The organism is Clostridium tagluense, assembly GCF_003865095.1.
Classification (GTDB): Bacteria; Bacillota; Clostridia; order Clostridiales; family Clostridiaceae; genus Clostridium_AD; species Clostridium_AD tagluense.
This window is the reverse complement of record NZ_BHYK01000036.1, coordinates 1-40,488: the sequence shown is the minus strand read 5'-3', so window position 1 is coordinate 40,488 and position 40,488 is coordinate 1. Positions and strand designations below refer to the sequence as shown.

Below are 40,488 nucleotides of genomic sequence, written 5' to 3'. Positions count from 1 at the left end.
TCGTTCTCCTTTTCAGTTTCGTCACTAAAAAGGATAGTATATTTTGAGGGTGCTGGCAATGGATTTTTCCATTTTATGCTTGGTTTTTTAAAGGCCGGTCTGCATTGATTTTAGTATACCAGAAACATTTTTTCATACAGTTTATGAAAAATGCAAATACAAGTTGCGGATTTGCAAATGTAGATTGGTGTTATTTTAGTGTAAAACATATTATAATTTACACATAATAACAAAGAAAAGAGGTAGAAAGTCATGGGTTTTGCAGATAACTTAAAATCAATTAGGAAAGAAAGAAATATTTCACAGGAAGGGTTAGCAGAAATAATCGGAGTAAGTCGTCAAGCAGTTTCTAAATGGGAACAGGGGAGCGGCTATCCAGAAATGGAAAAATTGCTTGTGTTATCTAAAGAACTTAATGTATCTTTAGATTATTTGATGCTAGGGGAGATAAAGTCCACTGAAAACAACAAAACTTTACCCAATACTATAATTGTACCAACAGGGAAAATTACTATTAAATCATATGATGGAAAATCAATTGTTAATTGCTATAAAGTTTTAGCGTCACATGTAATGTACAAAGCAAAAAACGATGAGCCTAAATATTGGCTGATTGGTCTTAATAGCGGATCGTTTTGGGGAGAAAAATCAATTGTACTTGGTTGGTATGTTGATGAAGAAAAGATAAAAAAGGAAATGGATGAAATTGCAGAAGCAATTAATAATGGTGTACCAGCCTATGAATTAAAATATGCAGTAAAAGTTAAGAATAAAATGTTAAGAGTAAAAATAGATGAAGAGTAACTTAAGTGAAAGTAACACAATACTAATTCAGTTATGATGAAATTTAAGAAGCATGTCACTTAATCTATAAATTATTCTTATAGCACAATCAACAAAAAGTAAAAACATATTTACATTTTGTTAGGGTTAGTGTTAAAATGATAATGTAAAATACTTTTTACATTATGGAGGTTGTTATTATGAGAAAAATGGATGAAATGGAACTAAGTATTAGTTTAAAAGCAATGAAATGGACTTTGGTTTATACAACCATATTTTTAGTGATTTGGGATATCTATGATTACACTCAGACAGGAATATTGGGATTAGGATTTATTCTTTTAATATCGCAAAATCTTGTTCTTATGGTAATTCAATCTTTTTTGAAATGGAAACTTGGAAAAGATGAAAAATAATATAAAAGAATTAAGAAAACAACTTGGATATAGACAGGAAGATATAGCGACTACGCTTGGCGTTACAAGGCAAACCATAAATGCAATTGAAAATGAAAAGTATAATCCTACTCTGGACTTAGCTATGAACCTTGCTAAACTATTAAACACTACGGTAGAAAAATTATTTATACTTGAAAGTTAAAAAGAAAAAAACGTAATTTTCTAGACAAAAATTATGTGCAACAAAGATTATTTATATCTTTTAAATGGAGGAATTCGGGTGTGAAAAAATGCATTGGGGAACATTATATCATTTATAGTCTCCTATTTAATGATAACCTGTTCAACAGGTGAAAAGTGGAGTTATTATTTTAAGCCTTTTACATCTGTTGGATTGCTCGCAATCAAAAAAAAGTGGATAGGCACTAAATTTCTATCCACTATAATACATATTGGAGGTTATTTATATTCCCTATAGCTTTTTAAATATAACATAAGAATATATTATTGGAACGATGGAAATTACAGATACTATTACCATTAAAGCTATGAAAGAAGAAGTTGCACCTCCAAATATTGCAAAGACTGCAGATATAATACCTCCAACTACCCATAATGGTGCAGCCATTCGGTGAGTTTTAACCCACACTTCTTCGTTTGCAAGAGTCCATGGAGTTTTTATTCCAACAAAATAATTATGCTTGAATTTTCCCATGACATTTCCTATCGCAACAAATAATAAAGATGTACCTAAGCCTACAAACATACCTACATTTATATGATATCCAAGTGCAACTAGCAACACTGTAGCCTGAATACCTGCAAAGAGCATATGGAAAGAATACCTTATTAATTTATATGCAGATGGAAATTTTGCATAATTTGCTTTTTTAGGGTCTACATAGGGTAGAAATATAAATAGAAAATAAAAAGCTAAATTCATTAAAGGAATTCCAAAGGCTCCAAAAAATCTACCCGAATAACCATCAATTTGTCCTTTAATATTCCAGTGGCTTGGAATCTTGTTTGGAAGGCTTGGATAAAAGTATAAACTAACAATAAAAGTTAAGGCAATTATAGCGATAATAAACCAATCCTTTTTTATAAACTTAAGAATCTTTTTCATTATTAAGATCATCTCCTTCGTTATAATGAGTTACATCAAAAAACCAGCCAATAACTTCTTGGAATACAGTGGTATTTAATGAATAATAAATGTTCTGCCCTTTTCTTTCATCACTTACAAGGTCAGCTTGTTTTAACATATTCAAATGATGAGAAATACTCGGTTTTGTCATATCAAAATGCTCCGCTATTTCACCAGGAGTAAGGGATTCTTTCTTAAGAAGCATTATGATTTTCCGCCTAGTTGGATCGGCTAAAGCTTTAAATGGCAAATTCAAAGCAGACATACAATCTCTCCTTTATTTAGTTATTAGATAATTAGATAGTTGTCTAATTATCTAATAACAGTATATTATATTTACTTAAAAAGAGCAACTGATATAAAAAAAACATCTGGAATTCAGATGGTTTTTTACTGTACATAATTTTACTTACTTTTTGGCTTAGTAGTATCAATATTGCCTGTAGTAATCTATGTATTTCATGTATAATAACTGTTTAAGTTAACGTCCTAAACGTGCTTTCTCCAAAGCATTTAAATCAAACTTTTTCATTTTTAGAAAAGCCTCTGTTACTCTTTTAATTTCATCATTTGTACCATGCATTAAGATTTCTTCCATATTTGATGGCACAATCTGCCATGATACACCAAATTGGTCCTTTACCCATCCACATTGCTCTGCCTCAGGAACAGCAGAAAGTTTATCCCAATAATAATCAATTTCCTTTTGGTCCTCGCAATTTATAATGAGTGAAAATGCCTCATTGAAATTGAAATCTACATCATATCCATTATCCATGGCCGAAAAATCAAGACCGCAAAGCTTAAAAGCAGCATAATTTACTTGAGCTTTTGATGACTCCGCTTCATCCTTGCCATATCTACTTATTAAGCCTATTTCTGAATTTTCGAAAACCTCAGCATAATACTTCACTGCTTCTTCTGTTTTTCCACATGAAGAATTTGAGAAAAGCAAATTTGGTGTAATCTTTTGAACCCTTTGCCCAATATCAACAAGCATCAATTGCCAAGACAGCCCATAACGATCTTGTATCCAGCCGTACCACTTGCTAAATGGATATTCCGCGAGTGGCATCAATTCCGTCCCACCTTCTGATAATGCTTTCCATTTAGTATTCACTTCCTCAATAGAGTCACAAGCTACCATAAGGGAAATCGATGGGTTAAATTTGAAATAAGGACCTGCACTTATTGCAGCGAATTCTTGCCTTGCTAATTCAAAACTTATACTTTCCGCATTTCCTGAAGGAGTATCTCCGATAACTGTCTCGTTTAAAATCTTAGAGTTTTCAAATAAACTGATATAGAAGGTTGCCGCTTCTTTGGCTTCTTTGTCATACCATAAATGAGGAACTATTTTTTTCATATTTTTCTCCTTCCTAAATCATAATTTCACAAAATTCTTTTAGTCTTTTAATACAAACTATATAATAACATTGTACCAATTAATTTCATTTAATAACCATAAATAATTCATTCTGCTTATATTGCTATAGTTTTTTCATATTTTCTTTTATATTTCCTGTAAAAAGATATGTATCTTGAAGAACTATAACTATAAAACGGTAATATCCCAACAATACTAAACCTCATCACACTCCCCTAAAATCCAAAAAAGCTATCAAAATGCTTAGTACATTTTAATAGCTTTTATAATGATCTTTTAGGTTTCACCCACATGGCACGTGGCAAAAATATATTTTCAACTTAATTTCCTTCTAACAATGCCTGTTCTAATTCACCTTGAATTTCAAATTTTATTAAATCTACTATATCTAATGGTGCTTTACAATACATGCCTGTATTTTCATCTTCACGAAGTTTATACATTTTTGAATTATATACTATTTCTAATGATTGTTCAAAAGTAATATCTAATTGTTTTCCGAGTTCTGTGACTATTTCAAACCATGTAGATGCATCAATTACTGTTGCCTTCATACACATTCTCCCTTTATAAACCTTAGTCTTTGAATTGCTTCTTGGTTTACAATACAAACCTGCTGATTACGTTTCTGCATTTTAATACGTCTCAATAATTCTTCTTTGGGTATATACTCTCTGATATATAGATTTATAGCTGGAGTATGTATTTCCTTAATTGAACCATGATAAAGCATCATAATAGTACACCTCTATTTTTATTGATGTCTCCATATGTATTTGTAAACTCAACACCCATTTCAACATAATAAAGCATTAAATCAATTACAAGTTTTTCATCTGAGCACAACTTTTTAAAATAATTCACTATTTTTTTGCTTCTCCTATTTTAAAATTTTCCTTATAAAATTTAAAAATAGTAAAAGCTATGAAACTGTATATTACATTTTCATAGCTTACATGAACATCTTCTAATTTTTTTATGAATTTCCCTTTAACCTTAGCCTTCCATGTAGAACCTTATTAAACTTGGAAAGTTATGACCATCATCTAAAAAGCATTATAGTTTTTAATATATTTTCAATGGTATATCCCGTGAGTATATTAAACATATCACTATTTACATCAAAGTGTTTTCTCCCAAAATCAGTTGAGGATTTGCACTCAGTTCTATACAAGCCTTCCTTACAAGACCAGTCTTATTCTGGTTTTCTATGCTTAAATAAATAATCCACATGCAGTTTTATTTTTATGCAAAAAAAGCAGTAAAATACTGCTTTTTTATTTAAATGTCATCGTCTTCATTATACTCAAACAAATCTATGTTTTTTATATCTATCTTCAAGTCTTCAAATCTACTTGATTTTATGTCTTCTTCTAAAAATTTATATTCTCTTTCCAATTTATATCTACCATTTTCTAAATTATATACATATACTTTCTTAGACATAGGTGAAGCTATCCAATATTCTGGAACATGAAATTTCTCATAAATATCTTTCTTTTTTATTGTATCATCCTCTGAATTGCCAGGACTTAAAACCTCTACTACTAATTGTGGTACTCCTAAAAATCCTCTTTTGAATATCTGTTCTTTATCGCAATATACTGCTACATCCGGAACGAGTTCCGCACATTTGCCAGTTACTAAATTTTTTAATTTAACTATATCATTTTTAAGTTCACTAGGATTTTCTTTTGTTAGAAACAGAGCATTTTCTAATGCTACTTTACACTTCCCATTAAAATAGCTTTCTAATCTAAATCCTATCATTTTTTCAATTTCCATATGATTATACTGTGGCCTTGGGGACATCATAACATTTCCGTCAATCCATTCTTCTTTTACTAGATTATTTTCCATGTTTCACACCTCCCTATTATTTCAATTGTATCTTATAATTTTACCTTAAATTTTGAACATTATCAACTGAATCTTTAAGCTACTTCCCCATTAAGCAATATTCTAGCAACCTGATATAATTCTATGAAACTCAACCATTGCCTCTTTCACGTAAACAATGCACACTATTCACCGATAAATAGTGTGCATTAATGGCGAATTGAGTTTTACTGTATTGAAAGAAGGCCTAATTCCAATGTTGTACACGGATATAAGGAATCCAGATTCAAATACGTTGTATATGTTTTAAGTTCTTCTTAAATCTATTCTATCACAGTAGTTTAGCTAAATTAAGATAAATTTATCAAATTGTAACTTAATAATCACATTTATATAGTATCATTCAGCAAAGTCAGAATTTGCCTTCTAAAATTTCAAAACAATAAAAGCTATGAAAATGCGTATTACATTTTCATAGCTTAATACCTTAATATTTCTACTAAGAAGGCTGGAAAGTATTGCAAGCAGAAGTGCACAGTGGTACTATTACAGTACACTTGCAAATTCTGGTGTGGGTAACAAAATCATATCACTAAGTCACGCAAAAACAGCAGTTCAAATTTTTGTTTTGCAAAAATATTCTGTGGTTGCTAATGACTATCGTATTAATGAGGAGTGAGTAAAATGGGAAATTTAAAAAATAAATTAGCACAGTTTATGTATGGCAGATATGGTACAGATCAACTGTATAATGCTTTGATTGTGGTATATTTTGTTTTAATAGTTGCTAATGCTTTTATCAGTTCTGCTATTATTAGGATTTTGATGTCCGCTGTTCTGATTTGGACTATTTTCAGGGCATTATCTCGAAATGTTTACAAAAGACGTATGGAAAATGAAAAGTTTATGAAGATTTGGAAACCTGTTAAAGGTTCAGGTTCTTTGATGCTTCGCAGAATTAAAGAAATTAAAACACATCGTTTTCGCAAATGTCCACATTGCAAGAAGGTACTTCGATTGCCACGAACTAGAGGAAAGCATATAGTTAAATGTCCTTGTTGCAATAAGGAATTTGAACTGCAAATTCTACTGTAAGTAACTTTAAAAACCCTAGTATTAAATGAAAATGTTGAAAAAGGATAGGCACTAACTGCCTACCCTTTTTCACTTGCTAATTATCTGTTTTTACTTTTAATTTAGAAAAATCAATAAGCTTCATCCCTCTTATTTCCGGATGTATTTTTAGAAATATGATAAACCAACTTGTTAATATTAAGCCTTTTAGGATACTGCTAATGCTGATGCTCCACCATACGCCACTAAGTCCCAAAAACATTGACAATAGAAGTGCTCCTGGTATTCTAAGCATATTTAGCACAATACCTACTATTGAAGGAGGCATTGTCCTTCCAAGACCATTAAAGGCTCCTGCTGTTGTCATTTCTATACACATGAAAAGCTGTGAAATTCCAAGTATTCTCAAATACACTATGCCATCCTTTATTACCGCTTTTTCCGAAATAAAAATAGAAAAAATAGGACTAGGAAAAAATATTAAAAGACAGGATGTAATTGTTCCAATAATTGAAATAATAGCTAAAGCTATAAAATACCCCTTATAAATTCTGTCCCATTTTTTCGCTCCAAAATTTTGCCCTACAAAGGCACTTAATGCAGTTTGAAACCCTCCAGCTGTCATCCATGTTATTGATTCTATTTGTGACCCAACGCTTTGCACCGCAATAGGCAATCCAAACTTAACAATTTTTCTCATATGAAGCCAATCAGGTTTTTGTAGAAAATTAACTCCGTCAAAATAATCAGTTTTTTTTGTTATGACATAAATAAATATTGCTGTTACAACAAACTGGGCAAATATTGTTGCAATAGCTGCCCCTTGAACTCCCATTCTCGGGAATGGTCCTAGTCCAAATATTAAAATAGGATCAAGTATGATGTTAACAATAAGCCCTACCACGTTTATTCTAAAAGGCGTCCGACTGTCTCCATGACCATTGAATATTGCTGTAAGTACAGGAGGTAAAAAGAAAAATATCATCCCAGCAGAAACTATAACAATATAACTTATTGCCCTACTAACAATATCCTCACCATTAATGTTAAAAAAACCTATAAGCTGTTTTCTAAATATTATCAATGTAGCCCCATACAAAATAGCAAAAACTATATTCATTTGCACTGAATGCCTTATATAGCTTTTGGTCTCTTTTATAGCTTTTGGTCTCTTTTATATCTTTTCTCCCTACAGATTGGGATACTCCAACCGCTGCTCCTATTTGAGGGATTGTAATAAAAGCGAAAGCAAACCAAGTAAAAAATCCCGCCGCGCCTACTGCAGTAACAGCCCTAGATCCTAATCTACCAACCCATATCATATCTGTCATGCTATAGGCTGCTTGTATCAGCGATGTTCCCATGATAGGTATTGCTAGAATTATAAGTTTCTTATAAATATTTCCCTTAGTTAAATCAATTCTCATTAAGTGATCCCCCCGCTTAAATCTCATAAAATATTTATAACTTCACATTCTATTACTCCTGTTCCAATAACTGAAAACCTATAAATTTGCCTGAGTTATAAATTAAATTGTTCCATAAATAATTATTTTTTAAAAGGATTAACTATTTTTTCTTTGATTTTCTTAATAGTAGATTCAGTTATTGATTCCAGTATATTTTTAGGTTCCATACTTGTTATCTCCCATGAATTAGTTTTACATAAATTCATTATTTCATATATTATGTCTCTATTTTCACTGCTTTCAGCTCCCCAGCTCACCATAAATACTCCATTTTTACCCCCACTAATAACTATCTCTATTTCCACCTTATTATCATCAATAAATTTCATAATAATAACTGACATAAGGGTTGATGCAATTCTATCATAGTAAGACTCTCTCATTAGTATTGATATATCTCCGTCTTTATAAATATGTGGTTCATCTTTACTGGATTCAGCTTGGTTCTTATATAAAACATCACTTATTCTTCTGATATTTTCCCCTTCTACGACTAAATTAGCTACTTTCATATGTACCCCCCTTGTATTTTACGCCTCAAAAAACTTGCCATCCACATGGCAAGTGGCAATCTCCTGCAAACTACAAAAACATCCTTTACAACGAATTAGGTAGAAAGCCACTATCCCTTTAGGGTAGTGGATGAATAACGTTCTATCCTTGATTTTGTAGGTGGATATTGAACCAATATATGAATATGGTCTTTATCAACTTCCATTTCTATTATATTTAAATCTTTTTCTTCTGCAATGTCACATAATATTTTCTTAATTTCTTTTCCATATCTTATTAAAAGTTTCTTTCTATACTTACAAGAAAATATTAAATGTTTTGAATGATTCTGACTTATATAATCCATTAAATCCACACTATCCCTTTGTTAAATTTATAAGGTATTAATAAATCTACTCTAGGAACTTTTTTTATTTCATTTAATCTTATATACGCCCCACCATTCTGAGTTCCTCTAACACTATATACTTTTCCTTCATATTTAACTAAATCATTATGTTGATAAAAGTATCTAACTTTTCGTATTCTTCTTTGTCCTTTTGACAATTCCTGTCCTCTATATTGATGAAGATTTTCAGAATTTAAATTCTCATCCCTTGTTCTTCTTCCATTATTTAAATCTCCACCACTAACCTTTTCACCAGTTCTTATATCAATATATTTTGCATCATAAAACATTTCTAAACTTCTATTATTTCTTCTTGACTGCTTAACTGCAAATATTTCTGTATTTCTTATTTGATTAACACCTTTAGTTATTGCAAAAGCATCATTATAATGAGTTTTTTCTATCTTATTTTCTATCCTGTGATTTTTAGTTATATAGCCATAAGTTGAATGAATATTATCATGATTTTCTTTCAAATTATTGATTAAATACCATATAATAATTCTTTATTATTTGTTACGGCACTAAAACCAACATTGTTGTAACCTGAATCTATACCTAAAATGATTTCTTGAGTATATTCGGTTTCAGTTTTATAGTTTAATTGAATAGTGAAAGGTTTTAATTCTTTAACTATTGCTTTATTTTCTCTTAATAATATTCTTGATTTCGCATTTGATGTTGGCATTAATGGTTTCCCATCAATACTTATTACATATACCATTAATTACACATCCTTTCAGATAATTTAAACTCCTAATATATTACTATATTAAGGTAAGTTCTCTTCGCCAATGTTATATAAGGTTTTATATCTTTAATACACTTCTCCTACCCTCAGAGATGTTTAATATTAAAGCTTAGAGCCACAGACTCGAGAAGTATCCATGGGTAACTATATATTCTCATATAACGTAGTAATTTGATACTTAGGCTATTCAACTTGGCTTAATGATTGATATTATCTCCTACAAGCCACTATGCCTTTAGGCTAGTGGTAGTTGACAGTTAATCATTTTAATGCTTATAGCAGTAACCATAGTATATATGATTTTTATTATTTTCTCAAATTTTAAACATTTCCAAGTACTGAATATTTGTTACATATCTCAGAAATAAAATATCCCAGTGTGTATGTAATACTTGTAGCTACAGATAAATAAAAATGCAAACTCCCTATCAAAAGATATGTAGTTTGCATTTTTTTATATGGATCCGGTTTTTTCTTGCAATCTTTCAATTTCTTTATTATGAAGTTCCATACTAAAAAAATTTCTCTATTTCTTTCACTTCTTTCATGTCAAATAATTCAAGCCCTATTATCTCTATAGTTTCATCTGGTAATTCCATTATCTTATTTTTATATTCACTTGGTATTTTATTGAATCTCTTAGTTAATTGCTTTAATAAAAGCTGTGCTTTTCCTTATTTCCTACCTTTTTCTATTCCCTTTTCTATTCCCTTAGCAATTCCATCTGCTAATATCATTTTCCCTATTTCTGTAATATTAAATACCTCCTTAAATTTTTTCTTGCTTTCAGCGTCTCCAAATTTTTCTAATAATGCATACAACATTGTAAGACACTTTAATTTACTATCACTTATATTTATCTTATCTGCTAATTCTATACTTCTTATAGTTCTTTCTCATCTGGTTAGTTTCCCCTTCATTAAGGGTATAAATGTTAAACCTAATACCTCTTCATCTGTAAGTTCTTCATTACTATCAATTTTATTTTTTAAATAATTATATTTTTCATCACCATCTATATTACTCATATAATAGGCCTCTATATTATATTTGATACTTCCTGCATCTATATAACTTTCAGCCTTTTTAATATCTGAAGAATATACTATTACTGTTCTTATTTTTCTATTCCCTTTATAATGCAAAGATGCATCATAAAACATAAATCTTCTTATATCCTCTTGCCTATTTGTTGTTTGGAATTCTTTTATTATATCATAATATTACCTGTTTATAGTATTAGTATAATTTCAAATCATATGCGAACATTTGCTCTTGTAATTACTGATAAGTAGAGGGCCTTTCTTCTGAAATATCATTAAAAGCTCTGTTTCCTAACTATATCACCGCCCACTAAGAGAAATGAATTATATAAGTAAAATTCACAAAAGGTCCAAACTAAACCTATATCTGCTTAATATGGGTTTTGTTGTGACGACATATGAGAATTAGACGACTCATCAAAAAATTCTTATTTTACAAGATCACACTTAATAGTAATATAATTGGATTTTTTTGGTTGCATAGCGTGGAAACTGAATCTTATGAATTAGAAGATTTATGTATTCACCCTGAATACCACAATAAGGGTTATGGATTCAACACAATGAAATTAATGGAAGAGTTACATCCACAGATAAAAAAATGGGTACTGGGAACGCCTTATTATAGTGTGAAAAATCAATATTTATATGAAAAAATTGGCTATAAAAAAACTGGGCAAACTGAAGATGGTTTCTTATTCTTTTATGAAAAATTAATTGGTTAGAGTATTTGTTAATACGGATCTTTCATATTAAGCGTCACAACTATTAAAACCGAATAATCCCTTAAAAATGCCGTATTATTCAATTGAATTTTACGGTATTTTTACGTCGTCTTTCAAAAATATTGTTCCCAATTTCAACTACAAATTACTTACATTAAGTTCATAGCTTCATAAGTTCAATAACATTACTTTATATATTCAGTAACTAAATCAGTAAAAAGAATACCTTATTAAGCAATTGGAGCAATAAAACGCCAAATAGATTCATAAATTTTTTTCCACAAACCACGTTTTGAATAAGTTTCAATATCGAATATTGTACAGTCTTTCATATCTTTTAAAAATGTATCACGACACTTAATTGCAAAATCATTATTATAAATAAAAGCATTGATCTCATAATTAAGGCTAAAACTTCTCATGTCAATATTTGCAGTGCCTACTGTTGAAACGTGGTCATCTATAACAAGTGTTTTTGCATGAAGAAAACCTGAATGCAAATATACCTTTACACCGTCCTTTAAGAGTTTCGCTACATTTAATAGTGAAACGGCATAAATAGATTTTTTATCAGGTACCCCCGGAAGCATGATTCTAACATCTACACCACAAGCTGCAGCAAGCCTTAGAGCTTCTAATAGTGTTTTATCTGGAATAAAATATGGTGTTTGAATATATAAATATTTTTTGGCAGTGGTAATCATTTTAACATATCCATCTTTTATAGTATCATTACGAGTACTAGGTCCACTTGAGACTATTTGTACTCCTATATCCCCTTCTTCAATTGGACAATAAAGGTTTTTCAAAAACTTTTCATCGAACATCAATGTAGCTTTATTTTTCTTACTAAAGCTTTGATTTTGCAAAAAAATCAAATCAGTCCAAAATCTTGTTTGAAGTGAAAGTACACAGTTACCAGTCAACCGTATTGTTGTATCTCTCCAAGGTTTATTTATCTTTTTTAAACCAAAGTATTCGTCGCCCACATTTATTCCGCCAGTATGAGCAATTTTCCCATCAACAATAACTATTTTCCTATGTAAGCGATAATTTACATGTAAAAAACTTTTTAGCATTGATGGCAAAAATCTGTACACATGTCCACCAGCCTCTTTTAACTCCTTAAAATCTCTCATATGAGTACCTAAAGAACCAATGCCATCATATATTAGAGTTACTTCTACTCCCTGACTTGCCTTTTCTATTAATAGAGAAACAAATTCTTTACCAATATTATCTTTTGCTTTAAAAATATAATATAATACTTCAATACTTTTAGTTGAATTTTTAATATCTTCAAAAATACGAGAAAAATTTTGCTCTGCATTTATTAAAAGCTCTACATTATTATTTTGAGTAAAATAACTCATTGCATTTTTTGAATTCAACGTTATCAAATCTCTATAGTTTTCAGTTTTTACTTCTTTAAACTGTATTTTATCTGCTGCAATGTCATGAATTTGTTTATCAAGAGCTTTGCTGTGTTTTTCCTCAATTTCATTCATACCATATTTTTTTGACATAACACGCATTTTATGTTTACTGCCAATAAGAAAGTAAAGAATAAAACCAATATATGGTAGAAAAAAGAATACTAAGAGCCAAGTAAATATAACTCTAGTATCACTTCGTTTTACAAAAATCAATGTAAAAACAGATGCGATATTAAATACATATATAAATATCAGAAAAAAAGTTGATAAACTCATGTCGCTCCCCCATAAATACTATTATTTTAGTTGATTGCTCAAATCTTCTTTAATCATTATTATGCTTTAACTAACCATCTTAAATCCATTCTGTGAAGCTCATTATTTAAAACAGTAGAATTCGAAAATGCTTTTCCAAGCCATATATTCATTTGTAATAATAACTTCACCCACTATCCATTTTGTTAAATTTAATTAGATTTAACAGCATTCTTAACTAGGACTTAACTCCATAAAAGCCAGTGATTTCAGTGTATTCTCAGATATTGAAGTTAATTATTTAATTAAATTCTTGTTAAATTTAACAAGATTCTAATTAAATTAAAATACGTTATACGTTATTTGTTTATGGATATTTTAAATGATCCACATGCAGTTTTATTTTTATTTAAATGTCATCGTCTTCATTATACTCAAACAAATCTATGTTTTTTATATCTATCCTCAAGTCTTCAAATCTACTTGATTTTATGTCTTCTTCTAAAAATTTATATTCTCCTTCTAATTTATATCTATCATTTTCTAAATTATATACATATACTTTCTTAGACATAGGTGAAGATATCCAATATTCGGGAACATGAAATTTCTCATAAATATCTTTCTTTTTTATTGTGTCATCCTCTGAATTGCCAGGACTCAAAACCTATACTACTAATTGTGGTACTCCTAAAAATCCTCTTTTGAATATCTGTTCTTTATCGCAATATACTGCTACATCCAGAACGAGTTTTATTTCAAGTGTAATTTACATATTTCACCTTAAATTTTGAACATTATCAACTGAATCTTTAAGCTAACTTCCCCATTAAGCATCTTCCTATTAAAAATCAATTATATCTGCATCAACCATCATACTCCAACAACGCCTCTTTTAAATTTCTAACTCCGCCTCTTGGCTCAGTAACATCCCCTACATACCTAGGAATTAAATGCACATGCAAATGCTCTATGGTTTGCCCAGCATGAGCTCCTATATTTATACCTATGTTATATCCCGCTGGTTCATACTGAATATCAAACAATGACCTTCATTTACTGGGAAATGATCCAGTATAGCAAAGGTGTATTTATTTTCTACTATTATTTCTGATTTATTGTAATTGCAAAATATACATTCTGACATAGTTTTCTCTCCCTTATTACCTTTTTCACTTGCTAATTATCTATTTTTACTTTTAATTTAGAAAAATCAATAAGCTTCATCCCTCTTATTTCCGGATGTCTTTTTAGAAATATGATAAACCAACTTGTTAATATTAAACCTTTTAGGATACTGCTAATGCTGATGCTCCACCATACCCCACTAAGTCCCAAAAACATTGACAATAGAAGTGCTCCTGGTATTCTAAGCATATTTAGCACAATACCTACTATTGAAGGAGGCATTGTCCTTCCAAGACCATTAAAGGCTCCTGCTGTTGTCATTTCTATGCACATGAAAAGCTGTGAAACTCCAAGTATTCTCAAATACACTATACCATCCTTTATTACCGCTTTTTCCGAAATAAAAATAGAGAAAATAGGACTAGGAAAGAATATTAAAAGACAGGATGTAATTGTTCCAATAATTGAAATAATAGCTAAAGCTATAAAATACCCCTTATAAATTCTGTCCCACTTTTTCGCTCCAAAATTTTGCCCTACAAAGGCACCTAATGCAGTTTGAAACCCTCCAGCTGTCATCCATGTTATTGATTCTATTTGTGACCCAACGCTTTGCACCGCAATAGGAGTTGATCCCCACTGCGATAGTATCCTAGCTATAATCATTCCTATAACCGTAAATACTCCACTTTGCACCGCAACAGGCAATCCAAACTTAACAATTTTTCTCATATGAAGCCAATCAGGTTTTTGTAGAAAATTCACTCCGTCAAAATAATCAGTTTTCTTTGTTATGACATAAATAAATATTGCTGTTACAACAAACTGGGCAAATATTGTTGCTATAGCTGCCCCTGGAACTCCCATTCTCGGGAATGGTCCTAGTCCAAATATTAAAATAGGATCAAGTATGATATTAACAATAAGCCCTACTACGTTTATTCTAAAAGGCGTCCGACTGTCTCCATGACCATTGAATATTGCTGTAAGTACAGGAGGTAAAAAGAAAAATATCATCCCAGCAGAAACTATAACAATATAACTTATTGCCATACTAACAATATCCTCACCCTTAATGTTAAAAAAACCTATAAGCTGTTTTCTAAATATTATCAATGTAGCCCCATACAAAATAGCAAAAACTATATTCATTTGCACTGAATGCCTTATATAGCTCTTGGTCTCTTTTATATCTTTTCTCCCTACAGATTGGGATACTCCAACCGCTGCTCCTATTTGAGGGATTGTAATAAAAGCGAAAGCAAACCAAGTAAAAAATCCCGCCGCGCCTACTGCAGTAACAGCCCTAGATCCTAATCTACCAACCCATATCATATCTGTCATGCTATAGGCTGCTTGTATCAGCGATGTTCCCATGATAGGTATTGCTAGAATTATAAGTTTCTTATAAATATTTCCCTTAGTTAAATCAATTCTCATTAAGTGATCCCCCCGCTTAAATCTCATAAAATATTTATAACTTCACAATCTATTAGTCTTGTTCCAATAACTGAAAACCTATAGATTTTCCTAATGCCGATTCATCGTACTCCATCAAATTTTCTTTTAAATTTCTCACCTTACCCTTAGATTACTCACATACCCTATATACCCAGGAATAAAATACACATGCTCTATAGTTTGCCTAGCATAAATTCCTACAGTTATTAGGATGAAAGGATTTATTAGGAATATTATAGAACTACTCCACCAGTGCCTCTTTCAAATCCCTAACTCCACCTCTAGGATTACCCACATCCCCCACATATCTAGGAATCAAATGTACATGCATATGCTCTATAGTTTGCCCAGCATAAGCGCCTATATTTACGCCTATGTTATAGCCATCTGGTTCATATTGAATATCAAAAATTTCTTTTACCTCGTGCAATAAGCCATATATTGCTTTAATTTCTTCTTCTGTGGCTTCAAAAAAATTTGAAAAATGTCTCTTAGGTATAATTAAAGAATGACCTTCATTTACTGGAGAATGATCCAGTATTGCAAAGGTGTATTTATTTTCTGCTATTATTTCTGATTTATTGTAATTACAAAATATACATTCTGACATTGTTTTTGTCTCCTTTTAATATTTCGTGCAAATTAATTTACACTATATTTCTTTATTTATATTATGCTATGACTCTAATGTATCATAGTATATACTTCTAGTCTATCAGTCACATCACCTATATATCTGACTTCGAGCCAGTAGCTCCTGCTTGAAATAGTCTTGAATTGGCTCTATTTCAGTTTCTTCAAAAGTTATTGAAGAAACTTTGCAACAATAATCTCTTCTACACTATTTACAGTATATGTTATCACCAAACATTTCAAAATTATCTGCATAAGTAAATTAACAAGTATTCTTACTATTTTACCACTTTCACCTACAAACGAGCAATAGGTATAGCTTCATCAATGGAATTTTAGGTGCCACCCACGTGGCAGGTGGGATGTTGCAAAAAAACAATGCATAGGAACTATCTTTCTATCCATAATATCCCTGATATTTTTTTAAAAAAATCTCCATAGTGCGAATATATGTTCGTGTATTGGTAATAATATTATTATAGCATATGTTATTTAAGCATAAAATTTGATATAATTAGGAGTGTTAATATGAGTTTTAAAAAAGATTTAAACAATATTCATGATAAGAGTTATAAAGATTTATTTTCTACTAAGGATGCTTTTTTATCCTTTGTTAACACCTTTGTTCAAGGAGAGTGGGCCGGTCAATTAGAAAAGGACAAATTAATACTCAGTGATAAGTCTTACATTTTGTCTGATTATGAGGAATTAGAATCCGATATAGTATACACCGCAACTATTGGAAAAGATGACCTAATATTTTATGTTCTTCTAGAACTTCAATCCAGTGTAGATCATAGCATGCCCATAAGGTTGTTAATGTATATGGTAGAACTCTGGAGGGATATATTAAGAAATAGTGAAAAAAAAGAAATTAAAAGAAAGAGCTTTAGACTTCCTGCAGTCATTCCCATCGTTCTTTATAATGGTACTAACAAATGGACATCTGCTAGAAATTTTAAGGATATTATAACTGGTAGTCAATTGTTTGGAGATAATATTTTGGACTTTAAATATATTCTAGTAGATATTAACAGATACTCTAAGGAGTATTTGTATGAGTTTAAAAATATTGCCTCAGCCATATTTTTATTAGATCAAGATATAAACGCTATAGAATTTTTGGAAAGATTAAAAAATATAGTAATTAATTTTAATAGTTTGACTTATGAGGAAAAACTATTATTAAAAGGATGGATTAAAAACACAACTAATAACAATGATATAGTTAACATGAATGAGTTAGTAGAAAATATATTTAATAATGAAATGGAGGTTGAATCAATGGTTTCTAATGCATCAAATATATTTGATAAATTTAAAAAAGAAGCAATAAAAGAAGGTTTAGATGAGGGCAAGAAAGAAGGCATGAAAGAGGGCATGAAAGAGGGCAAATCCGAACTTCTTATAAAACAGCTAATTAAAAGATTTAATGGACTTTCTGATTTCTATATAGAAAATATTAAAAAATTACCTGAGGAGTCTATTGAGCTGATAGCAACAAATATCTTTGATTTAGAAAAAATTGAGGATATAAAAAAATTCTTGTAAAAAGAAAAAAAGTCACTAATGAAATAACACATTCATTAGTGACTTTTGTCTTCTTATTTTTATATTAGATATAAGTAACCTCTAATGGATTTCTATCAACTAAGTTCTTGTAGCTATACTTAGGATATCCAACCATAACAGCAGCTGTTATGGTTTTTCCTTCTGGAATATTAAATAATTTAAGCAGTGGAGAATCCTTAAGGGATGCACAATACTCAAAAAATCCAGCCCAACAAGTTCCAAGTCCTAGTGATGGGGCAAATAATTCTAAATAAGTCAAACAAGAAATAGAGTTAGCCCTTCCATTTGAAAAGTCTTTGTCCGCAGTAGTTATAATTAAGTTTGGCGCACCACGTAAAATTGAATCAACTCCGCCTTCCCTGTAGATACTGATTAATCCTTTTAATTTATTTTTTAGTGGAGAATTTTCTATCATCGTAATAGTAAGCTCAGTAGCTTTTTCAACTAATTGCTTGTCCTCAACTACCACAAATGATATACCTTGACCATTGCTTCCAGTAGGCGCGAGCCTTGCAATATCAACTAATTTTGTTAATTTTTCTCGTGATACTGATTTATCTTTATAATTTCTTATAGAACGACGTGACCTTAGAAAATGCTCTGCCTGCTCTGCATTTAGTTTAGGAAAATCTTTTGCATCAACTTGCTTATCTAATGGTGTTTTTTTATTATCTATAGCGTTACTCGGGCATATAGCAACACAATGTCCACAGGCAATACAATTGGTATTTGCTACTTCTTCTGGTCCCTTTTCTCCCATCTTTAGAACATATGATGGACATTCCTTAATACATTGTTCGCATTTAATACATTTTTCTTCATTTACAGTTATAAGATCCATTCTATTCATCCCCTTGTTAAAATTAAGTTTTAGCTGTATACCCTAAAATAGACTTTCCTAATTATTAGTTATCCAGTTCCTTATATTTTATATGTATATACATACATTATGCTAAAAAAATTTACTCCACTAATTTTTCAATATCCTTTAATGTTTTTAATAATTCCTCAATTCTTTCTTTTCCAATACCATCCTCAATCTTACTTTGTGCTTTCTTTAATATAGGTATAGCCACTTCAAGAGTCTTTAAGCCTTTATTAGTTATAGTTATGCACTTTTTCCTAGAATCCTGTTCTTCTTTCTTAATATCAATATACCCACCCGTTATAAGTAACTTAACATTTCTTGTTACAGTACTTTGATCCATGAGTAAGATGTTACCAAGACTCGAAACAGAAATATTTTCATTCAAAGAAATATCCAGCAATAACAAGCATTGAGTACTCTTAAGTCCAGTTGGTTTAAGCATTTTGTCATAAAATTGAGTAATTGTACGAGTTGTTTTTCTTAAGTTACCACAAGCACAACTCTGTGTATTTTTATTAATAGACGAAATTAAGCAGCACATCAATTCAACTCCAGTACAATATATGTATATACATATACTATAATAAAGTTGAATTTATGTCAAGTATGTGTTAATTGAAAGAACTTATAGATTTTCCACTTTCATTATATCCATGAATTCTTTGTATAGTTAACCTCCATCTAAATTACTTTTATTTTTTGCCTCATATCTTTAACATTATGGCTACATTGATAATATTATATAATATGGTTTTTTATTTATATTAAAAATCTAGAAATGAAGGAGGGATTATATGTATTTAGATAATATAGACACCTCAAGTTTTTCAAAGATTCAATATTTATATTCTAAACATATGGAACTAGACTATCCTGCTTTAAAAGGTATTTTTGAAAGAGGTATCGCTGAACATGGGTTAAGCAATGAAGATGATGAATTTTTAGATGTTGTTGCCCTGCTTTTAATAAAGATTCACAAGGATAAAACAATTTTACCTATTATAGTAGATATGATTTTTTTTAGAAACAGAAAAGGTCTTTTTACACATGATTTAATATGGGCTTTTTTTCAAGCAAGAGATCCATATAGCTTAATGTTAATTGCTAATTATTTAATTTCAGAAGACGCAAATGATGTTAAGCTAGCATGCAAACTTCTAGATTTCGTACCTTCCATAGATATGACCATGGAAAAAAATAGTCAAAAACAATATATAGCTTTTTTTTATTGGCTTGAAGAGAATTATCCATTTTTATATTTTACGGGGGAAAGTTTTCAGAGAACCAGTAAGCCTATACCCTATATTGTAGCTTTAGATGCAAAATATCTATGCAAACAGGTATCACCTTATACTGGAAAAACCTTCATACCATACACTGCAAAAGAAAACAACTTATTATATTATTTTAACCACTTAGATGAAAGTGACAAACTACTTCTATCAAGCTTCTCACGTGCAACCCATTATGAAAATATATATTTATGGAAATCATGGATTAACCATTCCATAATTAAGCAAATAAGCATTGCTAAAGCTAGGCTAGAAACCTAACAATTGATAATTGTTATAACTAATTAAGGAGGCTTTAAATGATCATAATTTCTAACAATATTTTTAACATCGATACTTTTATAAATAAATATAAACCAAATGATATTGAGATAGATATCATTACTAGGATGAGTTTAAGCAAATCCCTATATGAGTACGATTCATTAAATCAATTGCAGTTTGAATTAAAATTAAGAAATAATATTGTTATTGCTGCTAAAAAACTCAATGAAAGCAATATGTCCTTTAAAACCTTTCGTAAATCAATCTGTAATCTTGATTATTGGGATCGTACTTATGAAGGTGGATTTGTATTAAAAAAAGGAGTAACTCCCAGTTCAGCTATAAATGATATTTCTATAAATAGTTCAAAATATGGTACTGAATGTTCTACCGCAATTATTATTATTTATTATCAAGCATTGCTTAATACATTTGCAGAAAAAGATTTTAATGAGCTATTTCCTAAAATACAATTAATGAATTGGCATTATATAGATGATGCGCTAGAGGATGCAGGTTATTTAGAAAAACGAAGTGATTATTTCCCAGGAGATAGAAGATACTTTGCTAACCCTGATGTAAACCCACTAAAGCCTGAATGGCAAGGAGAAAATGTTATAGACCTAGGTAATGGACTTTATTTTGGGCATGGTATAGGCATAGGGAATGCTGACGAAATAATTATTGAATTAAATAAATTTAGAATAAAAGACGCAAAATTATCCGCTTATTTACTAGATTCAGCTGCACGCCTAGATTTTAAAAATTTAGCTGATATATATTTTAATTTTCTTTCATCATCCACCAATTAAATTTCGTTATTAAAATTAATGATAATAAAACTAGATATTCTAAGTAGGAAACTATTAAATCATAACAACAATCTCTTTTTTCAGACTTTGACATAATATCACTCCTTGTCCTTCGACAATATGTAATATACAGCATAATTGAAAATGACGCAGACCATTTTTTTTTGAACTTTTCTTAAAACTGGGTATGCGGGACTGTTGTAACAAAACAATAAAAACAGAATAGTATGAATGGTGAATATTATTTTGGAGGTACTTATGTACAACTACCGTAGTAAAGATTATGAAAATCTTGGACAGAATATGCCCATGATGAATATGCCTATGAAGGATATGCCTATGAAAGATATGCCTATGACGAATATGCCTATGAAAGATATGCCCATGAAGGATATGCCTATGACGAATATGCCTATGAAAGATATGCCCATGAAGGATATGCCCATGACGAATATGCCTATGATGTATATGCCTACGATGTGTATGCCTATGTATGATGAAGATGATGAATATGATGAAGATGATAAAGATTTAAAAAACATGTACCCTAAGATTTATATGAAGATAAATCCCATGGTAAAGCATCATTGTAATATGCTGGAGTCCATACATGGCACAATGTATTCCCCTAGTAAGGAAGAAATGGATCATATGTGTAAAGAAATATGTGACAAGTACGAAGAGCACCATAAAGATGAGGATGATCGAAATGATAATAATGATATGAGACAAATACTCGGACTAGGCAGGAGAGGTCCAATTGAGGATTTAACTAGAGTACTGTTTATTAGAGATTTACTTGGAAGAAGAAGAAGACGAAGAAGAATGTTTGATCATGGATTCCATCACGGATACTAGGATTAACGGCTGATAATATGATGAAATAAACCCAGTCATTCTATTGCGTATGAGTAAATTAAGCAATATAAAAACAGCCAATCTTCTGAGGAGATTGGCTGTTTTTATATTAGGGAGCTACTGGTGTAATTGGCTTACTAGCTAAAGCTTTAGTAACCTTCTATTTATTAAAATTACAATGAGTAAGAATAAAATATAAATATATGCACACACTAAATCAAAATGAGGTGTTATAAATAATGGATAAAAAGCTAAGCCTTATAATGTTTAGTGGAGAATATGACAAAGCTTTAGCTGGATTAATACTGGCAAATTCAGCTAAAGAATTAGGAATGGAAGTATCTATGTTTTTTGCCTTTTGGGGTTTACTTCTATTGCGAGACCCCAATATAAATATAAGCGAAGGCAAGTCTTCACTTGAGAAACTTATGGGAACAATGACTCCAAAAGGTCCAGAAGAATTACCCCTTTCCAATATGAATTTTAGTGGTTTGGGAAAAAAAATGCTTGAAGCTATGATGAAGGAAGATGGAACACCAAGTCTTTCAAAATTCCTGGAAGGCGCTATAAAAAAAGGCGTTAAGTTCTATGGTTGCAAGCTTTCAATTGAAGTTATGGGCTTTAAAAAAGAAGAACTCATTCCTGAACTAGAGGTAATTGAAGCTACGGATTATCTAAAGGATGCACTTCAATCAGATATACAATTATTTATATAAGACGAAAAAACAACATTATAATTATAATGCTTGTTTTTTATTTATTGTTTAAAATTAAAGGATTTTAAAATTAGGGAAGCAATTTATATTTAATTATGTTATATCCAATACAACTACGTTCTAGTTTTTATATTGAAATCACGTACACCATCCGGGCCACATACTAAAAATATTTCTCTATTTCCTCCACATTTTTCATTTCAAATAGTTCAAGCCCTATTATTTCTATAGTTTCATCTGGTAATTCCATTATCTTATTTTTATATTCATTAGGTATTTTATTAAATCTCTTAGTTAACTGTTTTAATAAAAGTTGTGCTTTTCCTTCTTTCCTACCTTTTTCTATTCCCTTTTCCATTCCTTTTTCCATTCCTTTAGCAATTCCATCCTCTAATATCATCTTTCCTATTTCTGTCATATTAAAAACCTCCTTGAATTTTTTCTTACTTTCAGCATCTCCGAATTTTTCTAATAATGCATACAACATTGTAAGGCACTTTAATTTACTATCACTTATATTTATCTTATCTGCTAATTCTATACTTCTTATGGTTCTTTCTGTTCTGGTTAGTTTTCCCTTCATTAATGGTATAAAAGTTAAACTTAATATCTCTTCATTTGTAAGTTCTTCATTATTATCAATTTTGTTTTTTAAATAATTATATTTTTCATCACCATCTATATTATTCATGTAATAGGCTTCCATATTATATTTAATACTTCCTGCATCTATATAGTTTTCTACCTTTTTTATATCTGAAGAATATACTACTACTGTTCTTATTTTTCTATTCCCTTTATAATGCAAAGATGCATCATAAAACATAAATCTTCTTATATCCTCTTGCCTATTTGTTGTTTGGAATTCGAAATGAAGATAATTGCCATCTTCTGTATAGAAAGTATAATCCATAAAGTTTGTATTTATTTTTATATCTTTTAGCTCTGTTTGTGCTGGTGCTATTATCTTAGTATTTATTCCAAAAAAATCAACTGCATTTTGTTGAAAAAAATCCATAGCACTTTTAAGAACTGAATCTTCAATCTTCTCATAATCCACATCTGTTCCTCCTTAATTATATCATAATATTACCTGTTTATAGTATTGGTATAATTTTGGATTTTATGCGAACATTCGTTCTTAAAATTAACAATAATAAAAAAATGCCAACTACTTCTTTATATAATCTTTTAGGTGCCACCCGCCTGGCAAAAATATAATGGATAAGCACTAAATGCCTATCCATTCATAATCACTTAAACCTTTTTAAAAAACTGTGTCACTTCCAACATAGCATGCTATTCCATTATCTAAATATAAATCTTGAAGCTTGCTCATTTTTTCCTCATCTGTTGCTTCTTCTTTACTGTAACCATATTCTTTACCAAGCTGATTCCATTTTGAATCTCCCATTCTATGAAAGGGTAAAAGATTAATTTCAAAAATTCCTAGCTTTTTCATGAAACTTACTGTCTCAATAGCATTCTCCTGCGTATCATTAAAATCATGAATTACAGGCATTCGAAGCACTAATCTTCCTGCCCAACCTGAGTTAACAAGGGTCTCTATATTTTTAAGTATTAAATCATTATAAACACCTGTTTTCTCTTTATGCCTATCTCTATTCATATGCTTTACATCTATAAAAGCAAAATCTATATATTTCATAGTTTCCAAAAATATATTAGTATCTATGAAAGCTGATGTTTCAATAGCCGTGTGAATATATGATTCTTTGCATTTTTTTAAAGTTGCTATTAAAAATTCATTTTGGCAGAGGGGATCACCTCCACTAAAAGTAACTCCACCATTACTCCCCCAAAATTGTCTATCTCTATTTAAAATTTTTAATAAATCTGTTACCGTATAATGCTTGCCACAGACTCTTAATGCTTCGTTATAGCACACCTTAGCACATTCAAAAGTAGTACATTCTCTACATACTTCCCAGTTTAATATTAACTTCTGCTGCTCATCAAAACTAATGGCCCTGTTATTACAAGCTTCTTCGCATCTAATGCAGCCCTTTTCATGTTTGCATTTTGTTTGTGAAAACATGATTTTTTCCTTATTAGTCCAACCTTCAGGATTAGCACACCACTCACATTTTAAAGTGCACCCACTCATAAAACAAGTTGTTCTGCACCCAGGACCATCATGTACGCAGTAACTTTGTATATCAAAAATAATTCCTTTATTCTCCTCCATAATAGTTTCCCCGACTTTCAATACGTAATTTGAATTCTATTTATTTACTTTGTAACCTTCGCAAGTTACTGCATTTAACTCTCCATAGGTCCAAGATTGTTTTTTTAATCCGGTGCATGTTCCAATATTATCTTTATTAGGATTTTTAAAGCTTAAGCAGTTGTTACATTTACTAACCTCATTGAAATTCTCACAAACTTGCGCATCTATAAATACCATTTGATTTGATAATCTACAAATACCCTTTGCTACATCAATTGGCGAAAAATTTATACAATCATTATGCTTCATACTCTCATTTGCCATTTTAATTAAACCCCCTCATATTCAGTTCTTGCAATAACTTCATCTTGTATAGGCTTACCTATTTCACACCAGTATTGTGTAAATCCAGCAACACGTACCATTAAGTCTCTATAGTTTTCAGGGTTTCCCTGTGCATCTTTTAAGACCTTAGAATCTACAATGTTATACTGAATATGGTATCCACCTTCTCTCATATAAGAACGAGTCAGGTCAAGAAGCTTCTTTGATCCTTCAATACCTTTTATAGCACTTGGATGAACTTTAAGATTCATCTGGGAATTTTGGGACATACTATGATCCCAAACTGTAGCCGATTTAAATAATGCATAAGGACCATTTTTATCTGTTCCAGGGTATGCGGACATAGAACCATCTGCATAGGTTGTACCAGCTAAACGACCATCTGGAGTGGCCAAGGTCGCTGCTCCTTGTGCACCATGAGTTGAAACAGAAATTTGGCAAGCGTACATTTTTTTCGCATATAAGGACTCATAATTATGGGTCATATTACAGAACCATTCTTCATAATCTTTTAGTATATTGTCAACAAAATCATCATCGTTCCCATATTTAGGAGCAAGCAGACAATCTCCATACATATTATCATATTTAGTATTTATATCTTTTTTCTCTTGATCTGTAAGTGAATAACTACCCACCTCACTAGCTGTTTTAAACCCAAAGTTATCAATCATTGCTTCTGTCATTTCTTCAATAGTATATTTTTTCTCTTCATATACAAGCTTTTTCAATGCTGCTAAGCTATTTACACAATTAATAGTTCCACAACTTTCAATATTGTATGTTGCATTATATTTATAACCTAAATTACCAATATGCTGTCCCTTATCCAAACAGTTAGGTTTTAACATAGAATTAAATACAGCCATATTCTTCTTACGCCAAATATCATGCTGAATATTATTAGTTTTAGCAAGTACATCACAAGTTAATGCATAATAATCTTTAAATTGTTGTAAAAGTTCTTCATAAGTTTCAAGTTTCTTATTATGTGCAGGATATACTTGCAAACCTATTCTATTATCTCTTCCATTTGTAAGCACAAGTTCTAAGATCTTTGGATTAGCAATAAAATGAACACCAACGGAAGTAGGCTGTCCTGCGCCCCCGGAAACACTATAAGTTTTACCGTTTAAAGTAAGATCTTTCCAACTGCAAGGTGATGTTTCAAGACATCCTCCTATTGCAACAGACCTTGCCTCCTTAATAGTCATTCCTTCTTCTCCATACTGATTCATCATGAATTCTACTGCACCACGATTATTCACCCAAGCAGGATATCCTGTACCTGTTTTATCACATTCAATACATTTTAATAAGAATTCTTCTGGCAACTTTTCATCATATAAACAGGACAAGGTTGGCTGTGGTGTAGCACAAGTTATGCCAGCCTGAACGATTAAATATTCCAATCTATTTACGGCGCAGCTACCATCTTTCTTAAGCCCACCTAATGTTAAATTGTTAAAGGTATTGCCTGAAAGAACCCCTCCTACAACTCCAGTGGACGCAAAACAATCTATAGTTGTGAACTTAACTCTGTGAAGTTCAAGAAGCTCTAACACTTCACCTTCAGTTGTTCTTCCTTCCTCAATATCTTGCTGGAACCATGGATATAATATTTGACCAAGTCGTCCAAGTGACATTCCTGAAATAGCATCCTCATTAACTACTGCTATATGAATTATATAGGTTAATTGAATTGCTTCTCTGAATGTACGTGGCTGTTTATGTGCGATCCATTCCAAGCATTCAGCTATTTCAATATATTCTTGCTTTTGTTTTTCATCACCGCAACTTTCCACTAAAGCTCTTGCATGCTTTGCATAATTTAATATCCAGTTTTGAATTCCTTCTATAATTAGTTTAACAGATTCATAAAAATATAGACGATCCATACCTATAATCCCATCACCATCAGCATTTCCAGCTACATTTGCCTTTAACTCCTCCGCCATATCAATTAAATTATCAAACCCATACTCAAGAGGATAATAATAATTTATAACTTCTCTACCTTGTGGTAATGTAAATCCTGAGTCAAACATGCAGATTAATGACTTCATAATATTTTCTTTTATATGATAACCTGGTACCATTTGTTCATATTTGTGACCTAAGTCATCAACAGAACGTCCAACCCATTCTTTAGCAAGTGTAATTAATGCAGGTATTTCTTCCTGTCTCATTCCAAACTTACCAGCTATTGATACTACCTTACCAAAGTTATTGGTAACGTTTCCACCACCTGTGCCAAATTTACTAAGTTCTCCTGCACTACCACTTCCGCTTTCTAATGCTGCCTTATAAAGCTCGTCTTCTTTTGCAACAAAGAAACCTTCTGAAAGCCAAGGCATGGGAAAAGAGCCCCTATAATTATTAGTTTTTTGCATAACTAACTTTTCTCCTGGTATTATATTTGGTGTTAAATGTGAAAATGCACATTTAAGGGATTCTGCTCTTCTAACAACATCTACCTCTCCCTCTAGTTCATTCCATCTTCTACTATACCAATAAGGAAATTCTGTATTAGCAGATGATAGTGTGTCATAATAGATATCCCTAAGTCTCTTAGCCCTAGGACTTGGCTCCATTTTTATTTCACGACCCATCAGACCTTCTGGTGCTTTTCCACCAAATTGGTTATTGATAGGTATTCCTTTTTCAGCCAAAATATCAGCTAATTTTGTTTTTATTGCCATTAAATTCTCCCCCTTTTAACGTGCTTGTTATAAACTAATGTAATTATAAAAATAAATTATAAATTTGCTTTTAATCTTCCAAAGTTAAATATATGTCTATATATGTTATAACACAATTTATCCATAAATGTAATGTTCAAAAAATCTTATATATCAACGCTATACTTTTCATTTACCTTCCATAGTAAGTATAGTTTGTTACAGACGAGTCTTAAATAGCTTTATAATGTATGAAAACAGAGTATGCATTTTGCTGGTGGTACCCACTTTATACTATAAGTTTTGTTATAGTTTTTTTATGTTATATAAAAGTTTAAAAAAAAGATTGGAAAATATGTAGTAGTTTTATATTTTTCTCGTCTTAACTACTGTAATTACAATACAAAATAAAATGCGCATTTTATTCTAGGCTGTAATATCTTTAGAACATATCATTGAATTAAATGCCTACAAAGTAAATTCATGAAGGAGATGGGAATGGAAACGGTGAATTTTGAAATATATGAAGACAGCAATAAAATAAACTCCACTCAGACCACGGTTACTGAATTTACTGAAATATACACGGCTTATTATAAGCGTGTATTTAAATATATTTGTTACCGAATTGATGACCAAAATATGGCCGAGGAATTATGTAGCCAAGTTTTTGAAAGGATTATTGCAAAATATAGCAGTTTTTCTAAAAATAAGATGACTTTTGAAGGCTGGATTTTTGCCATAGCAAGAAACACTATAACAGACTATTATCGAAAGAACAAACGAGGATTTCATTTTTCACTGGATTATATAATTGACATAGTATCTTCAAAACCATCTCCTGATGAACTGATTCTCATAGAAGAGAATAACTCATATTTATTTCGAGCATTAGCTCATCTGAGTGAAAGGGATCGTGCTGTAGTTTCAATGAAATATGGAGCTGAACTCAGAAATACGGAAATTGCAAAGTTAATGGAATTAAGTGAATCAAATGTAAGTGTTATTCTTTGCCGTAGCTTAAAGAAATTGCAAAAAAAATTAATCCGTGGAGGTTTTAAATATGAATAAAAAATCAGACATGAATGAACTTAAGCAGCTTGAAGATTTGCTTATAAATGTAGATGTTAATAGCAGTGAGCATGAGGCCACAATTTTAAATCGCTTAAAGTATAAAATAGAAACAGGAACAATAAAATCAAATTATATAGAAAAGGATGGGTTATATATGAAAAAGAAATTTTTTAGACCTGCTACAATTGCAGGCTTAGCGTTGGCAACATTTATTTCGGGGGCATCTGCTGCTTATGCCAGTGGAACTTTGGACTCCATCATTGCACATTTTCAAGTAGGTCATACTCAAATAACACAATATGCCAGTAATAATGAAGCTAAAGATGTTAATACCGAAAGTGATGCAAAAAGTCTTAAATTCATGCAAGAAGGCTATAAAGGCAAACTATTTGATAAAAACGGAAAAGAAGCAATATATGGTGAAAGTAAAACCTACTACACTGCAGATGGCAAAATTATTACTGAAATGGGAGTAAAAGATTTGCCAAATGGAGAACATGAATTTGTTATTTCAACAGAAGAGAATACTTCAAGTAATGAAAAATCTCTTACTTTAGAAGAAGTTAAGAAAGTCGCTAACAGCAACAGTAAGCTTCCTAATTACCTGCCACAAGGTTATGCTTTTAAAAATGCAACCACCTCGTTTAAGGGAGCAGGAGTTAATGTAGTGTATGGCAATTCATTAGGAGATACAATCACCCTCTTAGCCTCTAGCACAAAAGAAGCAACCTGCGGTGTAGCATCCACTGGCAAGGTTAGTGAAACATCTATTGATGGAAAAAAAGTAACTTTATCAACCAATTGTGCTTTTTGGGAGTCAAAAGGTGTAACTTACCAATTATATTGGAATTTTAAAAATAGTAGCGAGGACAAAACACCTTCTATGGATATGAAGGAGGTTTCAAAAATAATAGAGTCTATGAAATAAAACATAAAATCTTTTTTCGATAAAGAGTGTATTTCATTCCCTGTTTAGGGATAAAATACACTCTTTGTTTTTTGATTTACTGATAAATAATGGCTCTTTTTCTATCGGTTCAGCTTCCAATTAGCACTAAACCCAGTTTTAGCTTCTAAAGCTCTATCTACATCATAAAGTATTTCACTAAAAAATCTTTCTGGTACTTTTGATGGAACAATAATATTTTCCTCGCTTATTTCATCATAAACATAACTTCCACGTTCAACTGTGCTCGCCCTATAGAAAGTTAACTCATAAATAGTGGTTTCTTCATTTTCACAACCAATAGAAAGCCACTCAAAAGAAAGTTCTGCAGCAATACCTATTTTTTCATCTTCTTTATAGAACTGATAGTATCCCCCACCATCTTGCACAGAGCCTCTATACCAGCCCATTTTACTAAGCTTACCGACCAATGAAAGTCCATTAATTTTTACACCTGCAAAACGTTCTATAGGCTTCATTTCTTTCTCTTTTTCATTTACCTTATAAACCTCTCTGCGTAGCTGAAGGAAAGGTTGTACTATTTCATAATCTTCAAATTGCTGAATCCAAGTATTTAATGTGTCTTTGTCCATTTCCAAAGGATGTACAAGTCCTATAAGATAATCTTCTAGAAGTTCATATTCTTCTTCATCCTTCCTATTAAAGCTGCCATCTTCCATGTATCTAAAAGTGTCCTTTAATTCTCCTTTAACATATACTCCCCACACTAATCCAAGAGAAAATTTATGCATAATAGGATTTTTTACAAATAGGTTTTCCCAATCTTTTTTCTTCCAGATTCTACTTACGGAAAGTGCCATTTCCAATCTTAAAGTTTGAGTAGAAACTACAGTTTTAATTTGCTTTTTAAGATTTTTAAATTCTTTTGATGCTTCTTTAGCTTTTAACTCATCATCAGATTTATTTGGTTTTGGTAAAGTTTTAATTATCTTTCCATTATTATCTATGATTTTTAAAGAGAAATCCAAATCTAAAATTGCTGTAAAACTTCTACTTCCAAAGTCAAATATCCTTTCTCCCCTTTTATTAAAATCTAAATCTGGTACTATTTTATCCGCCAGTTCTTCCTCTGTTAAATTAAGCATTTGAGCCGCAAAAATAAACGCTTCCTCTGCCGCTTTTTTAATCTGTTTATGCTTAAATTTCCTTGCTATTGTATCTATTATTATTAAACACTCATCACTTCCATTTAATGACAAAGCTTTTATGGCATCGCATGCAATAGCTCCTCTTGAATTCTTAGACCATATATCTATTTGAGTCTTTAATGCATTAACAACATTAAAGCCCCCTACTGCTGAAATTAAAGATAATATCCACTTCTGCTTTGTATCTGCATCGTTATTGATCCAAAGATTTAAAAATTCATTTCCAAGTTGATCTAAATCATGCACATTACATTTTTCAATGACCTTTTCTGCTACTTTATTTCTTTCCACAACATTTTCTAAAGAGTATTTACTTATCAAATAAATTATTACGTCTTTTGATACTAAGTTTCCATCCTCATACCTTATATCTTGAAGTACACTTACTGGAATCCAGGCTGGAGCAGTATAGGCGGTTTTCTGCAACCTTTCAGTACAATACTTACTTATACTTTCCGCAGTTTCAAGTATTTCATTATCTAAATAATCTGCATTTATAATATTTAATAGTAACACTTTAACATTTTCTTTCTTTTCTAAGTCTGCAAACTTTTGAAGTTCTTTAGCCGAATCTCTCATGTCAAAGTTTATAAGTATCCTAGCAGCAGCTTCTCTAACTGCTAACTTTTTACTCTTTAACTCACTTAATACTTCTTTTTTACAGCCCTCATAAGAACTAAGAAGAATTACCATTTTGCCTCGTATAACTTTAGAACTATCTGATAAATGATTAATAAGAATTGAAGCATACTTTTCATTATTTACATTAAATAGTTTTTCAAGTACTATTTCTTTAACGTTGATATTTAATTTACCTATATTGTTTATAATCTCTGTATTTTCCTCTAAACACAACTTACTTAAGTATTCTATAACCTTTGATTGACTTCTAAAATTATATGCATTTAAAGCCCTATCTGCTGTTAAAATCAAATGTTTTTCACTTATATCTAAAGCTGTAAGTTCTTTAGCAAAACTTATATAACTTATAGACTGACTTTCTATTATTTTATCTATAATAGAAGCTGCTAAAGAATATTTTTCAGCTTTAAGCCCAAACTCTAAAAATCTATATATAATGTCCCTAGTTTCATTTGTAAAATAAATTAATTTAAAACAAAAGGCATGATAACTCCATAAATATCCTGTATCTGCTACTTCTCTAATTTTGGTAGCATATTCATTTATACAATCTTCATTTTTTCCTTCTAACACATATTGTAAAACCTTAGATTTTTCTAATTGTGATACCATATCAGAATCTCTAGAAACATCTATATAACCTCTTAAAAATTTTCCAATATATTGCTTGACTTTTTTTAAGTCCTCATCTTCTTTTGAATAATTATAAATAAAAGAAGCAAGTGTAAGCCTTTCCACATCTTCAATATTACTTTTATTAATAACCTCTAGACTTTCTCTGAAAACTAAGGGTATTTCTTTTATCCTTTCATTTATCTCTTTAAGTACTTTCTTATTTTCATCTCTAATATATAAGTTTATCAATCTAATCACATATAGTCTCTTATCAATGTTAAAGGCCTCTACAATATCATAAATATCAACCTCAGCATCATATGTACCAATAAATCCTACCCATTCATCAAATATGATTCTCCCATTGCTACTGTTATTGACTATATTTGTAATGATATGTGCAAATTCTTCATTTTTACTGTGAGCATAGTATAAAAATTTAACTAAAGCTATCTGCTTATTTTTTAATTGTTTATTTACATTTTCAATATTGTTAAGACACACTTTTATAAATTTTTCTCCATCTTCAGGTAAATCACAGGAATTTTTAACCGCTATAATAGCTACCACTAATTTTACAAAAGTATCCTCTGAAATTAAAAAAGCTTTTGAGAGTATTAACTTATCTTCATTTATTAATTCTTCAGAAGCTATAATTATTTCACTCACATAATCTAAACAAAATGAATTACTTGAATAACCTTTTATAATCCAAACTAAAAATCTTTCTTTATTATCTATGTATTTCAAATAATCTAAAATTTTACCAACAGAATAAAATCTATTATATAACATTTTGAAAAAACCTTCCTGACCTATAGCAAAAAATATATTCAAAATCCTTTTAAAAACATCTTCTTTATCCATAAATCCATCTAATAATTCCCATAATTTTTCTCTGATATTGTAATGACTTCTAAGGGATTTTTCTATATTATACTTATGAGTTTTACTGAAATCTAATAAACCACCATTTTCAATATAGTCTTTAATTTCCCTTACCTCTTCATCTTTTAATGTACAATTGCAAAGATTAACTTGCAGTATATTTAATAGTTCATCCATGTGTTTCCTCCTTATTTAACAATTATGTGTAACTTCTAACTTATTGTTTTCATATATGGTTCCATAAGTAGCACAAAGCAATAATCCGCCACATACCTCACTGCCAACTTGAAAATGTATTTCATCTTCATAAGTATCAATACTACCAGCTTCAATGGTATCTACAAGTTTTTTCAAATCAAGAATTGGCAAATATTGAGCTACTATTTCATAGCTCGTTAAGTTATCTTTATTGGTATACACATTATATTCTTGAATTTTTTTATAAACGGGACTTTGACTCTGTAAATCATGTATTACTTGTCCATTTTCATCTTCAAACTTCTTCATTTTTTCTTCAACTATGTAATCCGGATACTTTTTACTGCCTTTATCACTAAATCCAAACTCCCAAAAGGGATATTCTATATCGCATAAGTACGTTATAATCCACATTAAAAATTGCTCATTTATGTAATTAACATCTGCTTCTAATTCTTTAAATCTATCACCGTAGTATTTTGAAATTTTCGAGAATTTCTCATCTTGTGACGTATCCTCTTGCACTCCTGCAATTTCACATCCATATAAGTCTATAGAGATAGTATCAAACTTCCCCATAACGCCTAAGTCAACAATTTTATCCCAATAAACTTATTCTCCCTCTTTACTAATTTTAAGCATAAAAAATCATCTCCTCATTTATATCTATAGCGTTTTAATCTTAGACTTTAACTTATACCTTCACTTAATCCTTAACCGGAATATTATACATGTTAACAAATAACTTCAAATTTTTATTAAGTTCATTTACCACTTTAAATACTGGTTCTAATGATTCACCAATACCATCAATAAATAGGTCAATGTGAAATTTTAAAGTTGTCCCAAGTTGTCTGCCATATGGGGTTACTGGCGGTAATGCAAATGGTCTTAATTGAATTTTTGTGCCACCTCTAGCACTGTCCCTAACAAACCAAGCAAGAAATTCAAGGCTGTTTAGACTTTCTGCAGAGTTATCAAGCTTAAATTCAAATTGTATAAGCACTTCATTTTTCAGACCACCATTTGTACGTAAAAGAGCTGCGTGGGGTAGATGTGAAAACTGAGACACTTTTAACAATTCAACATTTACCTCTTCTAGGTTGTCCAGTCCACTTTCTATTGAATCAATTCCTCTCAATTTTAAAATTGTATTCTGGAAATTTTCTATATCCATTGGATAGCCGCTCATATTCTCCTCCTTATTGATTTCTTTTATTTTATCCTTGTATCTTCATCCATCAACATCTGTTCTCTTATATATTGATGAAATGTTTGTCCGCAAATTTGCAATTCTTCCCTATCATGCCAGAATTCAGCAACCTTCCATTCTTCTTCAATAAGGAAGCCTGAAAAATCACCACTATAGTTCTCTCCAAAAACTAAAAATTTCTTATCTTCCAAATCATACAAGTCATACCCTGTAAGATCCTCTATAGTTTCTAAAGCTCCATGAACTACAAATTGACATTCCCTAAAAGATCCAGTTCCTATTTCTTTAAGATAGTCTAAATACTCCTGCGGTATGCCTAGGTGTTGCTCAACTAGTTCCTTTATTTGTGCATCAGTCCACTTTTCACGACTGTTCATTTCAGTCTCTTCTTTATCTTCGACTATTTCTAAAAAACTTATTTCTTCTTGGTACCTCAACTAAACTCACCTTTTCCTTTTTATAATCTAATCTTCATCCTCATCATCTTTTTCACAAAATTCCCATTAGAATGATCCATCAATATACCTACTTATTCAATAACAATTCCTTGTTTTTTTATTGGCTCTAAAACTTCTTCAGCTACCATACTAATGAGTTGTACGGATTTTAAATTTTTAATGTGTTCAAACCCTTTTACTGATTGAACATCAAAAAAACAATCCTCTCCATCCCAATCTGGTTCTATATAGCCATAAATTTCATTACCACCATCAAAGCACAATTCTGTAATCTTATCTAAATCTGTTTGCCCTATATTTAGCTCAGCGAAGAATTGAAGTATTCCTTTGATAGGACCCGCGTCTGTGTACCATTCGTAATTTTTAGTATGCTCTTCAACTAATGCTTCCAACTCATCTTGAAAAGCTGAACTTTTATCTAACAAAGCTTCAATTACTACCAATTTAAAATTAAAATCTTCAAATATCCCCATTTTATCTATATATTTTTCCATTTTGAAAACTCCTTTTCTATTTTAAATGAAATTATAGTATCTAAAACTTACATTTCTCACACTAAATAATCCCTCTCCAAATCCACTATATCCTTTGACTTAAGCATATGCATAACTGTATTACTCACTAGTTTTTCTTCTAAATCTAAAACTTCACCTTTTAAATACTCAGCCAATTTTTCTGGCCTAAAAACAAAAGTTATATATTTTACTTACTCTATCGTATCTTCGTTAATAAAATCTATCCCATTTTCAATTAGCATTTGTAAATAATTATCAAAACTATCTGCTATCACTTGAATTTCATCGGGATCATGCAAAAATCTTACAATCTGCCCCTTAATTCCTTTTACAGAAGGTGAAAAATCAATAAACAACTGTGATGTGCCACCATTATTCATACAATCTGAAAAATGTAACCATTTCATGTTATTTGCACAATCTGTAATTCTTTCATCTACTTCAACCTCATCACTATATTCACGATTAACGTAGTCAGCATAGAAATCGACTGCTTCATTTTTACTCTCCAAAATCTGATTTACTGAAAGTAGATAATATGGATACTCATTAACATCAGACCCAAGAATATAAAAGGTAATTTTTTCTCCTTCATATTCCCTCCAATACGTTCCATCCACATATTCAAGAAGTTTTATTAAGGAATCTGGGATGTTAGTATATTCCTCTTTCAATTTGTTAATATCTTCTTTGCTCGCACCATGCATAACTCTTTCAAAATAATCCCAACTCTCTTTTCCATCATTATCATAGTATGCTTTTTTTAATCTACTTACATATTCTTCAATAATTTTCATTACATCCTTCTCCAATCTCATATTAATTAATACTTGTTAAAAACAAATTTATTTTTCAAACCAACAAATTACTATTTATATTACTCAACCTTAAATACAAATTGGAATTTATACTTCATTATTCCATTCTCTAAATATCTTATTATTTTGAAATAAAATTAATTTTTTACCTCTCATTATATCATTTAAACATATTTTATCTGGTTTTGTAAAATCAATCTTTGTACTATTTTTAATGACATTGCAACCTTCCTCATAATATACATTATATTTACATGTATCTGTATAAAATATATGTGCTAATTTCCGCAAATCTCCACCTTTACAAGCTTTGCTTCTAAATATAATATATATAAAATCTAACTGGTCCGTTGGGTCAATGTATGTATCAAGTATAATAAATTCATCAAATGAATCTAAAGAATAATGCACTTCCATAGCACTCTTATCACTTCTACAATTGTATAGTGTTTCAATAATTCTACATACATCAAATTTCACATTTAAAAGTTCCATTATCTTCACAAAAGTCGGTTCAATATTATATTCATCTGCATCATCATATGGATATACAGCCAATGTATCAAATGGCATCATCATTTTTATCTCAATATCCCACATAGTTTTTTCCAAAGTATTCACTCCTATAAATTGGGACTTTTCTGTCCTCCATTTTAATCATAAGTTTCACATGACATGAAGGTCCAAAAATTTCAAAGTTATATTGTTTTCATCAATTTTCATTATATGAAATCTGGCTGTTAGATCACTCAGTTCACCATTTAAAGGAACGCAATCATAATGCACCATCCCTATAATATTTTCATCTTTAAAGTTCCAGTCACGACTTACTTCGATACTGTTCATTATTTTATCCTTTTCTTTATTATCAAAAATCGAAGTAATTTTATAGTCCTCAGAACCAAACATTTCTTTTATTTCCTCACGGGTATAACCAATAACACCATAGCCATATACAGCTTGTTCTAATAGGTCAGAGGTCCATTCAACTTCCAAATTATCAGATGGAAACATAGAAAGTGCCTCTTCGTATTTTTCAACAGCTAAAAGTTCATTCCACTCAATAATCAGATTTTTAATTTCTTCATCCCTTACATCAATGGGTAATGTCCTCATTTTACAGCTCCCTTCTCAAAATATAAAAAATCTTCGTATAAAATCGCTATTTATAGTAATTTAGATTATTCTCATACACCCTATTTAGTTTTTATCATAAAAAAGTATGGACCACACATTGATTCATGTGTATTTACATATGTCCATTTAAAAGATTGGTCAAATAAATATATGTCATCAACTAATTCATTCTCAATAAAATCAGGTGTCAACTCATCATATTCCTTAATAATCTCTTCATCATTATCAAATTGATTAAAACTATACATCCTTTTGGTTCTTAATCTTTCAAACTCTTTCTTAGCTTTATCTCCAACTATAGCTTCTACATAATTCCACGAAAAAATATGCCACAGATAATTTCCACTTGATGTAATATGCTCTTTTTTATCCTCACAACTTATATTAGGTGCAAAATTTCCTAACCATTTATATTTTATCTCTTTCACTGTAACATAATTTCCACCTAAACACCTTAATCCTTCATTGCCTATTCCATATGCTTTTTCCAAGCAATCTGTTTTATGTATATAATCTTTAATATCAGACCAACTTACAAATTCCATTTCATCTCTCATATAATCATCATGTACCTTTTTCTGTAGCCAAACATAATACAAATCAGCATTTTCCTTATATATTTCATACCTATACTCTTCATCAAAAGAATAAATTACATCAACTAAATTTTCTCTCATAATAACCTCCCATTATATAAATAAATCTCCTCAGCAAATTACTATTTATATTACTCAACCTTAAATATGAATTTCATTCTATAATTAGTTTAATATATCCATTTTCCTCTTTGTTATATACTCGGTTACCAATTATTTTAGATACTTCCATAATATTATCATGATTATCTTCATTATCATTAAGACTGCCTTCTAATTCAAAAACTAGAGTTCTTAGAGCCCCATCATTTTTTTCTTCAAAGCAATCAGTACAATTTACATAATATTTGTCTAAGATATCTTCTAAAGGATATTGACTGTCTTCATCTTTTTCCAATTCACAAGATAGCGTAATTCTGAAATTTCCATCAGATAGATTTTTATATACATTTTCATTTATTTCTTTGTATTTTGTGCTGTCATTATATTTTTCTAAAACAATAACCTTGATATTTTTCATATACTTTTTTCCTTTCTTATGAGTTCATCATTGTGCTTTATCTACTCAATAAATTACTACTTATCTTCCAAATAATTAAAACCTATTTTTACATTGAAATTTTTAGGAATTCATTAACTACCAAGCATTATAAAAGGCATGCTATTTCTCATTTTTGCAAAAATCCTCACATCTTCTATTTAATATAACTTCAAACTTTTTATAATCCTTCCAGTCAAAATCAAACTCACAAGGAATATCATGCAGTTCATTGAAAACAAAATCTACGTAATCTTTCATAAACTGTTCACTATCATAATAATATTCAGTAAATGCTAATCCTTCGTCATTAAAATCATCACTCCATAGCTTACCATCACAACATGTTAGAAAAAAATCCACTCCTGTCATTTCTTCCCTTCTTACCTTTTCAAGATTTTCTGAATCATATTCTTTATGCATGTCTCCTTCCAGATTATTATTAATAATCCATGTAAGGTAAAAGCCAATATGAACACAGGATCTTTCAATAATTATCTTATTCTGTTCATCATTAATATTTTTAGGATCTATTTTCTTATTAGAACAATAAGACTTCATTGCTCTATCATAATAATTATCATAACTATCGAAAACAGCCATTACATCATTCATCCTTTCAGATTACTATTTAATTTTTAATAAATTATTACATATAGTATAAATCTAATATCATTCAATTTTTAATCCTAATATTAATTTCTCCAAATGCAAAGCTCTTCAAGATTCTTCAATTCCTCTAAACCATCAAGGCTTTCTAAAGAAACACCACCTAATTCCAAAATTCTAAGTTTATCTAAATTCTTCAAGAAATCAATTTTATGAATCTCAATACAACAATCCATAAACCTCAAGGCTTCTAATTCTGTAAAACACTTAAAATCATCAGTGTTTAATAGCGTCTCATTTTCAGCATCTTCTTCATACTCTTCTTTTATATAACAACCATCATAAGGTTCAAAACTTGCTAAAGATTCTTCAAATTTACTACTTTCCATTGATATTTTTTCAAACTCCACATCCCAGATATCCACCTGATTTTCAAGTGCTTTATCCTTTAATTCTAAAGAATAACTATCCTCCCATTTTTCGCTTTCAATAAATTCATCAATAAAATTAAATCTTTTTGTATTATATATACAACAACATTCGTATTCATCACCACAATCACTTGGAATAAATTTTTGAGGTGGTGCTTGAAGACTTAATTGAAGTTCGTAACCATTGCTTGTTCCAATTCTAATGTATTTTATTTTCTTTAGATCTTCTTCTTTTAATATGTTATCTTTCTTATTTAAAAATTTACATAAACATTTTTGTAACCATTTTGATTTCAATTTTATTTCCATTGTTATCCTCCATTTTCTAACATAGACACACATACAAATTTACTATTTATTGAGTTGTTTTACATCTTTCATATGTCGTATTGAATTACTTTTATGATACAAAATTTTTATGAAGTGAGAATTGAGAACGAATGAAGTTTTTCGATTAAAAGGCTTCCTTATCACATTACTACAAATGTAGTGCGTCAAAATATAGCTTTATGGAACTGCATTCCTAAGTCAAATTATAACTATAATACTAATAATTATCTAGTGGTTATTTGCTTTTTTACTAAGCAGATTATTCCTATAACAAAGCTCCTA

General features: G+C 30.3%; 48 protein-coding genes and 2 pseudogenes. 12 read left to right on the top strand and 38 right to left on the bottom strand.

Annotation, left to right across the window (positions count from 1 at the left end; genetic code table 11):
• The first annotated feature begins 252 nt into the window (after positions 1-252).
• From Ctaglu_RS20910 to Ctaglu_RS20900, 3 genes are all read left to right on the top strand, one after another.
• Positions 253-804 carry a helix-turn-helix domain-containing protein gene (locus Ctaglu_RS20910; RefSeq protein WP_125005382.1) on the top strand — a complete coding sequence of 184 codons (552 nt, stop codon included), beginning with the start codon at positions 253-255 and terminating at the stop codon, positions 802-804.
• 179 nt (positions 805-983) lie between these two features.
• On the top strand, positions 984-1,199 hold the full coding sequence (locus tag Ctaglu_RS20905; RefSeq protein ID WP_125005380.1) for a hypothetical protein: 216 nt from the start codon (positions 984-986) through the stop codon (positions 1,197-1,199).
• On the top strand, positions 1,189-1,383 hold the full coding sequence (locus tag Ctaglu_RS20900) for a helix-turn-helix transcriptional regulator (RefSeq protein ID WP_125005378.1): 195 nt from the start codon (positions 1,189-1,191) through the stop codon (positions 1,381-1,383). The genes Ctaglu_RS20905 and Ctaglu_RS20900 overlap by 11 nt, the downstream gene beginning before the upstream one ends.
• 270 nt (positions 1,384-1,653) lie before the next feature.
• Here the strand turns inward: Ctaglu_RS20900 and Ctaglu_RS20895 are convergent, their stop codons facing one another.
• From Ctaglu_RS20895 to Ctaglu_RS20870, 6 genes are all read right to left on the bottom strand, one after another.
• Complete coding sequence (locus Ctaglu_RS20895; RefSeq protein ID WP_125005376.1) at positions 1,654-2,307, bottom strand: SdpI family protein; 654 nt, start codon at positions 2,305-2,307, stop codon at positions 1,654-1,656.
• Complete coding sequence (locus Ctaglu_RS20890; RefSeq protein ID WP_125005374.1) at positions 2,291-2,593, bottom strand: autorepressor SdpR family transcription factor; 303 nt, start codon at positions 2,591-2,593, stop codon at positions 2,291-2,293. The genes Ctaglu_RS20895 and Ctaglu_RS20890 overlap by 17 nt, the downstream gene beginning before the upstream one ends.
• 216 nt (positions 2,594-2,809) lie before the next feature.
• Positions 2,810-3,694 (bottom strand): VOC family protein, encoded by an 885-nt coding sequence (locus Ctaglu_RS20885; protein ID WP_125005372.1) that lies wholly within the window; start codon positions 3,692-3,694, stop codon positions 2,810-2,812.
• 341 nt (positions 3,695-4,035) lie between these two features.
• The gene (locus Ctaglu_RS20880) at positions 4,036-4,269 is read right to left on the bottom strand and encodes a hypothetical protein (protein ID WP_125005370.1); all 234 of its coding nucleotides are present in this window, start codon (positions 4,267-4,269) and stop codon (positions 4,036-4,038) included.
• Entirely contained in the window at positions 4,266-4,451 is a 186-nt protein-coding gene (locus tag Ctaglu_RS20875) for a hypothetical protein (RefSeq protein ID WP_125005368.1), read from the bottom strand. Before Ctaglu_RS20875 ends, Ctaglu_RS20880 begins: the two co-directional genes overlap by 4 nt.
• Before the next feature lie 545 nt (positions 4,452-4,996).
• On the bottom strand, positions 4,997-5,575 hold the full coding sequence (locus tag Ctaglu_RS20870) for a Uma2 family endonuclease (protein ID WP_125005366.1): 579 nt from the start codon (positions 5,573-5,575) through the stop codon (positions 4,997-4,999).
• 663 nt (positions 5,576-6,238) lie between these two features.
• On the opposite strand from Ctaglu_RS20870, the gene Ctaglu_RS20865 reads away from it, so the two are divergent.
• The gene (locus tag Ctaglu_RS20865) at positions 6,239-6,649 is read left to right on the top strand and encodes a BRcat domain-containing protein (RefSeq protein ID WP_125005364.1); all 411 of its coding nucleotides are present in this window, start codon (positions 6,239-6,241) and stop codon (positions 6,647-6,649) included.
• Between the two features lie 76 nt (positions 6,650-6,725).
• On the opposite strand, the gene Ctaglu_RS20860 is transcribed toward Ctaglu_RS20865, so the two are convergent.
• The 9 genes and pseudogenes from Ctaglu_RS20860 to Ctaglu_RS26035 form a co-directional block, all read right to left on the bottom strand.
• On the bottom strand, positions 6,726-7,748 hold the full coding sequence (locus tag Ctaglu_RS20860; protein ID WP_373861711.1) for an MATE family efflux transporter: 1,023 nt from the start codon (positions 7,746-7,748) through the stop codon (positions 6,726-6,728).
• Positions 7,699-8,055 (bottom strand): MATE family efflux transporter, encoded by a 357-nt coding sequence (locus tag Ctaglu_RS26520; RefSeq protein WP_373861710.1) that lies wholly within the window; start codon positions 8,053-8,055, stop codon positions 7,699-7,701. Before Ctaglu_RS26520 ends, Ctaglu_RS20860 begins: the two co-directional genes overlap by 50 nt.
• A gap of 122 nt (positions 8,056-8,177) precedes the next feature.
• A complete protein-coding gene (locus Ctaglu_RS20855) occupies positions 8,178-8,609 on the bottom strand; it encodes a hypothetical protein (RefSeq protein WP_125005362.1) in 432 nt (143 codons plus the stop codon).
• Between the two features lie 110 nt (positions 8,610-8,719).
• On the bottom strand, positions 8,720-8,956 hold the full coding sequence (gene tnpA, locus Ctaglu_RS20850; RefSeq protein ID WP_125005360.1) for an IS200/IS605 family transposase: 237 nt from the start codon (positions 8,954-8,956) through the stop codon (positions 8,720-8,722).
• A complete protein-coding gene (locus tag Ctaglu_RS20845; RefSeq protein WP_233439899.1) occupies positions 8,956-9,474 on the bottom strand; it encodes a hypothetical protein in 519 nt (172 codons plus the stop codon). The genes tnpA and Ctaglu_RS20845 overlap by 1 nt, the downstream gene beginning before the upstream one ends.
• A gap of 8 nt (positions 9,475-9,482) precedes the next feature.
• The gene (locus Ctaglu_RS26050) at positions 9,483-9,722 is read right to left on the bottom strand and encodes an RRXRR domain-containing protein (RefSeq protein WP_233439897.1); all 240 of its coding nucleotides are present in this window, start codon (positions 9,720-9,722) and stop codon (positions 9,483-9,485) included.
• Positions 9,723-10,261: 539 nt separating this feature from the next.
• A pseudogene (locus Ctaglu_RS26045) lies at positions 10,262-10,411 on the bottom strand (DUF4351 domain-containing protein); the annotation flags it as partial.
• Positions 10,412-10,423: 12 nt separating this feature from the next.
• The gene (locus Ctaglu_RS26040) at positions 10,424-10,573 is read right to left on the bottom strand and encodes a hypothetical protein (protein ID WP_233439896.1); all 150 of its coding nucleotides are present in this window, start codon (positions 10,571-10,573) and stop codon (positions 10,424-10,426) included.
• A gap of 72 nt (positions 10,574-10,645) precedes the next feature.
• Positions 10,646-10,912 (bottom strand): hypothetical protein, encoded by a 267-nt coding sequence (locus tag Ctaglu_RS26035; protein ID WP_233439895.1) that lies wholly within the window; start codon positions 10,910-10,912, stop codon positions 10,646-10,648.
• A gap of 278 nt (positions 10,913-11,190) precedes the next feature.
• Between Ctaglu_RS26035 and Ctaglu_RS20835 the strand changes: the two genes are divergently transcribed.
• On the top strand, positions 11,191-11,517 hold the full coding sequence (locus tag Ctaglu_RS20835) for a GNAT family N-acetyltransferase (RefSeq protein ID WP_125005358.1): 327 nt from the start codon (positions 11,191-11,193) through the stop codon (positions 11,515-11,517).
• Positions 11,518-11,747: 230 nt separating this feature from the next.
• Here Ctaglu_RS20835 and cls read toward each other — a convergent pair whose 3' ends face one another.
• From cls to Ctaglu_RS20810, 5 genes and pseudogenes are all read right to left on the bottom strand, one after another.
• Positions 11,748-13,229 (bottom strand): cardiolipin synthase, encoded by a 1,482-nt coding sequence (gene cls, locus Ctaglu_RS20830; RefSeq protein WP_125005356.1) that lies wholly within the window; start codon positions 13,227-13,229, stop codon positions 11,748-11,750.
• Positions 13,230-13,617: 388 nt separating this feature from the next.
• The gene (locus Ctaglu_RS20825; RefSeq protein ID WP_125005354.1) at positions 13,618-13,872 is read right to left on the bottom strand and encodes a Uma2 family endonuclease; all 255 of its coding nucleotides are present in this window, start codon (positions 13,870-13,872) and stop codon (positions 13,618-13,620) included.
• 202 nt (positions 13,873-14,074) lie between these two features.
• A pseudogene (locus tag Ctaglu_RS20820) lies at positions 14,075-14,355 on the bottom strand (HIT family protein).
• Positions 14,356-14,387: 32 nt separating this feature from the next.
• Entirely contained in the window at positions 14,388-15,776 is a 1,389-nt protein-coding gene (locus Ctaglu_RS20815; protein WP_125005352.1) for an MATE family efflux transporter, read from the bottom strand.
• A 262-nt stretch (positions 15,777-16,038) separates the two neighbouring features.
• Positions 16,039-16,407, bottom strand: coding sequence for an HIT family protein (locus Ctaglu_RS20810; protein WP_125005350.1), 369 nt, complete (start codon positions 16,405-16,407; stop codon positions 16,039-16,041).
• A 551-nt stretch (positions 16,408-16,958) separates the two neighbouring features.
• Between Ctaglu_RS20810 and Ctaglu_RS20805 the strand changes: the two genes are divergently transcribed.
• Positions 16,959-17,981: an Rpn family recombination-promoting nuclease/putative transposase gene (locus tag Ctaglu_RS20805; RefSeq protein WP_125005348.1), complete on the top strand. Its 1,023-nt coding sequence runs from the start codon at positions 16,959-16,961 to the stop codon at positions 17,979-17,981.
• Positions 17,982-18,045: 64 nt separating this feature from the next.
• Here Ctaglu_RS20805 and Ctaglu_RS20800 read toward each other — a convergent pair whose 3' ends face one another.
• Positions 18,046-18,843 (bottom strand): nitroreductase family protein, encoded by a 798-nt coding sequence (locus tag Ctaglu_RS20800; protein WP_125005346.1) that lies wholly within the window; start codon positions 18,841-18,843, stop codon positions 18,046-18,048.
• 121 nt (positions 18,844-18,964) lie between these two features.
• Positions 18,965-19,411 carry a MarR family winged helix-turn-helix transcriptional regulator gene (locus Ctaglu_RS20795; RefSeq protein WP_125005344.1) on the bottom strand — a complete coding sequence of 149 codons (447 nt, stop codon included), beginning with the start codon at positions 19,409-19,411 and terminating at the stop codon, positions 18,965-18,967.
• Between the two features lie 253 nt (positions 19,412-19,664).
• On the opposite strand from Ctaglu_RS20795, the gene Ctaglu_RS20790 reads away from it, so the two are divergent.
• From Ctaglu_RS20790 to Ctaglu_RS20775, 4 genes are all read left to right on the top strand, one after another.
• On the top strand, positions 19,665-20,423 hold the full coding sequence (locus Ctaglu_RS20790; protein WP_125005342.1) for a hypothetical protein: 759 nt from the start codon (positions 19,665-19,667) through the stop codon (positions 20,421-20,423).
• A gap of 38 nt (positions 20,424-20,461) precedes the next feature.
• Positions 20,462-21,238 carry a protein-glutamine gamma-glutamyltransferase gene (locus tag Ctaglu_RS20785; RefSeq protein WP_125005340.1) on the top strand — a complete coding sequence of 259 codons (777 nt, stop codon included), beginning with the start codon at positions 20,462-20,464 and terminating at the stop codon, positions 21,236-21,238.
• A 258-nt stretch (positions 21,239-21,496) separates the two neighbouring features.
• Complete coding sequence (locus Ctaglu_RS20780; protein WP_125005338.1) at positions 21,497-22,096, top strand: hypothetical protein; 600 nt, start codon at positions 21,497-21,499, stop codon at positions 22,094-22,096.
• Positions 22,097-22,335: 239 nt separating this feature from the next.
• Positions 22,336-22,812, top strand: a complete 477-nt coding sequence (locus Ctaglu_RS20775) for a DsrE/DsrF/DrsH-like family protein (protein WP_125005336.1) — start codon at positions 22,336-22,338, stop codon at positions 22,810-22,812.
• Between the two features lie 163 nt (positions 22,813-22,975).
• Here the strand turns inward: Ctaglu_RS20775 and Ctaglu_RS20770 are convergent, their stop codons facing one another.
• The 4 genes from Ctaglu_RS20770 to hpdB all read right to left on the bottom strand — a co-directional run bounded on the left by Ctaglu_RS20770 (position 22,976) and on the right by hpdB (position 28,050).
• Positions 22,976-23,872, bottom strand: coding sequence for a DUF4351 domain-containing protein (locus Ctaglu_RS20770; protein ID WP_125005334.1), 897 nt, complete (start codon positions 23,870-23,872; stop codon positions 22,976-22,978).
• Positions 23,873-24,079: 207 nt separating this feature from the next.
• Positions 24,080-25,021 carry a 4-hydroxyphenylacetate decarboxylase activase gene (gene hpdA / locus Ctaglu_RS20765; RefSeq protein WP_125005332.1) on the bottom strand — a complete coding sequence of 314 codons (942 nt, stop codon included), beginning with the start codon at positions 25,019-25,021 and terminating at the stop codon, positions 24,080-24,082.
• A 36-nt stretch (positions 25,022-25,057) separates the two neighbouring features.
• Positions 25,058-25,327 carry a 4-hydroxyphenylacetate decarboxylase small subunit gene (gene hpdC, locus Ctaglu_RS20760; RefSeq protein WP_125005330.1) on the bottom strand — a complete coding sequence of 90 codons (270 nt, stop codon included), beginning with the start codon at positions 25,325-25,327 and terminating at the stop codon, positions 25,058-25,060.
• 5 nt (positions 25,328-25,332) lie between these two features.
• Positions 25,333-28,050: a 4-hydroxyphenylacetate decarboxylase large subunit gene (gene hpdB, locus Ctaglu_RS20755; RefSeq protein WP_125005328.1), complete on the bottom strand. Its 2,718-nt coding sequence runs from the start codon at positions 28,048-28,050 to the stop codon at positions 25,333-25,335.
• A gap of 477 nt (positions 28,051-28,527) precedes the next feature.
• Between hpdB and Ctaglu_RS20750 the strand changes: the two genes are divergently transcribed.
• Both Ctaglu_RS20750 and Ctaglu_RS20745 read left to right on the top strand, forming a co-directional pair.
• A complete protein-coding gene (locus tag Ctaglu_RS20750) occupies positions 28,528-29,100 on the top strand; it encodes an RNA polymerase sigma factor (RefSeq protein WP_125005326.1) in 573 nt (190 codons plus the stop codon).
• Positions 29,093-30,031, top strand: coding sequence for a DUF4367 domain-containing protein (locus Ctaglu_RS20745; RefSeq protein WP_125005323.1), 939 nt, complete (start codon positions 29,093-29,095; stop codon positions 30,029-30,031). Before Ctaglu_RS20750 ends, Ctaglu_RS20745 begins: the two co-directional genes overlap by 8 nt.
• Positions 30,032-30,132: 101 nt before the next feature.
• Here the strand turns inward: Ctaglu_RS20745 and Ctaglu_RS20740 are convergent, their stop codons facing one another.
• The 12 genes from Ctaglu_RS20740 to Ctaglu_RS20685 form a co-directional block, all read right to left on the bottom strand.
• On the bottom strand, positions 30,133-33,540 hold the full coding sequence (locus tag Ctaglu_RS20740) for a DUF4132 domain-containing protein (protein ID WP_125005321.1): 3,408 nt from the start codon (positions 33,538-33,540) through the stop codon (positions 30,133-30,135).
• A 15-nt stretch (positions 33,541-33,555) separates the two neighbouring features.
• Complete coding sequence (locus Ctaglu_RS20735) at positions 33,556-34,140, bottom strand: hypothetical protein (protein ID WP_233439894.1); 585 nt, start codon at positions 34,138-34,140, stop codon at positions 33,556-33,558.
• Between the two features lie 127 nt (positions 34,141-34,267).
• The gene (locus Ctaglu_RS20730) at positions 34,268-34,753 is read right to left on the bottom strand and encodes a hypothetical protein (RefSeq protein ID WP_125005319.1); all 486 of its coding nucleotides are present in this window, start codon (positions 34,751-34,753) and stop codon (positions 34,268-34,270) included.
• A 23-nt stretch (positions 34,754-34,776) separates the two neighbouring features.
• On the bottom strand, positions 34,777-35,211 hold the full coding sequence (locus Ctaglu_RS20725; RefSeq protein WP_125005317.1) for a hypothetical protein: 435 nt from the start codon (positions 35,209-35,211) through the stop codon (positions 34,777-34,779).
• A gap of 92 nt (positions 35,212-35,303) precedes the next feature.
• Positions 35,304-35,726 (bottom strand): DUF6892 domain-containing protein, encoded by a 423-nt coding sequence (locus Ctaglu_RS20720; RefSeq protein WP_125005315.1) that lies wholly within the window; start codon positions 35,724-35,726, stop codon positions 35,304-35,306.
• Between the two features lie 212 nt (positions 35,727-35,938).
• Positions 35,939-36,565 (bottom strand): SMI1/KNR4 family protein, encoded by a 627-nt coding sequence (locus tag Ctaglu_RS20715; protein ID WP_233439893.1) that lies wholly within the window; start codon positions 36,563-36,565, stop codon positions 35,939-35,941.
• 87 nt (positions 36,566-36,652) lie between these two features.
• The gene (locus Ctaglu_RS20710) at positions 36,653-37,177 is read right to left on the bottom strand and encodes a hypothetical protein (RefSeq protein WP_125005313.1); all 525 of its coding nucleotides are present in this window, start codon (positions 37,175-37,177) and stop codon (positions 36,653-36,655) included.
• Positions 37,178-37,231: 54 nt separating this feature from the next.
• Entirely contained in the window at positions 37,232-37,681 is a 450-nt protein-coding gene (locus Ctaglu_RS20705) for a hypothetical protein (RefSeq protein ID WP_125005311.1), read from the bottom strand.
• A gap of 80 nt (positions 37,682-37,761) precedes the next feature.
• Positions 37,762-38,379, bottom strand: coding sequence for a DUF4275 family protein (locus Ctaglu_RS20700; protein ID WP_125005309.1), 618 nt, complete (start codon positions 38,377-38,379; stop codon positions 37,762-37,764).
• 73 nt (positions 38,380-38,452) lie between these two features.
• Positions 38,453-38,818, bottom strand: coding sequence for a hypothetical protein (locus tag Ctaglu_RS20695; protein WP_125005307.1), 366 nt, complete (start codon positions 38,816-38,818; stop codon positions 38,453-38,455).
• A gap of 141 nt (positions 38,819-38,959) precedes the next feature.
• Positions 38,960-39,439, bottom strand: coding sequence for a DUF7832 domain-containing protein (locus Ctaglu_RS20690; RefSeq protein ID WP_125005305.1), 480 nt, complete (start codon positions 39,437-39,439; stop codon positions 38,960-38,962).
• Between the two features lie 92 nt (positions 39,440-39,531).
• Positions 39,532-40,185, bottom strand: coding sequence for a hypothetical protein (locus tag Ctaglu_RS20685; protein ID WP_125005303.1), 654 nt, complete (start codon positions 40,183-40,185; stop codon positions 39,532-39,534).
• Positions 40,186-40,488 lie beyond the last annotated feature (303 nt).

Coding starts and splice junctions, on each gene's coding strand:
- Ctaglu_RS20910 (WP_125005382.1), top strand. CDS start 253: ATGGGTTTTGCAGATAACTTAAAATCAATTAGGAAAGAAAGAAATATT.
- Ctaglu_RS20905 (WP_125005380.1), top strand. CDS start 984: ATGAGAAAAATGGATGAAATGGAACTAAGTATTAGTTTAAAAGCAATG.
- Ctaglu_RS20900 (WP_125005378.1), top strand. CDS start 1,189: ATGAAAAATAATATAAAAGAATTAAGAAAACAACTTGGATATAGACAG.
- Ctaglu_RS20895 (WP_125005376.1), bottom strand. CDS start 2,307: ATGAAAAAGATTCTTAAGTTTATAAAAAAGGATTGGTTTATTATCGCT.
- Ctaglu_RS20890 (WP_125005374.1), bottom strand. CDS start 2,593: ATGTCTGCTTTGAATTTGCCATTTAAAGCTTTAGCCGATCCAACTAGG.
- Ctaglu_RS20885 (WP_125005372.1), bottom strand. CDS start 3,694: ATGAAAAAAATAGTTCCTCATTTATGGTATGACAAAGAAGCCAAAGAA.
- Ctaglu_RS20880 (WP_125005370.1), bottom strand. CDS start 4,269: ATGAAGGCAACAGTAATTGATGCATCTACATGGTTTGAAATAGTCACA.
- Ctaglu_RS20875 (WP_125005368.1), bottom strand. CDS start 4,451: ATGATGCTTTATCATGGTTCAATTAAGGAAATACATACTCCAGCTATA.
- Ctaglu_RS20870 (WP_125005366.1), bottom strand. CDS start 5,575: ATGGAAAATAATCTAGTAAAAGAAGAATGGATTGACGGAAATGTTATG.
- Ctaglu_RS20865 (WP_125005364.1), top strand. CDS start 6,239: ATGGGAAATTTAAAAAATAAATTAGCACAGTTTATGTATGGCAGATAT.
- Ctaglu_RS20860 (WP_373861711.1), bottom strand. CDS start 7,748: ATGAATATAGTTTTTGCTATTTTGTATGGGGCTACATTGATAATATTT.
- Ctaglu_RS26520 (WP_373861710.1), bottom strand. CDS start 8,055: ATGAGAATTGATTTAACTAAGGGAAATATTTATAAGAAACTTATAATT.
- Ctaglu_RS20855 (WP_125005362.1), bottom strand. CDS start 8,609: ATGAAAGTAGCTAATTTAGTCGTAGAAGGGGAAAATATCAGAAGAATA.
- tnpA (WP_125005360.1), bottom strand. CDS start 8,956: ATGGATTATATAAGTCAGAATCATTCAAAACATTTAATATTTTCTTGT.
- Ctaglu_RS26050 (WP_233439897.1), bottom strand. CDS start 9,722: ATGGTATATGTAATAAGTATTGATGGGAAACCATTAATGCCAACATCA.
- Ctaglu_RS26040 (WP_233439896.1), bottom strand. CDS start 10,573: ATGTTGTATGCATTATTAGAAAAATTTGGAGACGCTGAAAGCAAGAAA.
- Ctaglu_RS26035 (WP_233439895.1), bottom strand. CDS start 10,912: ATGTTTTATGATGCATCTTTGCATTATAAAGGGAATAGAAAAATAAGA.
- Ctaglu_RS20835 (WP_125005358.1), top strand. CDS start 11,191: ATGAGAATTAGACGACTCATCAAAAAATTCTTATTTTACAAGATCACA.
- cls (WP_125005356.1), bottom strand. CDS start 13,229: ATGAGTTTATCAACTTTTTTTCTGATATTTATATATGTATTTAATATC.
- Ctaglu_RS20815 (WP_125005352.1), bottom strand. CDS start 15,776: ATGAGAATTGATTTAACTAAGGGAAATATTTATAAGAAACTTATAATT.
- Ctaglu_RS20810 (WP_125005350.1), bottom strand. CDS start 16,407: ATGTCAGAATGTATATTTTGTAATTACAATAAATCAGAAATAATAGCA.
- Ctaglu_RS20805 (WP_125005348.1), top strand. CDS start 16,959: ATGAGTTTTAAAAAAGATTTAAACAATATTCATGATAAGAGTTATAAA.
- Ctaglu_RS20800 (WP_125005346.1), bottom strand. CDS start 18,843: ATGGATCTTATAACTGTAAATGAAGAAAAATGTATTAAATGCGAACAA.
- Ctaglu_RS20795 (WP_125005344.1), bottom strand. CDS start 19,411: ATGTGCTGCTTAATTTCGTCTATTAATAAAAATACACAGAGTTGTGCT.
- Ctaglu_RS20790 (WP_125005342.1), top strand. CDS start 19,665: ATGTATTTAGATAATATAGACACCTCAAGTTTTTCAAAGATTCAATAT.
- Ctaglu_RS20785 (WP_125005340.1), top strand. CDS start 20,462: ATGATCATAATTTCTAACAATATTTTTAACATCGATACTTTTATAAAT.
- Ctaglu_RS20780 (WP_125005338.1), top strand. CDS start 21,497: ATGTACAACTACCGTAGTAAAGATTATGAAAATCTTGGACAGAATATG.
- Ctaglu_RS20775 (WP_125005336.1), top strand. CDS start 22,336: ATGGATAAAAAGCTAAGCCTTATAATGTTTAGTGGAGAATATGACAAA.
- hpdA (WP_125005332.1), bottom strand. CDS start 25,021: ATGGAGGAGAATAAAGGAATTATTTTTGATATACAAAGTTACTGCGTA.
- hpdC (WP_125005330.1), bottom strand. CDS start 25,327: ATGGCAAATGAGAGTATGAAGCATAATGATTGTATAAATTTTTCGCCA.
- hpdB (WP_125005328.1), bottom strand. CDS start 28,050: ATGGCAATAAAAACAAAATTAGCTGATATTTTGGCTGAAAAAGGAATA.
- Ctaglu_RS20750 (WP_125005326.1), top strand. CDS start 28,528: ATGGAAACGGTGAATTTTGAAATATATGAAGACAGCAATAAAATAAAC.
- Ctaglu_RS20745 (WP_125005323.1), top strand. CDS start 29,093: ATGAATAAAAAATCAGACATGAATGAACTTAAGCAGCTTGAAGATTTG.
- Ctaglu_RS20740 (WP_125005321.1), bottom strand. CDS start 33,540: ATGGATGAACTATTAAATATACTGCAAGTTAATCTTTGCAATTGTACA.
- Ctaglu_RS20735 (WP_233439894.1), bottom strand. CDS start 34,140: ATGGGGAAGTTTGATACTATCTCTATAGACTTATATGGATGTGAAATT.
- Ctaglu_RS20730 (WP_125005319.1), bottom strand. CDS start 34,753: ATGAGCGGCTATCCAATGGATATAGAAAATTTCCAGAATACAATTTTA.
- Ctaglu_RS20720 (WP_125005315.1), bottom strand. CDS start 35,726: ATGGAAAAATATATAGATAAAATGGGGATATTTGAAGATTTTAATTTT.
- Ctaglu_RS20715 (WP_233439893.1), bottom strand. CDS start 36,565: ATGAGATTGGAGAAGGATGTAATGAAAATTATTGAAGAATATGTAAGT.
- Ctaglu_RS20705 (WP_125005311.1), bottom strand. CDS start 37,681: ATGAGGACATTACCCATTGATGTAAGGGATGAAGAAATTAAAAATCTG.
- Ctaglu_RS20700 (WP_125005309.1), bottom strand. CDS start 38,379: ATGAGAGAAAATTTAGTTGATGTAATTTATTCTTTTGATGAAGAGTAT.
- Ctaglu_RS20695 (WP_125005307.1), bottom strand. CDS start 38,818: ATGAAAAATATCAAGGTTATTGTTTTAGAAAAATATAATGACAGCACA.
- Ctaglu_RS20690 (WP_125005305.1), bottom strand. CDS start 39,439: ATGGCTGTTTTCGATAGTTATGATAATTATTATGATAGAGCAATGAAG.
- Ctaglu_RS20685 (WP_125005303.1), bottom strand. CDS start 40,185: ATGGAAATAAAATTGAAATCAAAATGGTTACAAAAATGTTTATGTAAA.